We start from the raw sequence: 57,671 nt of genomic DNA, 5'->3' as shown, positions 1-57,671 counted from the left end.
GCGACACCATACGCAACCAGTTGTATCGCTCAAAATGCGTATTGACGCTCTTCATCCAATCCCACAGCATATGACGACCAGCAATCTCAAAACATGTCTCATGGAACAGGTTATCCAGGTCAAAGAAACGGCGCGTTTCGCCATGGTCGAGCGACTCGGACTCGGTAAGAATCTGCTCGAGCCGCTGCTTTTGCTCGGGCGAGGCGGCCGAACAGCATTTAATAAGCACGCTTCTCTCGAGCTTCTCGCGCAAGAAACAGGCGTTCTCGGCGCGTTCCATGCTGATCTTAGAGACGTAGGTGCCGCTTTTGGGACGCGTTTCCACCAGCTCCTGCTCGCGCAGACGCACAAAGGACTCGCGAATGGGTGTGCGCCCGATTCCCGTCTCTTTTTCCAGACCAATCGCCGAAAGGCGCGTGCCGGGCTTGAGCTCGGCATAGATGATCTTGGAGCGCAATGCGTTGTATGCCTGATCTTGCAGGCTCTGATAATGCTGGTGCTGTTCCATAAAGCCCTCGGATGAAGCCTCGGTTAATCGAATACCACCATGCAATACTATCGCATCCCCCGCCCCCCCTCATAAGTTGCGGTGGAATAGTTCCTGCTCAAAGCCTTCAGCAGCAAAAACAGGAACTATTCCACCGCAACTTCCAACAGTCTTTTTGGGACGTGGCTTTTTTGGCTACCCTGAGCCGCAGGTCGGCCCCTTGCCACAAAAGGGGCCCATCTACTACGTTAACACGGATAGCCTCGGCAATACCGAAAACCGTGAAAACAAAACCGCAGGTAGACAGCTTGTCGATTTTCGAAAAAGCCGACTATGGTTGACCCCTGCGGCTTAAACGTAGTAGATAGGCCCTTTTCGTGGCGCAGCACTACTGCACCCCAAATTGGCACCCCGAGCCCTCGTGAGTTGCCAACAAGCTGTTCGCCCAGCGCTTTATCCGCGCGGCATTTGGAAAATAGCACCACCGCAAAACCCGCGAGTAGCGCTTACTTTGCTATATCTCACTATACTTTGCTATATCTTGCTATACTTTGCTATATCTTGCTATATCTTGAGCAAAGGTGGCTCACATGCAAACAAACCCTTTTAAGCCCACAGCAGGTAAAACACCTCCCACGATTATCGGCCGCGAAGATGTACTTGAAGAATTCAGTGAAGGCCTCACCAACGGGCCTGGTGCCCCTGGGCGCCTAATGCGCATAGCCGGCGTCCGTGGAACGGGCAAGACGGTCCTCCTTGACGAGTGCTCACGTTTGGCGCAAAGCCGTGGCTGGACGGTCATAAAAGAGGTCGCAACCGAGGGACTTTGCCAGCGCATTCTCGAACAGCTGCAGCCCAAATTCCAGGCCAAACACGCCAGATTTGAGCCCACCGTAGCTGGCATATCCATCGGCAGCATAGATATTGAGCGAATCGGCCCATCGCTACGCGACGCCATGAGACAGACAATATCCAAGAATGGAAATGGCCTGCTCATCACTCTCGACGAGGTTCAAGACGCAGAGCTCGATGAGGTCCGAACGCTCTCCATTGCGATTCAGCAGGTTATCGGCGAAGACCTTGATATCGCCTTTGTTTTTGCTGGGCTGCCTTCGATGATTGAAAGCATCATCAACGGAAAGACACTTGCGTTTTTGCGCCGCGCCCTCCCCTTTGATCTGAAGGCTGTGGCAGTAACCGAAGTGTCGTACTCCCTCGAGGAAACCATTGAAGCGTCTGGCATGGAGTTGCAGCCAGGTATTGCCGGCCAACTTGCCGAGGCAACGCAGGGCTATCCTTTCATGATCCAACTCGTTGGATACTACGCATGGCAGTTGGCAAGACGCGCACATACAACGATTATTGGAGAAGAAGAAGCCGAGCGTGGCATTGCAACGGCACGCGAACGCTTCTGCGCCATGGTGATTGAGCCCGCGCTGCAGCGCATTCCGCCCACGTGCATCGCTTATCTGCTGAGCATGGCGTCTTTGGGGCAGACGAGCTCGACCAGCATGGTTGCCGATGCCCTAAACAAAACGCCTCAACAGGTGAGTTCCGTCCGCAGCCGCCTGTTAAGAGAATCGATTATCGAGGCTCCCTCGTACGGCAAGGTCTCATTTGCCATCCCCTACATGCGCGACTACCTCTACGAGCACAAAGCCGAACTGGAAGTTGAACTGTAGAAACGGCAACTGCCCTGCAAGACGAAAACCGTTTTCGTACGGATTAAAGCAGACGTAAACGATTTTCGTCTTGATTTGCGTACGGAATTAAGACGTAAATTGCGCTTTCGTACGCTTATTACCAGACGCAAATTGTTTTCGTCCGGCCATGCGTCCCCAATCTAGACGAAAAGAGCCCCGAGCTCGTATTGAACTGCATCCCAATTCTTGGACGGGCGCCGATGCCGATCTCTGCCATGTCGAGGTGCGAGATCAAATCCTTGGCGCGCTCGCCGGAGTGGTATGCCTTGTTCGGCGCCACCTTCCTGTAGAGCTTCTTGAGCTTCGTCTTCCCCTTGTTGCCCGGTGGCATCTCCGTCTCAGGTGGCAGCCCTAGGAAGGACAGGACGCCGGGCAGGTCGCACAGCATCACGTCCTCGATGTCGGCCTTGGCCGCCAGGTCGACGACTCTCTGCGCTGTCGGCGAGATGTTCGGGGTGCTGCTACCGCCCGCTGGTTCGGAAGCTGGCGGGCAGTAGCGGGCAGTAGCGGCAGTAGCGGTGTGGCTCGATAGGCCCGAATATCCGTAAGGAAGGTGCTCGCTCTCATATGTGCTGATATGCCTCGCCTCGCGAACCTTGGGATGCTTCCTGAGGTAATCCCTCAATTCGAGCCACTCTTTATGCTCATAACGCTTCGAAATCGTTTCCCCGTCGACAGTTTCCTTCACATAATGGTATGTTCGAACGCCTTCGAACTTGCCGAACCCGTTCTCGACGCTGAAGTTTCTGAACCAGCGCGAAAACCCATTCAGGTCCATGAAGTTGACTTGGGGATGCCTGTCTTTCGTTCGTTCGAATGAGTGGACGAGCGGAGTGCCTTTGACTTGTTCCAGGCCGAAGGCTTCCATTTCGCGGGCCTGCTCCTTTTTCCAGAATTCGAGATACGACGTCAGCGTCTCGCTTATCGAGATCCTCCGCACGCTTTTCTTGCTTTTGGGCGAGCGAACGCTTCGATCGGCCGCGAACTGCTGCTCAATGAGGATGCTTCTGTTCTCGACGGAGGCATCGGACCACGTCATCCCGAGGGCTTCTGCCCTTCTCATGTCGGTGTCGAGCATGAGCATCACGCATGTGATGTGCGCGTCCGGTTCTCGATTGAGTAGGATGTCGAGTAGGCGAGCGGCGTGATGGTTCCTTCGCGGTTGTCGTGGAACTTTTTTGCGTACGAGCCGACGGTGTCCCTCGATTTTTGGACGTAGGTGCCGCTGTTGAGTTCTGCCTTGTAGGCTTCGAGTGCGGCGTCGACCTCTCGGCTTTTGGTGGTATGTATGGTCTGCCACGGCGAATAGCGGTATTTGCCCGTGACCGGATCCTTGCCGAGGCTGTGACGGTAGCGCCACGTGTATTTGTCGCGGCGTTGCTTCGTTCCTTTGCCTATGACGAGAGGTCGGTCGTTCATCGTGTTCCTTGCCTGAAGTGCCTGAGAATCGCGCTCGGTTGCGCGGAATGGCGCAAAGGGCTGGGGCGAGTGGGCATTACCCTTGGTGGTGGGCCCTGCGTGGGGTCACACCCCAAGGGTAATGCTCCGCCTGACCGCTTTCAAGCTCGTTGTGGGTCGAATTTGGGTCGAATTATTCCGCGTACTTTTCTTTCGTAAATCTATGAAAACATCAAATGACCTGGAGTTATATTGACTTCAATTTGGGTCGAAATGTCTGAATGAAACAACGTCGTAGCGACCTCATAACCCGAAGGTCGGTGGTTCAAATCCGCCCCCGCGACCATGAAACTTCAGGTCGGAAGCATAAAAGCTCCCGACCTTTTTCTTTGTCTAGGGGTTTCGGCATCTCTCGTTCTTTGGGTACCTCGAGGCGGGCAATCAGATAGATGCTTACGAGTATCATAGGGTCTTTTTACGTCGCGGTCGTGTCTCGTACTGGTGCGCCGCTCTTTGTGGGACGTGTCACTTTGCCATAGGTTGTCCGGCGGCGGGGCGCAGGTCGTTCCCCGTGGCGTCGCTCCTTTCGACGCTACGCTGCCTGGCTACTCGTTCCACTGGTGCTTTTTCATGTCGACGCAGCCGTTGTCTCGGAAGGCGACTCCTTCCTCCGTCAGTAGTGCTCGCTGGTCGGGGAAGTTTGGCGCGAGGCGTCCCGCGTGGTTGACGACGCGGTGGCAGGGATAATCTCCGTAGCGATCCGCCTCGCTCAGCACCGCTCCGACCAGGCGAGAGTTTTTCTCCCTGCCGATGAGGCGCGCTATCTGACCGTACGAGGCGACGCATCCCGCCGGAATCTCTGCCACGACGGAGAGAATCTCATAAACCAAATCTTCGTCCAGGACTTTTCCCATCGTATCGCTCCCGTGTTCGCTTTTGCCTTCGGGGGCGCGGCACCGATCACCCGTACTGCGATTTTCGCAGCTCCCCTTACCGAAGCATCGAGGGAAAGCGCGTGCGTGTCAAGGTTGTCTAGTCCAGTTGCTGGCTCGATGCCTCGAGATGTTCGCCTCAAGTGCGACCTGCCCCTATTGGAAAAGGATGCCGAAGATGTATTTGGTGATGGCGGAGCGGCGGATGACCCCCACGAGTTTGCCCTCGTCATCAACCACAGGAAGCTTCTTGAACTTCTTCTTCGCCAGCAGCGCGGCGACGCGGGCGATGCTCTGCTCGGGACGGGCACACACTACCTGGCGCGTCGCGAAATCCATGACGCAGCGATCCTTCAGGTCTTCGATGCGCTGCTCAAGGCTCTGATCGTCGAAGTACAGCATGGACGCGTCGCCGCCCGTGAAGATGGTGTGAGCGCGATGCTGCGCGATGGCTCCCATGACATCGCCGTCGGAGATGAACCCGACCACCTGGTTGCGCTCATCGATTACGGGCATGCTGCTCACCTCGTTTTCGGCGAGCATGCGCACCACGTCGGAAATCGTGCAATCCTGCGTGCAGGTGAACGGCTCTTCAATCATGATGCTCGAAACGGGCGTCCCCTCGAGCTCGAGCGGGATGCGCTCGGACAGAATCTCGGACATCGCTTATGCCTCCTTCGTTTTCGGTGCGGTTTTCTTGGTGCGCACGCTGAATATGGCGCAGATAAGGGAAACGAGGCCGATTGCCGCGCACACCTTGTAAGCGACGCCCGCGCCCACGGCGGTGGCTACTTGGATGCTCGCATCGACGCCGGCCGACGCGGTGACGCTTGTCATGACCGTGATGATGAGCGCCGTGCACAAACCGCCGGCGACCTGGCGGCCGGTGTTCGCGATGGCGTTGCCGTGGGCGATCATGTCATTTTTCAAGGCATTGACACCCCATGTGTTCACCGGCATGTTCGCGAGCGACTGGCCGGCGGACTGCAGCATGCAGAACAGCGCAACCACCAAGATGGGCGTGTTTACCGTCGAAAGCGAGAGCAGGAACAGGGCGCCGGTCATGAGGGCCAGGCCGACGATCGAGATGGCACGCGGACCGAACTTGTCGAACACCACGCCGGAGATAGGGCTGATGATGATGCCCACCGCCGCGGCGGGAAGCATGGCCATGCCGGTTTCGAAGGCCGAAGCGCCAAGCGAGGTTTGCAGCAGCAACGGCAACAGCGTGTTGGTGACCAGGCATGCGGCGTTGATGAGCGTGACGATGATGGCGGCCACGCGGAACTCGCGCGTCTTGAGCGTGCCCAGTTGAAGCAGCGGGTCCTCGATTTTGCCCTGGCGTACGACGAACAGCACCAAGCACACGACACCCGCGACGATCGAGCCGAGCACCACGGGGTTGCCCCAACCCATCGACGAGGCGCTCGAGAACCCGTAGAGAAGTCCGCCGAAGGCGATGGTGGAGAGGACGACCGAGGGCAGGTCGAGCTTGGGGTTCTTCAGCTCGCCCACGTTTTTCAGCATGAACACGCCCAGCACCAGCACGAGAATTGCGAGGGGGACGATGGCGCCGATCATGGTGCGCCAGCCGTACGTGTCGATCACCGCGCCGCCTACGACGGGGCCGACCGCGGGACCCGCCGACATGACGATGCCCGCCATGCCCATAGCCGTTCCTCGTTTCTCGACGGGGAACACCAGCATGGGAACCACCGAGACAAGCGGCATGAGCACGCCTGAGCCCGCCGCTTGCAACACGCGACCAATGATGAGGAACAGGAAATCAGGGGCTGCGGCGCACAGCAGCGTGCCCAGCGCGAACACCAGCGTCGCCCCGAAGAATAGCGCGCGGGTGCTGAACTTGTCGATAAGGAACGCCGAAACGGGGACCATGATGCCGCTCACCAGCGGGTATATGGACATGATCCACTGGGCAGTCGAGGCATCGATGGCGAAATCGGACATGATGACCGGCAGCGCAGGCGACATCACCGTTTGGTTCAGTAGCGCCAAGAAGGCACCCAGGACGACGACCGCGACGATGCTGATCTGGGTACCGGTAATGCGCCCATTGGCGGGCGCGACCGTACAATTATCAGACATAAGCTTCCTTCGTATCTATTCGATTCTTCGCCGAAGGCGCGCCGGCCCACGGGCGAAATAACATGCACGTGCTATGCGTGCATCAGATACGACAGGAAGAAAGCGGCTGCTCAGAGCGCACTTGGGGAACAACAGGAGAGGCCCCGTATACCAGGGGCCGCCGAATTGCGATGTATGCTTTGGTCAAATCCTTCATAGCGGGGAGGCATTCTAGCAGCCGTCTTCGCCCCTTTCAAGGGATGTAACCCAGACGTTGATTTTCTTCACCGAGGCGCCATCGTTGACGGGTGGCGTGCTTCTCTATCGCCACACCGCGGGGCGAGGGAACGCCGCGGCGAGCTTGTACATCGGCTATGTGTGCAGCTGCGAGCGTGTCGCCGGCGCGCGCTGGGCGCCAGTCCGATCCGGCCGACTCTTGCCGACGGTCGGTCGCCGTCCTCCTCCATCTCCGCCTGCTCTGTTTTTGCTCGGCTCCCTTGTCGTATCATGGACGGACGAGAATTGAGCGAAGGCGGTACGTATGAACATCCAGATATTCGGCACGAAGAAAAGCTTCGATACTAAGAAGGCGCAGCGCTATTTCAAGGAACGTCGTGTGAAGTTCCAGTTCATCGACTTGAAGGAAAAGGGGATGAGCAAAGGCGAGCTCGAAAGCGTGGCGCGCGCCGTCGGCGGGATCGACGCTGTGATCGATCCAAAGGCGAAAGATGCCGACACGGTTGCGCTCGTACAGTATCTTGCTGCCGACCAGAAGTTCGAAAAGGTGCTCGATAACCAGCAGATTCTTCGTGAGCCCATCGTTCGCAACGGCCGCCAGGCAACCGTTGGCTACGAGCCTGACGTGTGGAAGGGCTGGGAATAAAGCGGCTGGGAATAAAGTGAAGCGCCCACGCCCGTGGTTTTATCCACGGACGCGGGCGCTTGCGTAAGACGTCTCTTGTCGTTTGAGTGGAGCGCCCCGGCGGCGCTGAACAACGCGCCCCGGTGACGTGGCTCGGGGCTCTTTGTGCCGCACATCTATGAGAGGAGAAATTCGATGCGTACGTGTGCTACTCCATGTAGCCACCCTGAATGGCGGAAACTGCATGCTCGGTAAAGAACTTGAGCGTGCCGGAGGTGTAACGATTAGCCTTGGGCTTCCAAGCGGCTCGGCGCTCGGCCAGGACGGCGTCGACCTCGGCCGGCTCCATCTCCTTGCCGGCGATGCCCACGATGGACAGCGAGCGCTCGGGGATGTTGATTCGGATAAGGTCGCCCTCCTCAATCAGGGCAATCGGACCGCCCACAGCGGCCTCGGGCGAAACGTGACCGATAGCCGGGCCCTTGGAGGCGCCGGAGAAGCGGCCGTCAGTGATCAGGGCAATGCTCGCGCCCAGCTCGGGGTCGCTGGCGATAGCTTCGGTGGTGTAGAACATCTCGGGCATACCGGAACCCTTGGGTCCCTCATAGCGAATGATAACGGCATCGCCGGGCTTGACCTCGTGCGTCAGGACGGCGTGAATGGCGTCCTCCTCGCAGTCGAACGGACGGGCCTTGAGCGTAGCCTGGAACATCTCGCGCGGAACGACCGTGTGCTTGACGACCGCGCCCTCGGGAGCAAGATTGCCGTGGAGGATGGCGATGGAACCGTCGGTGCCGAAGGCCTGGTCAAACGGACGGATGATGTCCTCGCGCTTGAGATTCCACTTCTCAAGGTAACGACCGCACTTCTCGTAGTAACCGTTGTTCTTAAGGTCCTCGAGGTTTTCGCCGAGGGTCTTGCCGGTGACGGTCATGACATCGAGGTGGAGCATCGACTTGATCTCCTCCATGATGCGCGGCACGCCACCCGCATAGTAAAAGAACTGCGCCGGCCACTCGCCTGCGGGACGGACGTTAAGCAGGTAGTGAGCGCCACGGTGCAGACGATCGAAGTCGTCGGCGGACATCTCGATGCCAAACTCGCGGGCAATCGCGGGGATATGCAGCAGCGAGTTGGTGGAGCCCGAAATGGCGCCGTGGACCATGATGAGGTTCTCGAAGGACTCCTTGGTCACGATGTCGCGGGGGCACAGGTTGTGCTCGGAGAGCCACACGGACTGACGGCCGGCCTCGCGGGCGAACTCGCGCAGGTCGGAGCTGGTGGCGGGCAGCAGAGCCGTGCCGGGGAGCATAAGGCCCAGGGCCTCGGCCGTGACCTGCATGGTCGAGGCGGTACCCATAAAGGAGCAGGCGCCGCAGCTGGGGCATGCGTTGTGCTTGGCAAACTCAAGCTCCTCGCGGGAGATCTCGCCGCGCTCGTAGCGGGCAGAAATCGCGCCGAGCTGCTCCAAGGTCAGCAGATCGGGACCGGCATCCATGACGCCGCCGGTAACGACGATGGAGGGGATGTTGATGCGGCCCATGGCCATGAGGTTCGCAGGCAGGCCCTTATCGCAGCTGGCGACAAAGACGCCGGCGTCGAACGGGGTGGCCTTGGCATGGATCTCGATCATGTTGGCGATCATGTCGCGGCTGGGCAGCGAGTAGTTAATGCCGTCGTGGCCCTGGGCCTCGCCGTCGCAGATATCGGTGCAGAAGTAACGGGCACCGTGACCGCCAGCCTCGGCAACGCCGGCACGGACCTCCTCGACCAGATCAAACAGGCCGGCAGAACCCGGGTGCGAATCGCCAAAGGTCGACTCGATAATGACCTGCGGCTTGTCCAGATCCTCGATAGACCAGCCAGAGCCCAGGCGCAGCGGGTCCATCTCGGGGCTGATGGTGCGAAACTTGCTGGAACGCGGCTGCAGCTTGGCAACCAGGTCGGCTGCCTCCTGCTGAATCTGTGCCTTGGTCTTCTCGTCCATGGTGCTCTCCTCTTTTGGTTTGAACGGTTGTACCAATCGTTGGTTAATGAATCAGGTGTAAATGGGTACCGAGCGATGCACTCGGCAAAAGATGCTTAGCTACGCGAACTAGGCGAAGAACGAAATCACCAGGGCGCAGGCAAGACCCGAAAGGCCGATGAGCGTCTCCATAACGGTCCAGGACTTGAGGGTGGTCTTCTCGTCAATCTCCAGGAACGAGGAGCACATCCAAAAACCGGCATCGTTGACGTGCGAGAGGGCCGTGGCACCGCCGCAGATAGCAAGACAGATAGCGGCACGCATGAGCACTGAGGCTCCGGCAACCGCAGGCATGGCGGCCATAATGCCCGATGCCATGGTCATAGCGACGATGGAGCTGCCGACAGAGGCACGCACCATGACGGCAATCAAAAAGGCAACGACCACCAAAGGCAGCGGTGAGGCCTCGAGCATAGGGCCGATAACCTGGCCCAGGCCGCAGTCCTGCAGCATCCAGCGGATCACACCGCCGCAGGCAATGACCAGCAAGATCATGCCGACGGGCTTAAGCGAACGGTCGAGCAGGGCCTTGAGCTCGGCGCCGGAGTAGCCGCGCCGCGCGCCCAGCAGATACATCGCGACGAGCGTGGCGAGCGTCAAAGCGACAAACGGCTTGCCCAGGAAGGCGAGAATCGAGGCGAGCTCGGCGGGCATGGGGATATAAGAGGACAACGTGCCCAGCAAAATCAGACAAAGCGGCGTGAGCACGATGGCAAGCACCATGCCAAAGGAGGGAAGCTCCTTTTCGTCGCTCGCACCCTCGGCAGAGGTAAAGTGCTCCGGAACATCGGTAAAAATGCGACTGCCCACGTTGCGACCCCAGATGACGCCGGCGATCGCCATAGCGATGAAGGCGGTAGGGATACCGACGAGAATCATGGTGCCCAGGTCGACACCGAGCGTGCCGGCGACCAGAACCGAACCGGCCGATGGCGGCACAAACGCATAGCCAGCGGCAAGTCCTGCGAGCAGCGCGATGCCGTAGTAGAGCGTCGACTTTTTGGTCTGCGATGCCACGCTAAACGCAAGTGGGATCAAAACGACCACGCCGGCCTCAAAGAACACCGTAGTGCCGATAACCAGACCGGTAACTCCCAGCGCCCAGCTGGAGTGACCCTGCCCAAAGGTATCGATGAAGGTCTGGGCGATCTTCTTGGCGCCGCCGCTCTCTTCAAGAATCTGACCAAACATCGAGCCCAGGCCAATGAGCAGGGCGATGTTTTGCAGCGTGGTGCCCACGCCCTTGGTGACAGTGTCCGCCACCAGGTCGAGCGGCATACCGGCGCCGATGCCGATCGCGAGCGCCGAGACCATCATCGAAAGCACGGGATGCAGCTTGAACTTAATGATGAGCGCAAGCAGCAGCGCAATGCCCACGATGGCGGCGATGACCAGCCTGGTGGGGTCGGCCATAAACGTTGGGTCTGACATCTTTCCTCCAATTCATCAGACCTTTTGAATTCGGCTTAGACTATAGCGTGTTTTCAATAGGTCTGATGTTTTAAATTGAAATTTGTTTCAAAATACATCTGATGTATTTCATGAACGGTCTGTTTTGACGGTAAACGGCTACTTACAGCTCCCCACTGTCTAGGCGAACCGCCGCGGCTTCTGTTGAATGAGTTAGAATAGCTCTGATGAATTCTTTTGATATGAGGTGAAGCGTGGCACGAGCCGATTCGGGACTCCCCGAGCAGATTTCCGAGAAAATCATTCAATTGATCTTGGATGAGCATCTTGAGCAAGGCGATCGCCTGCCCAAGGAGGCCGTGCTCGTCGAGCGCCTGGGCGCCGGCAGGAGCACGGTGCGCGAGGCCATGAAGCTGCTGCAGTCGCGCAACATCGTGCGCATTAAGCAGGGCTCGGGCACCTATGTGGCCTCGAACCCCGGCGTTGCCGACGACCCGCTGGGCTTTACCTTTATCGACGACAAGCAGCGTCTGGCGCGCGACCTACTCGAGGTGCGCTTTATGATCGAGCCGCAGATGGCCAGCATGGCCGCAGAGCACGCAACTAACGACCAGGTCGTCTGTATCAAAGAGCTCTGCGACGAATCCGAGCGCCTGGCCGAGGCCGGTGAGGATTACTCCGCCGCCGACACCGCGTTCCACAATGCCATTGCCGAAAGCTCCGGAAACCTCGTCGTTCCCCGCCTGATGGGCGTGCTCAAGGCATCCGTCCCCCTCTTTATCGACGTGACCGGCAAAAAGCTCGTCGAGGAAACTATCCGCACGCACCGCGATGTGGCCGACGCCATCGCCGCGCGCAACCCCACCGCCGCGCACGACGCGATGTATCTGCACCTGGTGTATAACCGCAACATGATCGCAGAGGGCACGCAGGCAAAAAGCGAGTAGAGGTCCGCACGGCAGGGGCTTTTCTGCCGTTCACCTTTTAAAAGTGAACGTTCACCTGATTTTAGGAAATAAGGGGTGCCTGTTGCGCCGCTTCTCCTATACTGAGCTTGTACTAAAAGTAAGATAAATATAGATGAACGTTTCTTTTGAAAGGATCGCTATGTCTGATCTTATGGACAGCTTCCGTCTGGACGGCAAGGTCGCACTGGTAACCGGCGCCACCTATGGCATTGGCATGGCTATCGCCGAGGCGCTCGGAGAGGCTGGCGCCAAGATCGCCTTTAACGCACGTCACGCCGACAAGGTAGCCGAGGCCGAGAAGCACTACCGCGAGCTGGGCTTTGAGGCTCATGGTTACGTGGCAGACGTCACCGACGAAGCCGTCGTTGCCGAGCTCATCGCCAAGATCGAGGCCGACTTTGGCACCACGCCCGACATCCTGGTCAACAACGCCGGCGTTATCCAGCGCACCCCGATGCTCGACATGAGCGCCGAGGACTTCCGCCGCGTCGTCGATATTGACCTCAACGCACCGTTTATCGTGTCCAAGGTCTGCCTGCCCGGCATGATCGCCAAGGGCCACGGCAAGATCATCAACATCTGCTCGATGATGAGCGAGCTGGGTCGCGAGACCATCGCCGGCTATGCCGCCGCCAAGGGCGGACTCAAGATGCTCACCAAGAACATCTGCTCGGAGTTTGGCGAGGCCAATATCCAGTGCAACGGCATTGGACCCGGCTACATCGCCACGCCGCAAACCGCACCCCTGCGCGAGACGCAGCCCGACGGCAGCCGCCACCCGTTTGACCAGTTCATCATTGCCAAGACGCCGGCCGCCCGCTGGGGCACGCCCGAGGATCTGAAGGGCCCCGCCGTGTTCTTGGCTTCCGATGCATCGAACTTCGTCAACGGCCACATCCTCTACGTCGACGGCGGAATCCTCGCATACATTGGAAAGCAGCCTCAATAAGCGTCGCCGCAACTGCCCATATCAGGTTTCATCCACTCGTTTTTCATTTGAGTTGCGGTGAGATAAGGATTGGTTTTGGCTTCTATCAGGCAAAACAGTCCGTATTTCACCGCAAGTTAGAAATAGAAAGGTAATTCGCAATGAAGATCGCTCTGATCAATGAGAACTCTCAGAACTCCAAGAACCCTATGATCGAGGCTGCCCTTAAGAAGGTTGTCGAGCCCATGGGTCACACCGTCTTTAACTATGGCATGTATGCCGACGCCGACTCCAAGCCCCTCACCTATGTGCAGAACGGCATCCTGGCCGCCGTGCTGCTCAACTCCGGCGCTGCCGACTACGTCGTGACCGGCTGTGGCACCGGCGAGGGCGCCATGCTCGCCTGCAACTCCTTCCCCGGCGTGCTGTGCGGCCATGTTGCCGACCCGCTCGATGCCTACACCTTTGCCCAGGTCAACGACGGTAACGCTGTCGCCATGCCCTTCGCCCTCAAGAACGGCTGGGGCCAGGAGCTCAACCTCGAGTACACCTTTGAGAAGCTCTTTGGCTTTGGTTCGGGCAACGGCTATCCTGCCGAGCGTGTTGAGCCCGAGCAGCGCAACAAGAAGATCCTCGACGGCGTCCGCGCTGTGACTATGCGTCCGCTCGTCGACGTTCTGGGCGAGATCGATCAGGACCTGGTGAAGGGCGCACTTGCCGGCGAACACTTCCAGGAGTACTTCTTTGCCAACGCAACCGACGAGGCCATCATCGCCAAGGTCAAGGAGATCCTGGGCCTCTAATCGCACGACTCATTGCAGCTAACGCAAGCGGCGGTCGTCCCATGTACGGGACGACCGCCGCTTTTTGCTATCTACCGACCGACGCCGCGGGGATAGGCCTCACATGCACCAAGGGGTTGACTAGAGCTCGCAAGCAACCTTGTAGCCATCGCCGATGGCGTCGCGGATGTTGCCGCACTTGTTGGCATCGCCCAACACGTGGGTGGTAACGCCGGCTGCAGCAAGGTCGTCGGCCAACTTGGTATTGGGACGATAGCCCATGGCAAGTACCAGCGTATCGGCATCGGCGATGGTGTGGATCTCGCCGTCCTTTTCGTAGCTGATGGCATCCTCGGTAATCTCGGTCACCTTGGCCTCGGTCAGCACGTGAACGCCCTTGGAGAGCATGCGCGTGATGAGCACCGCGCGACCGGCGCCGCCCTCGTTGGCGGCGAGCGTCTTGGTCATCTCGATGACGGTGACGTCGCGATTGGCCGGCGACAGATCGTTGACCAACGGGGCCAGGTAGTCGGCCGTCTCGCAACCGACGGTGCCGCCGCCCACGATGACAATCTTCTTGCCCGGGAAAGCCTTGCCGCCCAGCAGGTCGTCAGCCGTCATGACCTGCTTAAATCCCTGCATGAAGGCCGGGGCGATGGGCTCGGCGCCATAGGCCAGGACGACCTCGTAGCCGGCGTAGTCACGCTGAATGTCCTCGGCAGTAAGCTCGGTACCAAATACGCACTTCACGCCGACCTCGGCCAGGCGACGGTACTGATACTTGATCACGCGGGTGAGTTCCTGCTTTGCCGGCGGAACGGCCGCGATGCGCATCTCGCCACCCGGCTCGTCCTGCTTATCCACGAGCACTACGTTGTGGCCGCGCTTGGCAGCAATGTAGGCTGCCTCCATGCCCGCAGGACCAGCGCCCACAACCAGCACGTTCTTAGCCTCGGCGGCAGGCTCGTAGCCGGCCTCGTCGCGCTCAACATCGGGATTGACGGTGCAGGAGATGCGCTTGCCAAACATAATGCCGTTCAGGCAGCGCAGGCAGCCGATGCAGGGGCGGATGTCGTCGGCGTTGCCGGCAGCGGCCTTATTGCAGAACTCGGCATCGCACAGATTGGCGCGGCCCATCATGCAGATGTCGGCAGCGCCGTCCTCGATCAGCTCCTCGGCGATCCAGGCCTCGTTGATGCGGCCGACGGTGGCGACAGGAATGTTGACGTGCTTTTTGATCTCGCGCGAGCAGGCAGCATGCGAGGCCTGCTGGGTACCGGCGGCAGGAATCGCGGAACCGCGCTTGATGGTGGTGCCGCCCGACACATGAATCATGTCGACGCCGGCCTTCTCCAGGCGACGCGAGACGTAGATCATGTCGTTGAGGGTCAGACCGCCATCGGTGTACTCATCGCCCGAGATGCGGACGTCGATGATAAAGTCCTTGCCGCAGCGCTCGCGAATCTCGGCGATGACCTCGAGCAAAAAGCGCATGCGGGCGTCGAGCGAGCCGCCGTACTCATCGGTACGCTTGTTATAGAGCGGGGTCAAGAAACCGCCGAGCATGCCGTGGGCGTGCGCCGCATGGACCTCGACGCCATCGACACCGGCCTTCTGCATACGCACGGCAGCGTCGCCAAACTGATGCGTGAGCTCGTGAATCTCGTCGACCGTGATAGGACGCGGTGCCTCACGGGCATAGGACGGTCCCACGAAGGACGGAGCGATCAGGCGCGGCGTGCCCGGAATGTTAAAGGCCATGTAGGCGGGGTGAAAGAGCTGCGGCATGATCTTGCAGCCGTACTCGTGCACGGCGGCGGCGAGCTTTTCCCAGCCAGGGATAAACGTGTCGTCGTAGCAGCACATGTCACCCGGCAGATAGGTATAGGTGGGCTCGACCGTCACGACCTCGGTAATGATGAGGCCCACGCCGCCCTTGGCGCGGGCACGGTAATGATCGACCAAGTCGTCGGTCACATAGCCATGATCGGCCAGGTTGGTGGACACCGGCGGCATAAAGACGCGGTTCTTGACCTCGGTCGTACCGACCTTGATCGGACTAAAGAGCATCGGGTAGGCGGAGGACTCCATACAGGGTTCCTTTCATTTGAGCCGCTCGGCGGCAGTTGCTGACGTACCTATCGTATCAGTATCCGCCGCATTCGTACTCGCTCGCACTCCCCACTTTCAATCCCAACCCTCACAAAAAAGTTGCGGTGGAATACGGAGTAGGTGAGGCTTTTGACAGGCAAAACAGTCCGTATTTCACCGCAACTGATGGATGGAATGTGTTAGAGGCCCAGGTAGCTGGTCATGCCTTCGACGGCGAGCTTGGCGCCTGCCACGGCATGAACCACCGTGAGCGGGCCGTTAACCACGTCGCCGGCGGCAAAGACGCCAGGCACCGTTGTCATGCCGTTCTCGTCGACCGAAAGCAGGCCACGATGGTCGGTCTCCAGGCCGCCCGTCGTAAGCACAAGCTTGTCTTTGGGCACCTGCGAAGCCGCAATCACAACTGTGTCGGCAGACACATGGTCGAGCTCTTCCTCGTAGCCCACCACATTGTTGTCCTCGTCAAAGATAGCCGTCTCGAACACCGGACCGTTATCGTCGATGGCGCAGATCGCCTTGCCGCACACAATCTCGGCACCGTCAAGCTCGGTCAGCTCGACCTCGTCGTCGATGGCCGAGATATGGCGCGAGCGTGCATACACAGTGACCTTGCGAGCACCCGAACGCAGCGCCGTGCGGGCCACATCCATGGCCACATTACCGGCACCGATGACCGCCACGTTCTGCCCGATAGCCACGCTCGTGGGATCGACCAGGTAATCGATACCAAACAGCACGTTGCCGCGCGACTCGCCGGGAATACCCAGTTTGCGAGCTCGCCAGGTACCGGTGCCAACAAAAACCGCATCGTAGCCGTCGCGCAGCAGGTCGTCGATATGCAGCGCGCCACCGATGGTGGTCGAGGGGCGCACGCGCACGCCGAGCGAGCACATCACGTGGCGATACTTTTGCACGAGCGCACGGGGCAGGCGGAACTCGGGGATACCGTACTCCAGCACACCGCCGATCTCGGGGCGCTGCTCAAATACCGTGACGGCACAGCCCAGCTGGGCCATCTTAATGGCCACGGTAATACCAGCGGGACCGGAACCGACCACAGCAATCTGTTTACCGCACGACGGTGCGGGCTTCCACTCCTTACGATCCAAATATGCCGTGGAGATATAGTTCTCGATGCTCGAGAAATGCACCGGCGCGCCCTTGCGGCCCTGGATGCAAGCGCCCTCGCACTGGCCCGAATGATTGCACACCATGGAGCAGACCGCGCTCATGGGATTGTTCTGGAACAGCAGCTCGCCCGCCTCTTCTAGACGACGCTGCTTGAACAGGTCGATGACCTGCGGAATAGGCGTCTGAACTGGACAGCCCTCAATCTGACAGAACGCCCTTTTACAACCCAGGCAACGATTCGCCTCTTCGACAATGTGGATAGCCACGCAACTCCCCTTTTTAATGCAATCCAATGGGGCGACGATAAAGACCCTTCACCGCCGCCCCCATACAGGTAATCTCAATCTGCCGACACGGCAAAAGCCAATGCTATAACTCGCGATGCGAAGCCCCGCAGCGACCGGACATGTGCTCGAGTGTCGCCAGGCAGTCAGCCGCCGTCGCCGGCACGCTGTTCTCGACCACGCAAGGAATCCCAGGGCAGGCGGCAGCCGCCCAGGCCACCACGGGCTCAAAGTCATATCGTCCCGTCTCGCCCACGCCATGACACACCAGGCGTGAACCCGTACCGTCGCACCAACCGGCTTCGTCCTCGTTGTCGACGACCTCAAAATCCTTGGCGTGCAGCACGCGGATCTTGCTGCCGCATAAGTAGAGCATGCGCGCGGTAATTTCCTGCGCTTCGTCAACGACGCTGGGGTGCAGCAGCGACACTGGGTCATAGATCACGCCGAGCGACGGGCTCGAGACGCGCTCCAGCACCTCACGGCAGCGATCTGGCGTATTAACCGTCTCGTTCCAACCGGGCTCGATCAGTATTTGCCCACCCACGGCCTCGGCCCGATCGCAGACGCGTGCAAGCCCGTCTGCAAACGTATCGAGTGCCTCGTCGGTCATGCGGTCGTCCGCGACGCGGTTCTGCGCATTGGGGCGACCGGTCTCGGTGCCAACCGGGCATCCGCCGAGCATCTGGGCAAAGTTCAAGCATGCCTCGTACTCGGCAAAGTTATCCATGAGCTGTTGGCGATCGGGCGTCGCCAGATTCTTATAGCAGCCGAGCACGGCGACCGAAACGCCCGCCTCGTCGAGCACCGCACGCAAATGGTCGGCAAGCTCGCGGGTCAGGCCGCCTCGATCGATTCCCATCGATGCGTAGAGCACCTTGCTCGGCAGCTGAATGCACGAAAAGCCCAGCTCTCCCGCCATGCGAATGCGTTCCTCGACGGTTCCCTGCGGAAGGTCGTGCAAACGTACGCCCGGAGTAATAGCCCCCACGTTATTCACATCCCTTATGAGCGTTGATGCCCGGGGTGTATCCGCCAAACGGGTCCTCGATGGAGCACACACCCGAGGGGGCGAGCGGATCGCGCTTACCGGCCAGCTTGTCGTGATGCATGGTCTCGATATAGGCAAGCACCAGCGGCGCCACACCCTTTGCATCATTTTTGACCACGGGCTCGCTCATGTAGTAATCAAACGTGCCCTCGCGGTGCGCGGTGTTGCCCAGGCCCGCAACCAGGCAGATGTTGTCGAGCGCCAGCTGCCCGTCATACTCGGACAGGCAGGTCTCGCAGATGCCGTCGAAGGCGCGACGGCCGTACTGGTAGTAACGCTCGCCCAGCACGCCCAGACGCACGCCCTTCATGATGGCGTTGGCAAAGATGGCGCTGCCCGACTCCTCCAGGTAGTTGGGGGCGATATTGGGCAGGTTGATGACCTGGTGCCACATGCCGGTCTTCTCGTCCTGATACGGCAGCATGGCGTCGATCAGATCGTGGAACATCTTGCGGATCTCGTCCTTCTCGGCCGACATCGAAGGCGGCATAAGCTCCCAGGTGTCGATGAGCGCCATGGCAAACCAGCCCTCGGCGCGCAGCCAGAAGTTAGCCGAAAGGCCGGTGACCGGGTCGCACCAGAACTGTTTGCGGCTCGCGTCGTAAGCGTGATAGTACAGACCGTTGAGGGGGTTGCGCATCAGGTCATGCACAACCTGGAACATATGGAAGCTGTCCGAGCAGGCACGACGGTTGTGGAAGCTCAGCTCATACTGCATGTAGAACGGCTGCGCCATATACATGCCGTCGAGCCAGATCTGGTTGGGGTAGACGGCCTTGTGCCAAAACACGCCCTCTTTGGTACGCGGCTGGGTTTCGAGCTGACGATAGATGGTATCCATGGCGGCGCGATACTTGGGCTTGCCCACCAGGTCATAGAGCTTGTAGAGGGTCTTGCCCGCATTGACGTTATCGAGGTTGTACTCCTGCGGGTTGTAATGCTTGATGGTGCCGTCGTCCTGGACAAAGAAATCGATATAGTCGTCGGCAAAGGTCAGGTAGCGCTGCTCACCCGTGATCTCGTACAGTTCGATGAGCGCCTTGATCATGCAGCCGTCGATATAGTTCCAGGTGTTCTCCTTGCCGGCGCGAATCTTTTCGATATTCCAAGCCGGCGCCTGCGGCGTAGAGGTTTCGATCAACTGCTCGATATAACGGTCCAGGATTTGATTGCAACCCATTGCTGTCCCCTCTGACATAAACGATAGGTGAACGTTACCCCTAGTGTAACGCGAACGAGGAATATAGGGTGAACGTTAACCCTATATTCCTCGCGAACGGCAGACTTTTAGCGGCAAACGGCGGTGAGACCCGCGGCGATGCGATGCGCCAGGCGCTCATAGCCAGCCGGGCTGTAGTGCAGACCGTCCGGCATATAGAGCTCGCGGTGCTCCGGCAAAAACGGGCTGATACCGCTTTGCGCATACAGGTCAATCACCGGAACGGAGTAGCGGTCACAGACCTCGAGCATCGCTCGCACGTAGGCGACCTGCGTCAGGCCCAGGTGGTTGAGCTCGTCGCTTGCCGGGATATCCTTCTCGTGCTTACCGCTCGTCTTGCATGGCGTCATAAACACGAGCTTTGCCTGAGGTGAGCGCGCCGTGATGGTTCGGATCAGATAGTCGACCGCACCATAGAACTCATGCACATCGGTGCTGCCCAACTCGCCAAGCGGCACGTTGCGGCTAAAGTCGTTAACGCCGCCAAAGACAACATAGACATCGGCCGCATCGTCGATGCCGTCCAAGCGCTCGACAAATGAATCGCTGCGGTCGGCCTTGATGGCGATACGCGAACCCTTGATGCCAAAGTTCTCGACGACTGCACCTCCCAGCAACGCGCCCAGATGCGAAGTCCAAGAGATGTCGTTGCCGCCTGCGCCGCATCCGTTATCCCCCCATGTGGTCGAATCGCCAAAGCAGCAAATGGTCGATTCACTCAAGCTCTTCGTTTCCATAATCTTCTCCTCATCCGCCCATCGGCGGTCATACAGGAACGTACCGTTTATTCGCAGCATGCCGAGGGGCTATGCACGGGCGCATTCCGCAACGTGCGAATCGAGCCATTCGATATCCTCGACAAGATGTGCCACGCCCAGATGGTGTTCACCCGGACACACCTCGTGCCGCAGGTCATCTCTGCGGCCCAGCAACTTGTAGGCATCGCGCACGATCTCGAGCTGCTCGTCAACATTTTTCAGCCCGCGCAAACCGTTCAGATGATCCTCTTCGCAGCTTTGCACCAGCAGCGGATGTGGCGCGATGAGCGAGGCAATATCGCCCATGTCGAGTAAGCGCCAAAGTCCGGGTGTGTAGTTGCAGCTGCAATTGCCATTGAGATGCAGCAGCGAATCACCGACACCGTACAGATAGCCCGAGACAAACGCCTTGCGCACACGCGGGTCGAGTGCGGCCAGGTACAACGTCATGTAGCCGCCACCCGAAAAACCAAAGCAACCCAGGTCATCCATGGCAATGTCGCCGCGCGCCTCCAAGTAATCGATCAAGCGCATGTTGTCCCAGACGTTGAGGCCCGCAACCGTAAGACCCAGCGGCTCGGCCATACGTGCTTGATTCAGACACGTACCGCGCAGGTAGCTGTTCTCGTCATCGCCCTGGCCCTTCCAGTCACGACGGTATCCCCAACCGCGAGCGTCGGGGCAGATGGCCACGTAGCCCATGCGCGCTAAACGCAGACCGTAGTCGTAATTGAACTTACGCACGGCATCATCGACCGCCGGCACGCCCGTCACGCCCGCAACACTTGCGGCGCCTGCTCCCTGATGGCCATGCGGGCAGATATAGCAGCACTTGCGGCCGCGCGCATCGAGCTTAGGCGACTGCGGCTCGAGAAGGTAGAACGGCATCCAAACGTCGCGCTCCACCTGCAGCATCGCATGGGTGCGCACGATGCCGCCGGCAACCCGCACACGGCTGAGTTCACGAATCTCAATCGGGGCGCGGTCCATAAGCGAAAGGCCCAAAACATCGCACAGGCGAGTCCTGGTCGCAATCTTCCATGCCTCAAAATCTGCACGAGTCTGGCCCGCAAATGCGGCAGAACGCCCCTCACGCTTCAGCCGGGCACGCAGCGCAGGCTCGTCTTCGCAGTACGTCTCGATGTGCACGGTGCGACCATTGGCAGATAGCCCAGCCGTCTCCACCGCATCACCGGTGCCTCCCTCGGGATCCCAGCCATCCGCACCGGCAAGCACCTGTTCGCGGGCGTACCCGGCAGCAGCCATCACATCGAGTTCATTCGCCCACGGCACCCAGCCGGTAGCATCACCCGCCGGCCCATGCAGGATCGCGCCAGCATACTGCACGCAGTTGTGCGCCGCCGGCTTATTCCAATCCCACCAGCCTTCGCGCTTGATATGTCGCCCCAGCCAGCAATCGATCAGCACAGTTTGCGCCCATTCGCGCCAAGGACGACCCAGGTAGACCGAATCCGGCGCCACGCCATCCGGAGCTGTAAACGAACAGCCGTGGAACACAAATCCGTACGGCTCGCCTTTAGGCGTGGAGGCTGCCGTTACATACCCGTTGACATCCATATCGCGATTGAGCGAGCGAATCTCGCACCCCTCAAAGTAGGCACGCGCGCCGCCAAAGATAAAGTCGACATCGCCCTCGATCCGGCAACGTCGAAAATACTGGCGCCCCACCCGGCGCGGCGCATACTGTTTGGGTCCTATGAACCCGCCCGGTTTGGCCTCATGCGGCGGCAGCGGACCCAAAAACAGTGTGTCCTGGTGCCCCTTAATGCAGCAGGCATCGACAACCAGACGGTCGCCATCGGCATACAGGGCAATCGCCTGACCGACCTCGCGCCCATCGCCCGCATCGTTTTCGATCGTGAGGTTCTCGAGCCGTACGTCGTCGGCATCGACCAAAACGGTATAGGTCCTAAACGTGCCGAGCGTGCCGTCGACGCCCGAGCCGTCCTCCGAAGGCATCTTGGCACCCAGGCTGCCCACGATACGCACGCTGTCGGCCGTCTCTCCCTCAATCGTCACATGCGAGCGATGAATCTCGACCCGCTCGCAATACTCGCCCGGATCGACGCGAATCATCACCGGTTGCTCGGCATCCGGATAGAGCTGATCGGCTGCCGCCAAGGCATCGGAAATCGTTGGATACGCTCCTGCCGCAGCCCTCGAAACGCGCAGCGTATAGATACTTTCGCTCATCGTCCATCACGCTCCCATGCAACGAACTGTTCAGGCCAGCCCTGAACCTGTGGCTGAATATGCTCGGCGCAGCCCTTAAATGCCGTTTGGGCCGTGGCGAGCGATGCCCCATGCTTTCCATGCGGAAAGACATGTAGGCTAAAGCCAATCCCGTGGTCGGCAAGAGCCTGCGCAAGAAGGAGGCTATTTTGAACTGGTACCGATGCATCCTCGGCGGTATGCCACAAGAACGTACGGGGGAAGCCCTCGCCCACCATATTCTCGATCGACAACTTTTGAGCCAAAGCGCCATCGGCACCCGTTAGGTGTTCAAATGAACCACGATGAGCATAGGCCCCCGAGCTTACGACCGGATAGCCCAAGCAAAGCGTGTCAGGCCGAATCGACTCAGGCGATGCCGCAATCGACTCTGCAAGCCAGGGTTGGTCCCAAAGCGCCCCGAGCAAGCCAACTAGATGCCCACCGGCCGAAAAACCCATGACCGTAATCCGATCAGGATCGACACAGTACTCTGCCACATGGCTTCGGACGGTATCGACCGCCCGCGCGAGTTCTTGCAATGCCAGCGGATAGACAGCCGGAGCAACCGAATAGTTCAGTACAAACGCTTGGTAGCCCATCGCCAACAAACGGAGCGCTACCGGCTCGCCCTCGCGCGGCGAAACGTGATCGTAGCCGCCTCCTGGCACGACCACAACTGCAGGCAGCGGTTTTAAAGCATAAGCATCTTCGGTCGGGGCAAAAACATAAGACGTAATCGTGGCAGACGAGCCATCGACCCCGACAGGAATCGTTTTATTGAGCATGTATTCCCTTTCACCATGATGCGTAGCGCAGCGCACACGGCCGTATCGCACAAGGGCTGCATTGCCGATTTATCCGACAATGCAGCCCTGGTCATCAACCCGAGTTAGGAACGGACAACCTTGTCGACGTTCTGGAGCTGCAGCTCCTCGCCGTCCTGGCCCTCGATCACCACATTTTGCAGGTCGAGCACCTTGACGTTTTGCGCAATGATGCCCTGACGCACCATGGGCTCAACGCCGCAGGCCATGGCCGGAACAAAGGGCTCAGCATCGTCGGCAAAGGTCACGTGGACATCCTGGAACGTCAGGCGCGTTACTTTGCTCTCGGGCAGGCCCGTGATGTAGGCAGCGGCCGCGTGGCAGTTAGTGGCCTCGATATCGCAAAACGTCGTGGCACCAAAGCCGGGCGTGCGGTCGTCGACGGGCAGTGCCTCGCGAGACTGCACGTAGTCGGTCTTGCCGTCCTTGTCGCAGAAGTAGAAGGAGTTGACCACGAAGGGCGTGAGCACCTCGTCCATGCGAATGTGCTCAAAGGTAATGCCCTCGTTGACGGCATCCTTGCCGCGCCCGCGGCGGGTCTTGACGCGCAGGCCGCGGTCGGTGCGCTCAAAGAGGCACTTGCTCACGGTAAGGTCCTTGATGCCGCCGGCAGCCTCTGAACCCAGGACCACGGCGCCGTGACCATCGTGCATGTAGCAGTGAGAGATCAGCACGTCGTGCGTGGCGGGACGAAGCTCGGGCTCAATGCCCAGCTTGCCGCTCTTGATGGCGATGCAGTCGTCACCCACTGAGAACTGACAACCAAGGATTCGAACAAAACCGCAGCTCTCGGGATCGAAGCCGTCGGTGTTGTGGGAGTTCTTGGGGCCCTCGATGGACAGGCAGAGCGCATCGACGTGCTCGCACAGGATGGGGTGGATGTTCCACGCCGGGCTGTTGCGGACGGTGAAGCCGGCCAAGCTCACGTTCTCACACTCGGATAGGAAGATCATGCGCGGGCGGGCGACCTCGCGGCCCTCCTCCGGGCGAAAGATGTTCTTAAAGTCCTTGTTCCACCAGTTGTCCTCGGCAAAATCAGTCTGACCGTCGATCGCGCCGCGACCATAGATGCACACGTCGTGCACGCTCAGACCCGTAAAGGTAGAGCAGTAGGTCGAGAAGCTCTCGCCCTCCCAGCGGCCCAGGGGCAACGAGGGTGCCGGCATACCCGGCACCCTCGTTGCCCGTGACCGTGCCCGGAATGTAGGCAAGCGAGGCACGATCGTGGCGGGCCAGCAGCACCGCTCCCTCGGCGAGCTCGATGTTGATATTGCTCTTAAGAAAGAGGGACTTGATGCGATAACTACCGGCGGGGATCAGCACGCGGCCACCCTTGGGGCAGGCCATGATGGCAGCCTGGATGTTGGTGGTGTCATCATGCTCGGCATCGCCCTTGGCGCCACAGTCGCGAACGTTGATGGTAAAGGGCTCAGCCGGCGTGGTGACACCTACGCTCAGCTCACGCTCGCCACAAACAAAACGAACCAGGTTGCGCTTGCCGGGGGTCAGGCCGTCGACATAGGTCTCGACCGTATTCGTGGTACCGGCGGGCTCGTCGTTGACAAAGATCTCCCACGTATCGGCGCAGGTAAAGTAACCGCCGTCGTCAAGCTCGATAACCGCCGCGCGCGCGTTGCGCCAGATAACGTTCGTCTCCATGGGTTTCTCCCTCAAAAAGATGCTCTAAAGGCAAATTGTACGCTGTTGAAAAAGGGCCGTGCCTGCCGGCGGAATTCCGGTGGCACGGCCCTGTGATTTGGACGATATGTCGGCCTTACTCGGCGGGAGTTACGCTACCGTCCTGGAAGCCAACGTTGTTGTGGGCAAAGCAGTCCTCGTACTTAAAGCCGGAGAGCTCCTCGCAAAGCGCCTTGACCTCGGGCTTGACGTCGGCCATCTTGCCACCCTCCTTGACTCGGTGAATCTCGTCGCAAAGGACGTCGCACTGCTCCTTGTCGATCTTGATGCCTCGGGCAAGGACGGCCGCAAGCAGGAAGAAGCCGGCGCAGCCGATGATCATGTAGCCGCAGATATACAGAGGCACGGTAGCGGGCTGGGTCACGGCGTCGCTATTGCCGGCGGTCTGAATGAAGCCGGAGGCAGCAAGGACGATAGCCCACACGTTGACGGCAATAGCCTGGGCGATTTGCTGGCAGAGCTGCTGCGCGGAGCTGTAGATGCCCTCGCGACGACGCAGGGTGATGAGTTCATCGACATCGGGGATGTAGTTGAGCAGAACATCGGGCAGGTACTGGAAGCCGACGTAGAAGAACTTCCAGATGGCGAAGATGATGGGGTAGGCGATCATGGCGATGGCGACCGTGGAGGTGCCGTTGATCTGACCAAAGGCGAAGTAGTTGTAGGCGATGATGCACGCAGCGCAACCGACATTTGCGAGGTACCAAGACTTGTGGAAGCCCTTCTTGGCCATGAGGGCGACCCAGATGGCGGTGCAGACGATAGCGACGACCTTGCCAGGCATCTCCATCACGGACTCGTAGGACTTAGGAATCTGCAGGCAGTAGACGATGAAGAAGGACAGGCAGGCAGACCAGCAGGCAGCAGCGAGCTTCGTGGAGACCTGTGCGTACAGGACCTTGCGGAAGGACTTGTTGCGGAAGGTGGAGATTACGTCGATGAAGAACTTCTTGATACCCTCGCCGACGCTCTCGATCTTCTCCTGAGCGACCTCCTCGGGGGTGTGCTCCCACGTGGACAGGTACACACAAAGCAGCGAGATTGCCATGACCGAAGCGTTGATCGTAGCGATGATGAAGTAGCTGAACGGGTTGGTCTCGCCGAAGGTGCCAAAGCCGAAGCCCACAAGTGCAGCCATCAGGAAGCCGGCGGCGTTACCAAAGAGATGCTTGTAGCCGGTGAGGTACGTACGCTCCTTAAAGTCGTCGGTCATCTCGATGGTAAGCGGCGAAAGGTTGGCGGTGCAGAACGTGTACGCGACGTTGTAGATCAGGTACAGCACAAAGTAGTACGGGAAGCCAAACGGCGTAGCCACGAAGATGAGCGGCTCGGCGATCATCATCGGGATGGCCAGCAAGATCCAGAAACGACGACGACCAAAGATGCGGCCAATCTTGGTGGCATAGAAGTTATCGGCCACAAAACCCATCAGCGGGCAAAGAATGGCGTTGACATAGATGGCAAACGAGCTGATCAGTGCAGCCTCGCCTGCGGACAGGCCACACTCCGTGGACAGGAACAGCACCATGTAGCTGTGCGTAAAGGTCAGGGCACCGGAATTGAGCATACCGCCCATACCAAAGCCCAAGCGCGTCCAGAATGTGATCTTACGCTTTTTTCCGATCTTATTAGTCATCGAGCTCCCTCTCTTTTCTCGATTGTCTTGCAGCAAGACATTGGAGTCCACACTGACATCTGTCTGCCCAGCGTTCAGGGTGAACGTTTAGTTAGATTATGCGCGATTGCTTACGACAGGTGAACGTTCACTTGAATAATATCCTTGAACGGTCGTTTTTTACCGCTGAACGGACACAATTGAGATCCTCACACCTATTTTCTGCTGGTAAAGGTGCCATGCTGGACAGCCATGAGATAGGTGAACGTTTATCAGATTTTCCAACATATTCACTTAACCACGAAACGAAAAAGCCCCGCCGGGAACACTCCCGACGGGGCCGATGACATCGCGCTATGCTTGGGCGCACTTGCCGCTACAAGCAGACGCCATCCTTCCAGATACTGATCTCGTGACAGCCACGGCGCTCGGCACTCGTGAGCTTACCGCTCGCCGTCTGTAGCACCAGCTGGTACAGATCGTGGGCAGCCTCGTCGAGCGTGCGCTCACCCGTGGCAATCACGCCAGCGTTAAAGTCCATCCAGTTGGCCTTGTGGTCGCACAGACGCTGATTGGTGAACACCTTGAGGGTAGGCGCCGGCGCGCCAAACGGTGTGCCGCGGCCGGTCGAGAACAGAATCACGTGGCAGCCGGCAGCCGTCAACGCCGTGGTGGATACCATGTCGTTGCCCGGACCGCACAGCATGTTCAGGCCGTGTTTATTTGCCTGGCCGGCATACGGCAGCACGTCGACGATGGGGGCAGATCCGCCCTTTTGCACGCAGCCGCAGCTCTTGTCCTCGAGCGTGGTAATACCGCCGTCCTTGTTGCCGGGACTCGGGTTCTCATAAACGACCTCGCCGTGGCTAATAAAGTAGTCCTTAAATCCATTGAGCATGTCGGAAGCGGCGTTAAAGACCTGCTCGTTCTCGCAACGGTCGAGCAGGATGCTCTCCGCGCCAAACATCTCGGGCACCTCGGTAAGCACCGACGTGCCGCCACGGGCGACGACCATATCGCTCACGCGACCGATCGTGGGGTTGGCGGTAATGCCTGAAAGACCGTCGGAGCCGCCACACTTAAGACCAATGACCAGCTCGGAGGCCGGAATGGGCTCGCGCTTGGACTGCTTTGCCAGGTCTGCCATCTCGGCCAGAATCTTGTGGCCCTCGATTTGCTCGTCGGCTACATCCTGGCAGGTGAGAAAGCGAACGCGCTCGTGATCGAAGTCACCGAGCTCGTCGAGCACCTGCTGGTGTGTGCAGTTCTCGCAACCGAGCGACAGGAACAGCACGCCGGCCGCATTAGGGTGACGCGAGAGCGCCACCAGCAGACGACGCGTCTGGACATGGTCGGCGCCGGTCTGCGAGCAACCGAACGGATGCGGGAAGTAGTAGACGCCCTCCAGCGAGCCATCGACCAGATCCTGGGCCTGCTCGCACATGGCACGGGCGACTTCGTTGACACAGCCGACCGTGGGGATGATCCACAGCTCGTTGCGCGTCGCGGCACGACCGTCGGCGCGGCGGAACCCCATAAAGGTCTCGGGCTCAACCGACTCAACGACCGGATGCGTGGGGTTGTAGGTGTACTCGACCTCGCCCGAAAGGTTGGTCTTCACATTGTGCGTGTGGAGCCACTGACCGGGCTGGACATCGCCCGTCACGTGTCCGATAGGAAGGCCGTACTTAATGACGTCCTCGCCGGCGGCAATCGAGCGCACAGCCATCTTGTGGCCTTGCGGAATATCCTCCGCGGCCACGACCTCGCCCACCCCGGGAACCGCGACGGCGGTGCCCTTGGCAAGCGGCGACAGCGCGACGATCACGTTGTCGGCCGGATTGATTTGGATAGTGTTCATTGCAAATGGTCCTAACCCTACAGGTTGAGCAGAAGTCGAGGCGCGGGCACGCCGTCCCGCACCCGCGTCCGCGCCGGAAATTTACGCCTGAGCGTTGGCGAAGGCCTGCTTGGCGCCCTCGGCACGCACGACGGCGAGCGCGCTGACGACAAACTCCTCAAGACCTGCGATCTGCGTAAGGTCCTCGCCCCACATTTGCTCGTTGGTGAGCACATCGTGCACCAGCTGGGCATCGTCGGTGCCGGCATGGGCGGCGTAGAAGTCGAGCACGAAGGCGTCGTCCTGAGCGGTGTACTCGGTGCCGTCGGAGCGACGCAGGTGCAGGCCGTCGCCCTCGCGGGACACGAGCTCCTGCGTGTAGAAGGAGATGAGCGTAGCGAGGCTCGTCGCCAGACACTTGGGCAGGTTGCCGGTCTCGGCAACGTAGTCCTTGAGCGTGGGCAGGTCACGAGCGCGCCACTTAGCCGTGGAGTTGAGGCAGATGGAGAGCAGCGCATGATCAATAAACGGGTTGTCGAAGCGGTTTTCGACGGCGGCGGCAAAGGCCTTGCAGTCCTCGACATCCAAGTCGGCGGCAAGCGTCGGAATGACCTCGTCGTAGAGCATGGTGTTCATGAAGCCGCGAACGGTCTCGTCATGCATGCAGTCGCGCACGATATCAAAGCCGGCAACCCAAGAGCCCGGAACAAAGGCGGTATGGGCACCGTTGAGGATGCGGACCTTGCGCTTTTTGTACGGGGTGACGTCGGGAGTCACAAAGACACCCGGAAGACCAGCCTTCACAAAGGGAAGCTTCTCGGCAAGCGACTCGTCGCCCTGGATGCCCCACATCTGGAAGGGCTCGCGCACGGCCAGGAAGGGATCCTCGTAGCCCAGACGCTCAGCCACCGCGGCGGCCTCGGATGCGTCGCGGATACGGCCCGGTACGATGGTGTCGACGAGCGTGGTGCAGACGGTGCAGTCGTTGGCCATCCACTGCGCAAACTCGTCCTCCCAGCCCCAGTCGCTCACATACTGGTTCATGATGCGCAGCAACTCCTCGCCGTTGTGATCGATGAGCTCGCAGGCGAGGACGATGACGCCCGGCTTACCGGCAGCCCAGCGGGTGTGGAGCACCTGGGCAAGCTTGGCGGGGAAGCTCGCGGGTGGCATGTCGTCGGCCTTGCAGGACGGGTCATAGGCGATACCGGCCTCGGTGGTGTTGGAGACGATAATCTCCAGGTCGTCAGAGACGGCGACCTCCATCATGGCGCGGTAGTCGTCCTCGCGGTACGGGTTGATGCAGCGGCTGCAAGCGCTAATCACGCGGGACTCGTCGACCGTGTTGCCGTCCTCCTTGCCGCGCACCAGCACGGTATACAGGTCGTCCTGGGCATTGATGCCGTCGGCAAAGCCAAAGGCACCGCTGATGGGCTGCACCATGACGACCTTGCCGTTCCAGCCGGTGGCCTCGTTGCCCATGTCAAAGAAGCGGTCGACGAAGGCGCGCAGGAAATTGCCCTCGCCAAACTGCAGAACCTTCTCGGGAGCATCCTTGGGCAGCAAATAGCCCTTGTAGCCGATCTTCTCGAGCGCATCGTAGCTGATGTTCTCCATCTGTGTCTCTCCTTAGATAGCTGTTAGCGTGCAAGCAAAACGGGGGCGCCGCGTGTGGCAACGGCGCTCCCGAGTTCGATGTGATTCGATGCAGGCTTATGCCTCGACGGTGTCCAAATCAAAGCCAAAGTAGCGGACCGCGTTGTTGTAGCTGATGTCGCGCACGATACTGCCCAGCAGCTCCATGTCGGCCGGGTACTTGCCCTGCTCGACCCACTCGCCGATCACGCTGCACAGCACGCGACGGAAGTACTCGTGGCGCGGATAGGACAGGAAGGAGCGGGAGTCGGTAAGCATGCCCACAAAGTTGCCCAGCACGCCCTCGTTAGCCAGAGCCGTAAGCTGCTCGCGCATGCCGACCTCGTTGTCGTTGAACCACCAGGCGGAGCCGTTCTGGATCTTACCGGCGGTCGGAGCCTCCTGGAAGCAGCCCATGACGGTATCGATCATGGTGTTATCGATGGGGTTCAGGCTGTACAGGATGGTCTTGGGCAGGCCGCAGGTCTCCTGGATGGAGTTGAGGAAATCGGCGAGCTGGTCGGACGGCGTGTAGTTGGAGATGCAGTCGTAGCCGGTGTCGGGACCGAGCTTGGCGAACATGGCGCGATTGTTGTCGCGCTTGCAGCCAAAGTGCAGCTGCATGGCCCAGCCCAGACGGACATACTCACCGGCAACGAACTGCATAAAGGCAGTCTTGTACTTGAGGACCTCTTCCTCGGTAAGCGGCTCGGCAGCCAGACCCTTGGCAAAGATAGCCTCGATCTCGTCGGCGGTAGCCGGGACGTACATAACGTAGTCGAGTGCGTGGTCGGAGGCGCGGCAGCCCAGCTCGTGAGCAACGTCGTAGCGCTTGGAAATGGCAGCCTTCATGCCCTCAAAGTCGCTGACCTCAACGTCGGCAACCTCGGAAAGGTGCTTGCAGTAGTCGGCAAACTCCTGGCCGCGCTCGATGCGCAAAGCGGCATCGGGGCGCATGGCGGGAACGACCTGAACGTCAAAGCTGTCGTCGGCGGCAATCTTCTTGTGCCACTCAAAGCTGTCGGCGGGGTCGTCGGTAGTGCAGATCATGCGGACGTTGGACTGCTTGATCAGGTTACGGCAGGTAAAGCTAGCCTCAGCGAGCTTGGCGTTGGCAAGGTCCCAGACCTCCTGGGCAGTCTTGCCGTTGAGGACGCCCTCGTAGCCAAAGTAGCGCTTAAGCTCCAGGTGGCTCCACTCAAAGACGGGGTTGCCGACGCAGCGACCCAGGGTCTCGGCCCACTTTTGGAACTTCTCGCGAGCAGGGGCGTCGCCAGTGATAAAGCGCTCGTCGACGCCGTTGGCACGCATCAGGCGCCACTTGTAGTGGTCGCCGCCCAGCCAAACCTCGGTGATGTTCTCGAAACGCTTGTCCTCCCAAATCTCCTTGGGAGAAATGTGGCAGTGGTAGTCGACGATGGGCATGCCCTCGGCAAAGTTGTGGAACAGCTCCTCGCCGGTCTTGGTGCTCAGCAGGAAATCCTGATCGTCCATAAAGTTTTTCATCAAACAACCCCTTTGTTTGCGGAGCGGGCGCACAATACGCTCGTCATCCTCTAGGTGAACGTTCACCATACTAATCCATTACGACTCAAAAGGTGAACGTTCACCTAACAACCATGGGGTGAACGGTAGGTTTTGCCCGTTCAACGGTTGCCGGAGCTGTGACTTGCATGCATTGCGGACCGGTTGGCGTCCCCGAACACCGAACTTGAGCGCTTTTGCTCAGGTGGGTCATGTCCCGACGTACATTTTTGGGAGTATTCAGCATTGGAGCGCGCCGTGCGCCATCCTCAGCGTCCTATTTGGAACGCAGATAGCGCCCGATCGGCATAAAAAGTGCCCCCGATGGCAAATTACGCCATCGGGGGCACTTAAAACAGTCGTTCTGCACCTCATTCAGGGCATGCCAATGCTGAATACTCCCAAAAATGCACGTCGCAAGAGGGGGTACCTGCTCAATCGGCTAAATACCCGCAAGTTCGCAGTAGCGGTCGACATTGCTGGCAAATACCATCTCGACGGCGCCCTTCTGGACGGGCTCCGTCGGGGTCCTTCCCCACAGCAGATAATCGCCCAGCGTCTTAGCGCCGCGATACGCCAGGCTCGTCGGGTCCTTATAGACAATATTGGTAAAGATACCGCGGCGCAAGGCCAGAGCACTTTCGGGAAACAGGTCGTTGCCGATCACCATGACCTGACCGGCCTTGCCGGTCGAGACGAGCGCGTCGGCAACCACTTCGGAACCAACGGCAAAAACGCTACAGATAAGTTCAGGGGCGTCCGGCGCACTCAAGCGCTTTTCGAGCTCATGCTCGAGTTGTTTGACTTGCGCATGGGCACCTGCAAGATCCTCAACCTGCCATGGAATATCACGTTCGCGCAGGTAATTGTGGAAGGCGCGGGCGGTTAGATAGTGCGAATCGGTATATGGGTCGCCTGTCAAAAGGAGCACGCGGGCGTCGGCCCCAGAAGCATGGACCAGGTTTGCCGCCTGCTCGGCCATAAGGCTGCCTGCCGTCGAATAATCGGCCAAGCTCGCACCCAAACGATTCAAATGCGGACGGTCGCCGTCGACAAGCTCAATCGTCACGCCCGCCTCGGCGATCTGCCCCAAAAGCTCAGTCGCACGATCGTCGCCCGGCGCATAGGCGAGCAAGCCATCAATCTTCTCGCCCACCTGCAGACGCTCGTCGATTTGCTCGAGTGCATCAGCGTAGCCGCCCACGCCAAATTCAACGCGCTCAACCGTAATGCCCCGGTCGATGACCTCCTGTTCAAAGCGATTGCAGCCTTCCCACAGGTAACGGAAAAAGTACGCTCCCTCGCGCGATGCGCGGGGCAGGCAAAACACCAGATTGATATCCTTGCGGCGCAGGCTTGAGGCACTTGTGTTGCGGTGATAGCCCATGGCCTCGGCCTTAGCGTTCACCTTGGCGCGCACGGATTCGCTCACGCCGGCCTTTCCCGTCAGGGCCTTGTGCACGGTATTGATGGAAACGCCAAGCTCGGCGGCTATGTCCTTCATGGTTACGCGAGCGCTCATGCGGTTACTCCGTTATAGATAAGTTGCCAATTAATAGTCCAGTTAACGATACCCCAAAAATACTCTTCGACTCGCCGTGCTCTCCCTCAAATGCACAAAGCGCCCCGCGAACGGATGCCCGCGGAGCGCTTGGATGTCCGGACCTTATTTGATACCGCGACCCAAGTCTTCGGCGATTTTGTCTACGCCCTTAAGTGCAGCGCACGTCTTTTTGTTGGAACAATGCCCCGTGCAAACGCCACCCTGAGCGCAGTCGGCGCAGGTGCCCTTGCGGTAGATGCGCACGCATACCGCGACAAACGCAATACCGATAACAGCCAGTACAACAATATCGATAGGTGCCATAGCAAGCCTCCTCTAGTTAACCACCACTTACTTTACCCCATTCTCCACCTACCAAAAAGGGACAGGTTTATTTTGGTCGGTTTTATCTGCGGAAACGCCACATCTTAACTTCTGGGGCAAAGTAATCTGTCTCCCATGCACAAAAAGCCCGGGGTCGCTGGGACACCCGGGCTCGTGGAAAGGGGTTAATCCTTATTCGGACTTAAGCGGAAACTGCAGCGGAAGCAGCGTTGGTCTCGTCCTCGTCGGTCCATGCATGCTTGGGCATGGGACGGAAGATCTGGAAGAGCATCGCAACCAGCAGCACGATGGCCACAATCGTCCAGATACCAAACTGTCCAAGAACAAGCAAGTTGTAGAACTGGTTGATGAACAGGCCGATCACCCAAGCGAAGGCGCACTCGTAACCGATGGCGATCGCAGTCCACTTGCCGGAATCCATCTGGTTGCGGATGGTGCCAATGGCGGCAAAGCACGGAGCGCACAGCAGGTTGAAGGCGCCGAAGGCAACGCAAGCGCCCATGGTGGGGAACATGCCGGCAAACGCGGTCCACAGGCTCGGGTCGGTCTCGCCCGCGTCGGCGACGGACAGCAGCGAGCCGGCGGTGGCGACGACGTTCTCCTTGGCGACGAGACCCGAGACGGTCAGCGCGGTGGCCTGCCAGGTGCTAAAGCCGAGCGGGGCGAAGATCCAAGCGACCAGGTTGCCGAGCATGGCAAGCACGGAGTAGTCCATGAACTCCTCGGGGATGCCGTCCATCGCAGGCAGGAAACCAAAAGAACCGTTGTAGCTACCAAAGTTGGAGAGGAACCAAACCACGACGGTGGACGCGAAGATGACCGTGCCGGCCTTCTTGATAAAGGCCCAGCAGCGCTCCCACACGTGCAGCGCCCAAGAGCGGATCGCCGGGAAGTGGTAGGCAGGAAGCTCCATAACGAACGGCGTCGGGCGACCGGCGAAGAGCTTGGTCTTCTTGAGCATGAGGCCCGAGGCGATGACGGCAAAGACGCCCAGGAAGTAGAAGAGCGGGCTGATCCACGCGGCGGTGGTGGAAGAATCGCCGATGATGGAGCCCATGAGCAGGGCGATGATCGGCAGCTTGGCGCCGCAGGGGATGAACGTGGTGGTCATGACCGTCATGCGGCGGTCCTTCTCGTTCTCGATGGTCTTGGTAGCCATGACGCCGGGGACGCCGCAGCCCGAGGACACGAGCATGGGGATAAAGGACTTACCGGACAGGCCAAAGCGGCGGAACACGCGGTCCATGATGAAGGCGACGCGGGCCATGTAACCGCAGTCCTCCAGGAAGGACAGCATGACGAACAGCAGGAACATCTGCGGCACAAAGCCGAAGATGGCGCCCAGGCCGCCGACGATACCGTCACAGACGAGCGAATCGACCAGGCCGCCGTCCTCGGTGCCACCCGCCACAAGGGCGTCGTGCACCACGGTGGTAATACCCGGAACATAGGGGCCGTACTGTGCCGGGTCGACCGAGTCGGCATTGTCGCCCGCAGCCTCGACAGCTGCGTCGTAGGCGTCGCGACCCTGGCCGAGCACATACCAGCCGTCGGTGCCGAAGAGCTGGTCGTTGGTGAAGTCGGTCACCGTGCCGCCCAAGGTAGAAACGGCGATGTAGTACACGCAGAACATGATGACCACAAAGATCGGCAGGCCCAGGATACGATTGGTAACCACGCGGTCGATCTTCTCGGAGGTGCTCATCTTGGCCGGAGCCTTGGTCATGCACTCATCGATGATGTGCGCGATGACGCCATAGCGCTCACCGGTAATGATGGACTCGGCATCGTCGTCGCAGTCCTGCTCGCACTGGGCGACCAGCTGCTCCACGCGAGCAGCCTTCTCCTTAGTGAGGTTGATGAGCTTGCAGGCGTCCGCGTCGCGCTCGAACAGCTTGACGGCGTAATAGCGGCGCTTTTTGGCGGGAACGCTTGCCGGCAGATTGTTCTCGATGTGGTCCAGAACGTCCTCGATGGAGGAATCGAACTTGTGCTCCGGCACCTGGCCCTTAGAAGCAGCGGACTTCTTGACCTGCTCGAAGAGTTCCTTGATGCCCTTGTTCTTAAGAGCCGAGATCATCATGACCGGGCAACCGAGCTTCTTGGAAAGCTTGTCCGTGTCGATCTTATCGCCGTTCTTCTCGACCAGGTCGGCCATGTTGAGGGCAACGACCACGGGCAGGCCGGTCTCGATAACCTGAAGCGCCAGGTACAGGTTACGCTCGAGGTTGGTGGCATCGACGACCTGAACGACAACATCGGGCTCGCCGCTCATGAGGTAATCGCGCGAGCATTGCTCCTCGGGGCTGTAGGGGGAAAGCGAGTAGATGCCAGGGAGGTCCGTGATGGTAACGTTCTTGTCGCTTAGGAGCTTGGCTTCCTTTTTCTCAACCGTGACGCCGGGCCAGTTGCCAACGTAGCCGTTGGCGCCGGTGATCAGGTTGAAAAGCGTGGTCTTGCCGCAGTTGGGGTTACCCGCCAGCGCGACATGGATCTGAGAATCCGCCATTCAATCCTTCTTCCTTGTGTGCCTGCGCCGCTTTCTCCGCGCAGGCTGGATAATGTGCTTCAAAGTGCTGCATTAAGTTAGAAAAACCTAACTTTATCTGCAGAAATATACGTAGCAAGCCCCTACTGGACCTCGACGACGGCCGCCTCCTCCTTGCGGATGGAAAGCTCGTAGCCGCGCACGTTGATCTCGACCGGATCGCCGAGCGGTGCTACCTTTACGACCTTGAACGAAGTGCCCTTGATGAGCCCCAGGTCCATAAGGTGGCGGCGAAGCGCGCCCTCACCGTGAAGCTTGACGATGGTGGAGCTCTCGCCCACCTTAACGTCACCCAACGTCTTCATCCTCTTGTCCCCCTTTCGGTTTTTATCAAATGCTGTGGACTAACCGACGGTCATGATGTGCATGGCAACCTTGGAATCGATGCCAAAGCGTGCGCCGAGCACAGTGACGATGATATTGGCGCCACTCGAGCTCACCACGTGGATTTCGCTGCCCTCGACAAAGCCGAGGTCCTTGAGGTGGTGCTTCATATCCTCATTGCCCTTTACACGAGACACGCGCACGGTTTCGCCCGCTTTTACCATCGAAAGCGGCATTGCCGGCATCTGCGGTCCGCAAGACATGAGTGGCTCCTAACGTCAGTTCGTCCTCAACATCGACGCGGTAAAAGTTAACCACGCCTATGTTCGCTTTAGTAAACTAACACGTGGTTAACTTTTTGGAAAGGGTCCCCATTCAGATTTCGAAAAAGTTTCCTATACGAAACAAAAGGGCGCGGCAAAGACCATCTCTTTGCGGTGCCTTGTCATACCAATTTATGCAACAAGGGGACTGTCCCCTTGTCACATTGTTGAGGTTAGAGCGAGAGGTTTCTGATCGACGTGACGCAGGAGGCCTCATCCACGCCCGAAACGCGGAACACGACGTCTTCGCCACATTCGCCACAGAGTGCCATGAGCCCTATAACGTCGCGACCGTCGGTATGGCGGTCACCGATGCTGACCGACACGTCACTACGATGCTTGGCGATAATGTCATAGAGCAGCGCAACCGGGCGGGCATGCAATCCCAACGGATCTTTAATCGTCTTTGTAAACTCGACCATGTCCCCTCCCACGACATCGTACATTCGGCTGGCAAACCCAGCCATGTGGTAGTTATTGTAGCGTTAGATGCTTGTTGAAGCCCGCCAGAAGGCTCAACCGGAAAGTGCGACCCGTTATTTGGCTGGATTCTGGGACGCAGTTTCCCAAAGGGGCCTGTTTGGGAAACTGCGACCCGTTTTGGACGCAAATTCTGGGACGTAGTTTCCGCGACGCCCAGTCAACCTATACCCTCGCAACCTCGGCGTATAAAAAACGAGGGAAGGCACGCGTCCTTCCCTCGCAACGGGCAATATGTAGTCGCTCGCCTACATCAGGCGCAGGCTGACGTCCTTGAGCTGGGCGCCGGAAACGGCACTCGGGGCGCCCGACATGAGGTCGGAGCCGCTGGCCGTCTTGGGGAACGCCATGACGTCGCGGATGGAGTCAGAGCCGGTGAGCAGCATGCACACGCGGTCCAGGCCCAGAGCGAAACCGCCCATCGGGGGCGCACCAAACTTGAGGGCCTCCATGAGGAAGCCAAACTGCGACTCGGCACGCTCCTCGGTAAAGCCCAGGAGCTTGAGCATGGACATCTGCATCTCGGCGTTGTGGATACGCATACCGCCGCCGCCAGCCTCAAAGCCGTCCATGACAAAGTCGTAGGTGCAAGAACCAGCCGCCAGCGGATCGGCCTCGATCTTGGCGATGTCGGTCTCGGTCGGCAGGGTAAAGGGCTGGTGCTCGGCAGCATAGGCCTTGCGATCCTCGTCCCAATGGAACAGCGGGAAGTTGACGACCCACAGGAAGTCGTGGCCCTCGCGCTTGATCTCGAGCGCGTTGGCCATGTGGGAACGCATGCCGCCCAGGATCTCGTCGGAGAGCAGGCGCGGGCCGGCGGCGAACATCACAAGGTCGCCGGGCTCGACGTCCATGCGCTCGCGCAGAGCCGCCATCTCCTCGTCCGAGAAGAACTTGACGATGGGGCTGTTGATGGAGCCGTCCTCGCGGAAGGCGATCCATGCCAGGCCCTTGGCGCCAAACGTGGAGGCCACGCCGGCGAGCTTATCGATCTTGGCACGTGCCCAGGCACCGGCGCCCTTGGCGTTGATGGCCTTGACGACAGAGCCCTCCTCATTTGCGGCGGTCGCAAAGACCTTGAACTTGGAGTTGGCAAAGATGTCGGTCAGGTCGACCAGGTGCATGCCATAGCGGGTATCGGGCTTGTCGGAGCCATAGGTGTCCATGGCATCCCAGTAGTTCATGCGACGCAGCGGCGTGGGCATCTCGACACCCATGCGACCGAAGGCATCGGCAAGAACCTCTTCGAGCGCGCTCATGACATCGTTCTGGTCCACGAAGGACATCTCGATATCGACCTGGGTGAACTCGGGCTGACGGTCGGCACGCAGGTCCTCGTCGCGGAAGCACTTGGCAACCTGGTAGTAGCGCTCGACGCCACCGACCATGAGCAGCTGCTTCAGGAGCTGCGGGGACTGCGGCAGGGCGTAGAAGTTGCCCGGCTGAATACGGCTGGGAACGATGAAGTCGCGGGCGCCCTCGGGCGTGGACTTGAACAGGGAGGGCGTCTCAACCTCCATGAACTCACGGTTGTGCAGCGCCTCGCGAATGGCAAAGGTGAAGTCGGAGCGCAGCTTGAGGTTGGCCATCATTTCGGGACGACGGAGGTCCAGATAGCGATAGCGCAGGCGGGTGTCCTCGCTGGTCTCGATGCCGTCCTCGATCTGGAACGGCGGGGTGACGGACGTATTGAGTACCTCGGCGTGGTCGGTCAGGACCTCGATCTCGCCGGTCGCGAGCTTGGTGTTGGTGGTCTCCTCGCCACGAGCGCGCACGACGCCGTGGATCTTGATGGGCCACTCGGGACGCATGGTCTCGGCGATCTTAAAGGCATCGCCGTCGGAGTGCTCGGGGTCGAAGGTGAGCTGCGTGATGCCCTCGCGGTCGCGAAGGTCGCAGAAGATAAGGCCGCCGTGGTCGCGGCGACGGCTCACCCAACCGGTGAGGGTGACCTCTTCGCCCACGTTCTCGCGGCGAAGCTCGCCGCAGGTACGGGTGTGCATGGAATGCTCGTCGATGGGACGGGTCTGGCTCATACCAGTGATCCTCCTTTATGGATCTGTGCCGCCCCGTGTCGTTCCGGGCGGCGTCGTACAGATTTGCCCAGCCTGCGTAAACCGCGCAGCCAGACATGGCGTTCTATCTTATCGCACCTGTGTCGATGTGCCGCGGAAAAGTAGCTCCTGCCCAAAGACTTGACGGAGACGAAACAATTGACGCACCGCGGCCGTCGCCAAGGCGCGCCGCGTGCGACAATGTGCCCCAATACAACTGCACTCGGAAAGGCCCGCCATGACTGCACGCCTCATCGTTATGGATATCGACTCCACGCTCATCAACCAGGAGGTCATCGACCTGTTGGGTGAGGAGGCCGGCGTAGGCGAGCAAGTTGCGCAGATCACCGAGCGCGCCATGCGCGGCGAGCTCGACTTTAAGCAGGCGCTCGAGGAGCGCGTGGGGCTGCTTGCCGGTTTGGATGAGAGCGTGTTCGAGCGCACCTTTGAGCGCGTGACGTTTACCCCCGGCGCGCTGGAACTTGTGCGTTCGGCACACAGCAAGGGCTGGAAGGTCGGCGTGGTGAGTGGCGGCTTCCACGAGGTCGCCAACAAGATCGTGGCCGCCGCGGGCATCGATTTTTGCCTGGCCAACCGCCTGGAAGTCGTAGACGGCAAGCTCACCGGTAAGCTGGCGGCAGACATTGTGACCAAGGAGTCCAAGCTCATCCAGCTGCTGGATTGGGCGGTTGAGTGCGGCGTCGACATGGCCCACACGGTCGCTATTGGCGACGGGGCAAACGACATCCCCATGATCCAGGCCGCGGGCACTGGCATCGCGTTTTGCGCCAAGCCCAAGACGCGCGAAGAGGCCCCGTTTGCCATCGACGAGCGCAACCTCATGCTCGCCATGGACATCATCCTGCGCGACTAACCGATCCGTCTAACAACAGAATCAATTCCTCTATGTCTAGTTTCCGAACAATTTTGTCTTAGTGTTCGGAAACATACCCTTTGAGTGCTAGACTTTGCGCCGTCGAAGGGAACATAGATGGATAAGCAAGATCTTGAGCAATTGCTGAGCGATGTTGCCGGCGGAGCAGTCACTCCGGCAGTCGCCCTCACGCGCATCCAGACGGCGCCGACCGCCGATCTGGGTTTTGCGCAGCTCGATCTTTCGCGCGGAGTGCGCCAGGGAGCCGGCGAGGTTGTCTACGGTGCCGGTAAAACCGCCGAGCAGATTGCCGCCATTATCGAAGCGCTGCGCGATGCCGGCCAGGAACGTATCCTGGTCACGCGCCTGGATGCCGAAAAAGCCGCGCGCACTGCTGAGCTTCTCGGCAACGGCATTGACCTGGGATATGTCCCGGACGCGCAGCTCGCCCTCGTGGGCGGCAAGCCCTCCCCTACCGGCAACGGACGCATCGTCGTCGCCTGCGCCGGCACGAGCGACTTACCCGTCGCCGAAGAGGCCGCGTTGACGGCCGAGTTCTATGGCAACGAGGTCGACCGCCTCTACGACGTAGGTGTCGCCGGCCTGCACCGCCTGCTCGCGCATGCCGAGGAACTTGCCCAGGCGCAGGTGGTCATCGCCATCGCCGGCATGGAGGGCGCGCTGGCGAGCGTTATCGGCGGTCTGGTGAGCTGTCCGGTCATCGCCGTTCCCACCAGCGTTGGCTACGGCGCAAGTTTTGGTGGCGTAGCCGCGCTGCTCGCCATGCTCAACTCCTGTGCCAGCGGCGTTTCGGTTGTCAATATCGACAACGGCTTTGGCGCCGCCTACCAGGCAAGTCTTATCAATCATCTGAGCGCCGGCACACCCCGCGCCCGCTAAGGAGCATTCCATGTCCAATCATCAGCACACGCTTATCATCGACGGCACCTCGGGCATCAGCGGCGACATGACCGTCGCGGCCCTGCTCGATCTGGGCGCCAGCGAGGAGCACCTGCGCGAACAGCTCGCCACACTGCCGGTTGACGGGTTTGAGGTTGCCGTTACACGCGTAAACAAGCATGGCATCGACGCCTGCGATTTCGACGTCCAGCTTGCAGAGGAGCTCGAGAACCACGATCACGATATGGCCTGGCTCTACGGCAACGAAGCAGCTGCCGAGCACACGCACGAGCATGAGCACCACCATCATGACCATAGCGAGCACGAACACGAGCACTGCCACGAGCATGACCATGAGGCCCATGGCCATGGCCACGAGGACCACCATCACGCCCATCACCATCACCACCGTTCTTTGGCGGACGTCATCGCCATCATCGACGGCTCACAGCTAAGCGATGGCGCCAAGCGTCGCGCCCTTGCCATTTTTTCCGTACTCGCTGCTGCCGAGGCCAAGGCTCACGGCAAAACGCCCGACACCGTCCTGTTTCACGAGGTGGGCGCCGTCGACTCCATCGTCGACGTCTGCTCTGTCGCCATCTGCCTCGACAACCTGGGTATTGAGGACATCGTGGTCGAGTCGCTTTCCGAGGGCCACGGCACCATTCGCTGCGCCCACGGCCTCATGCCCATTCCCGTCCCCGCTGTCGTCAACCTGTGCCAGGCGGGCAATATCGCCCTCACGCCTGCACCGGTCGCCGGCGAGCTCGTGACGCCCACGGGCGCCGCCATCGTCACTGCTCTGCGCACGTCCGACCAACTGCCCTCACGCTACTGCATCGAAGCCGTCGGCTACGGCGCCGGCAAGCGCCCCTACGAGGGTTGCTCCGGTACGCTCCGTTGCCTGCTCGTTCACGCGGACGCATAGCCATGGATGCCCGCAAGGCAAAAAGCCGCGCCGCCATCGTCGCAGCGTTCTCCGAGCTGCTGCGCGAAGAGGACTACGGCAAGATCACCGTCGGCGACATCATCGCTCGCGCCCATGTGGGTCGGGCCACGTTCTACGGCCTCTTCAAGAGTAAAGACGACCTACTGTCCGAGCTCGTGAGCGACATCTGCACCCACGCCCTCGACGACGATGGCACACCGCTCGACGACCCACTCGTGCAGGTCGAGCACATCCTCAACAACCTCTGGGAGCGCCGCCAGGGCGTCCGAGCCCTCGTAGCCGGCGCCGGCTCGCGCGTCTTCGCCGACTGCTTACGCAAGACCATCATGTCACGAGCAGCCGAAACCGTCCCCGCCGACTCCACAGGCCCCGCTGGCACCATGGACCGCAGTTTCTTACTACACCACATAGCCTCAAGCTTCGTAGCCACCGTCCAATGGTGGGCCTGGCACAACTTCCAAGCAGACAAAGCCGACGTAGCCAAAGACTACTTATCAGCCATAAAACCCCTCTTCAACTAAGTAAGAACATCATCCCAAAGCATCGCCCCAACCCAGGGCGCCACGCATCCCAAAGTGTCACTCGCGCTTCACCGCCCTCAACAGCAACAAGCCCCTCCCATCCAAATCAAAATTCAGATTTATATGTTGAGCTGCTTGCTCGAGCGCAGCAAAGACCCCGCAGCTGGCCGCATGGGGTAACTTCCCAGCGCATTCCGCAGGACGCAAAAAGGCTCGCCGCACGAAGTGCGCAGCGAGCCTTTTTGCATGTCCGAGGACGCGCTGGGAAGTTACCCCATGCGGCCAGCGGACAACTATGTAGCCTTGAACTAGAACATGCCCAAGAAACCGTGCACAAACAGCGCGGCCAGAGCGGCACCGACAAACGGTGCGATGCCAGGAACGAGCAGGCCGTACTTCCAGTTGTTGTCGGCCTTGTTCTTAATCGGCAGCACCTGATAGGCCATGCGAGGACCAAGGTCACGAGCCTGGTTCATGGCGAAGCCGGTGATGCCGCCCATGCCCATACCAACGGCCCAAACGATCAGACCGACGCAGATAGCGAGCATCAAAACGTTCTCGCCAGCGCGGCTAGCGGCAGCAAGGATGGCGCTGATGAACACGAAGGTGCAGATAGCCTCGCAGAAGAAGTTACGGGCATAGTTGGTGCCCTCGGTGGTGGGGTTGGTCGAGAAGATGTTGCGCTGAGCAATGGGATCGATGACACCATCGGAAGCCTTGAACTCATCGGCATACATCAACCACGCGATCACGGCACCCGCAAAGCCGCCGAGCATATCGGCAACCATGAAGGGGATGCAGCTGCTCCACTGCACCAGGCCGACGATGCACTGGGCAAGCACCATGGCGGGGTTCATGCACACGGCGCCGCCAAAGATAAACAAAGCGACCGAGATGCCAAAAGACCAAGTGGTGATGGCAAACATATGACCAGAGCCCTGATACTTGGTGCCCTTGAGCACGGTATCGCAGTGTACGCCCACGCCAAAGATGATCATGAGGGCCGTTGCGCCGAATTCGCAGAGGAGTTTGGTAAGCATAAAACCTTATCTTTCTTGTCGGTTATAAACGATTCGTTTAGGCCGCGTACTAGTGCTGTGCGACGACAACGCCCAGGCCATCGGGAATGACGGCCACCTTGGCATCGGCACCCTTCATCTCAAAGGCGAGCTTGAGCGCCTCATCGAGGGTGTTAACCGGCGTCATGTGCATATCCTTGATCATCTGGTGATCGCACAGGTCGGTAACCATGATCACAGGGTGATGCGCCAGGATGCGGGCAAAGATCTGGCTCGTCCACTGGTCGGGCAGGGTCTCGTCCTTAGGACGGTCGATGCAGGCGCGCTCAAACTCTGCCGGATCATTGTCGGCGATGTTGTGATAGAAGCCCTCGCCACCGTGACCGTCGGCACAACCGGCGACATCGATGATCACGCCGCCCTCGGGAAGCGTAGCCTCGGCAGAGCACATGCCCTTCACGGCCTGATAGATGTTCTGGTCGAGCGGGTAGCCGCCGTTGGTGGTAATGGCAATCTCGCACTCGACGGGCTCAACGCCGGCAAGGCTCTTCACGAACTCGCAGCCAGCCTCGTGCGTCGACGGACGATGCATACCCGTAGCAACCAAAATGCGCACGCGAGCCTCGGGCGCAGCGGAATGGATGTGATGCAGCAGAATAGGCATCGTCACACGCGAGGGAACGGGACGCGTATGATCGGAGCTAATAATGACAATATCCTTCTTGCCAGCACAAAGCTCCTCGAGCGACGGCGAGCCATAAGGGTTGGCAAGCGACTCCTCTACCAGCTCTTCCTGCGATTTTGTAGTCTTAAACTCGTTTTGATGACCTTCCATCACACCCGCGAAGTTCTTATCCTCGAGCTCCAGATGCAACGTCTAGTGGTCAAACGGCAGTTCACATTCAAACAATGACGAGCGCCCTCTTCCTTTCAACTGACACACTAGATAAACCGTTGGAAGGATACGCCGCTCACCGAAAAACACCACCGTCCACCGACTCATTAACACAACGTTCATATTTGACCCACAACAAAACGGCCACGACCCCAAACGGGACCGCGGCCGCTACAGTCGTAAGGCGAGAAGCGCACAATTCTTCTCCTCAGCTTTAATCCCCGAAGACCGAGGACGAAGGGACCCGATGGGTTTCCCTCTGAATGCATTCCGCAGCACGAAGCCCCCTTATCCGCAGCTCCGAAGGAGCAGGATAAGGGGGCTTCAAGTGCGAGGACGCATTCAGAGGGAAACCCATCGGGTCCCGGTGAGAGCCACAGGGCTATCGATTACCCCGTGTTCTGCAATCCTGCCGAGACGCCGGTCACAGTCGAAAGAATCAGGCTCATGTACTCGGCCTTCTTCTCCTCGGCCATCTCGTCCTGATTCATGCGCACCTCGCGAAGGGCGCGGACCTGGGCGATGGACAGGGCGTCGACGTAGGGGTTACGCACGCGAACGGCGCAGCCGAGCACGCGACGACGCTGCAGCGGCCACTCATCACCGACGATGGCAAGGACCCACTTACGGGTGAGCTGCATCTCGGTAAAGACCTTCTTGGACAGATCATCGCGGTCGCCCAGATGCAGATACATCTTGGCGATGCGCTGATCGGTCTTAGCAATCGACATCTCGATGTTGTCGATAAAGGTGCGGAAGAACGGCCACTCCTGGTAGGCAGCCTTGAGCTGGTCAAGATCGCCAAGCTGCTCGCAGGCGGTGCCCAGACCGTACCAAGCGGCCAGGTTAATGCGCGCCTGGCTCCAGCTGAAGATCCACGGGATGGTACGCAGGTCATCGAGCGACTTGGCGCCCAGACCGCGCTTGGCGGGACGCGAGCCGATCGGCAGCAGACCGACCTCGGTCAGCGGCGTCACGGTCGAGAACCACGGTGTAAAGTCCTCGGTGTTCAGCAGGTCCAGATAGCGTTCGTGGCTTGCAGTGTTGAGCTTCTCGGCCATATCCCAGAACTTCTGCGTGGTCTCGGTGTTGGTCTTCTCGACACTCGGGGCCGACTGCAAAAGCGTTGCGGCGGCAACGGACTCAACATGGCGCTGAGCCAGCGTGCGGTTGCCGTAACGGGCAAAGATGACTTCGCCCTGCTCGGTAAGCTTAAAGAAGCAGTTGACCGAACCCTTGGGCTGCGCCAGCACGGCCTTGTTGGCCGGGCCGCCGCCACGGCCCACGGCACCGCCGCGACCGTGCATGAGCACCAGGTCGATATCGTTCTTCTCTGCCCACTTGGCGATGCGCTCCTGCGCGGAGTGCAGCGCGAGCATGGCCGTGGTAGGACCGGCATCCTTGGAAGAGTCGGAATAGCCCAGCATGACCTCCATGCGGCGGTTGGTCTGGGCAAGGCGCTTTTGCACCACGGGCAGCGTAAGCATCTGATCGAGCACGTCGACGCAGCCCTCGAGGTCCTCGAGCTGCTCGAACAACGGGATCACGTCGAGCTCGGGGACATCCTCCTCGTGTGCAAAGGACAGGTGCGCCAGCTCAAAGACGTCGGCCACATGCTGAGCGCTCTTGGTAAACGAGATGATGTAGCGGTGCGCCATCTTCTTGCCGTAGCGCTTTTGGATGGAGCCGATAGCGCGGAAGGTATCGATGACCTCGCGCGTCATGGGCTGCAGGTCGCCATGGATACCGTTCTCGTGGATATCCTTAAGGGCGCGGGCATGCACCACGGAGTGCTGACGGAACTCCATCTCGACCATATGGAAGCCGAAGGACTCGACCTGCCAGATGATGGTTTGGACCGGGCCGTAGGCAGCACGGACGGCACCGCAGGCGGCCAGCGAACGCTGGACGACGCGCAGGTCATCCAGGAACTCGTCGGCGCTGTGGTACATGGTGTCGGTGATACGACGGACGGTGGCGTTCAGGCGGTCGGCCATGACGAGCATGACGGCGCGATGCGGCTCGTGCTCGGAGATCAGCTCGGCGCGGGCCGTGTAACGAGGGCTCATCTCGACCTGATGGTTCCACAGGTTAATGAGCTCGGCCGACGGCTTGCTGTAGGTAGCCTCGAGCGTGAGGTTGCGGCCGATGTGGCGGCACTTGTCCTCGAGCTTGAGCACCATGTGCGTAAAGTACTTGGCGGCGACCTCACGGCTCACCTTGGCGGTGACGTTGGGGTTACCGTCGCGGTCGGAACCGATCCAGCTGCCGGGATGGAAGAACGCCGGGCACAGCGGCGGCACAGTACCGGCCTTGTCGCCCAGCACCCAATCGTCAAAACGACGATAGATAACGGGGATAACGTCGAACAGCGTGTTATCGAAGATGTCGATGATGGTATCGGCTTCCTCGACCGGCGTGGGCTTCTTGAGCGCGATGGGACTCGTACGCACCAGGGCGTCGATCTCCTGCAGCATATGGCGCTCGTTCTCCACCAGGTCGGAGCCGCCCAGACGCGGACGCTCCTCCAGCAGGTTGGAGATACGGCGGATCTTGCCCTCGACGGCCTTGCGACGGGCCTCGGTGGGATGTGCGGTAAAGACAGGGTGGAACTCGAGCTTGTCGAGCAGCTCGTTGGCACCCTCGACACCCAGCTCATTCACCAGCTGGTGATAGGCAACGGTAAGCTCGTTGGCAGGATCGACCTCGGTATCGGTCGACGCACCGGCCTCGCGCTCGCGCAGCTGCGCCACACGGTAGTTCTCCTCCGACAGGTTTGCCAGATGGAAAAAGCTCGTAAAGGCGCGAACGATGACCTGCTGCTTATCGAGCGGCAGGCTGTCGATCAAATCGACGACCTCACGAAATGCCACGGCAGTGGGCTCGTCGGCGGTGGGCACGCCCTGCTCGTCGACGGCTTCGTCGGCAGCGCAGGTACCGGGGTTGCCGGCATTGACCACAATCTCGGCTGTCAAAATCTTGTCGAACAGGTCCGCGATCTCGGGATCATACTCGCTAAGCACACGGCGCTCCAGGCGCAAGAACAGCGCCAGATTGTCGCGCAGCTCCTCGGGGATCTCGATCTCGGCGAGACGCTCCCTGGACTCGGCATTCGAGCCGATTCGGTTAACGAGGCGGTTGACCACGGCAGCGACGCGCGCCGCGGCTTCGGGTACAGACTGGTTGCTTAGGTTCTCAGCCACGTTTCCTCCCATTCCTCCTTCTATGCACGTAACATGCGGTATTCATTATAGGCGCTTGAGAAATACTTTCGACACTGATTGCGCTTTACCACACAAAAGTATTTTCTGCATTGCAAAGGTTTTTGCCCTAAATGGTCGTATTTCTCGGTGGGCGGCATACGTAAACGGGGGCATTCCGCATAAAAGCGAAACACCCCCGTAACAATCGCTCTCCATGAGCAGGGCACGTTAGCAGGCCCGAAGCTCAAAAAGATGCGCTACAGGCGCTCGCGAACCGCCTCGACGACGTTGTCCAGATCGGCGAGCACCTCGTCATGGCTCTGCATGTCGCGCACTTTGACCTTGCCGGCGGCAAGCTCGTCGCCACCCAGGACCAAGATGAGCTTGGCGCCTACCTTATCGGCTTGCTTAAACTGGGCCTTGAGCGAACGACCCTGATAGTCGGCCTCGGTCACGATACCTGCGGCGCGAAGCTCCTGCGTAATGGCAAAGACGTTCTGACGCAGCTCCTTGCCGGCGTTGGCGACATAGACGCACGGGGCCTCATCGGCACCCAAATCGCTGCCAAAGGCCTGCAGGGCCAGCAGGGCGCGCTCAAAACCGACAGCAAAGCCGACGCCCGCCGTGGGCTTGCCACCCTCGAGCTCGACCAGGCCATCGTAGCGGCCGCCGCCGCCGATGGAGCCGACGCCGGCGCCAGGGGCCTCGACCTCAAAGACAGTACGGGTGTAGTAGTCCAGGCCGCGCACCAAGGTGGGATCCTCGACATACTCGATACCGGCGGCATCCAGATAGCGCTTGACCTGCTCGTAGTGCTCGCGGCACTCATCGCACAGGTTGTCACCCATCAGCGGAGCCTCGGCCATGATCTCGCGGCAGTGGTCGTTCTTGCAGTCGAAGGCACGCAGCGGGTTGAGCTCGGCGCGCTCGCGGCACTCATCGCACATCTCGTCGGCGTGATCGAGGATGAACTGCTTAACCTGCTCGCGATAAGCCGGACGGCACTGGGCGTCACCCATCGAGTTGATGAGCAGACGAAGCTTGGAAAGATCGAAGCCCAGGCGCTTGTAGAACTCCATGAGCATGATGATGCACTCGGCATCTGCCGCCGGATCGGGAGCGCCGAGCCACTCGATGCCCACCTGGTGGAACTGGCGCAGGCGGCCCTTCTGGGGACGCTCGCCGCGGAACATGGCCTCGGCGTAGTACGCCTTAAACGGCGTGGAGCCCTGGGGCACCAGATTGTTCTCGACGACGGCGCGCACCACGCCGGCCGTGCCCTCGGGGCGAAGTGCTAGGCGCTGCTTAGGCTTGAGTTTGGTGTCGGTGCCCTCGGTAAAGACGCGCTCCAGGTTGGCACCGCTGAACACACGGAACATTTCCTTGCGCACGACGTCGGTCGACTGGCCGATACCGTGGACAAACACGTCCACCTGCTCGATCGCGGGCGTCTCGATGGGTTTAAAACCAAACGGCTCGAACACGCCGCCCGCAATCTGCTGCATCTTTTGCCAGGCGCGCATCTCGGCGCCGATAAGGTCGCGGGTTCCCTCCGCCTTCTGTGCCTGCATGGGCAAACACCTTTCTTTTGTATCGCGTCATAGGTAGTGGACATTATACGGCACAAAGCAGCAACGCGGCGGCGCGTCTGACCGAACGAGGGTATGGGGACTCGTTCGGCCTGACGCACCGCCGCTGTTTGCGATCCGCTTTCCTCCGTCCCCTTCGGATCACGTGATCTGTTGGGGACGGAGGAAAACGGATCATTTCGTAGGCCCGTGGCCGCCTTGGAAACCGAATGATGGTACGAGCATCCATTCGGCTTCCAGGGCAGCCACAGACAGAACGGGGCGAACAGCAAAGAGCGACGGACGTCTACTCCCCCGCCACGCTCGCGCGCAGCTTGGCGGCGATGGGCTCGGATGCCAGCAGGAACACGAGCATGACCACGGAGCACGCCAGGCACACAATCCAGGTGCTCGCAAAGGAGCCCGTGGCATCGAACAGCACGCCCGAGACGATGGCGCCCACGGTGCCCAAGATTGCCTTGAAAGACAAGGGCATAGGCCTTATGGCCATGCCCGCAGGCTTGAAAGGCAAGGTTGGGTACTACCGGTGGTCGGCGATATAGCCCAAAGCGACCGCCGTGTAAGCCGCGGCGCCAAGGGGAAGCTCGGCATCGCTAAAACGCGCCTTGGGATGATGCTGAGCAAAATGCTCGTCCGTATCAGTCACGGCAGCGCCCACGGTAAAGTACGCACTCGGAATCTCACTCGAAATCAACGCGAAGTCCTCGCTCGCCATGGCGTGGAACAGCGGCAGGAAGGCGGCCTTGGGCAGCACCGCGCCCACGTAGCCAAGCGACGCCTGCGTCATATCGTCATCGAGTACGAGCGGGGGAACATCCGAGAGCGTCTCGAGGGTCGCCGGCGTGCGATAGGTCGTGGCAACACCTTTGACGACCTCCGCGATGCGGGTCTTGAGGTGCTCCATGAGCTCGACGTCGAAGCCGCGCAGCGTACCTTCGAGCACGCAGGTATCTGGAATGACGTTGGCCGCTTGGCCACCGGCAAATTTACCCACGGTCAGTGCGATCTCCTTGGCCGCCGGCACCTCGCGGGAGATGAGCTCCTGAAGTGCCAGATGCACGTGCACACCCGCCGTAATGGGGTCGATGCAGATCTCGGGGCTCGAGCCATGACCGCCCTTGCCCTGCAGCGTGATGCGGAAACCGTACACGCCCGAGAGCGCCGGACTGCCGTAAAGCACCAGGCCGAGCGGCGATTGGCTGTTGACGTGCATGGCAAAGGCGACCTGGGGACGCGGGTTCTGCAGCAGACCGTCGGCGATGGCGGCGCGGGCACCCTCAAAGGTTTCCTCGCCCGGCTGGAACAGCAACTTAACCGTGGCATTGGCGTCGACAAGCTCTGCCTCGCGTGCTTTGAGCATACGAGCCGCACCAAGCAGCGCCGTCGCGTGCATATCGTGTCCGCATGCGTGCATGCAGCCGTTGGTGGATGCAAAGGGCTCGCCGGATTCCTCGGCAACGGGCAGGGCGTCCATGTCGCCACGGAGCATGATGACCGTACCGGCCTGCTCATTCGTGCAGACGCCATTATCCTGGGCCGCGGCGGCACCGGCGCCGACAAGGCCCACAACGCAGGAACCATCGACGAGCGTGGCAAACGGGATGTCCATCTCGGTCAGGCGCGCTTGGATATACGCAGAGGTCTGTGGGAGGCTATTACCCAGCTCGGGCATCTGGTGTAGATCGTGTCGCCACGCAGCGAGCTCGTCTGCAAAAGCCTGAGCTTCTGCAACAAGACCGTCACCGATAGCGGTCTGCGCCGCTGCGGTGGCCTTGGGCGCTGATTGCGGTTGAAGATCGGACAAAGCTGGTGCCATAGATGCCCTCCAGTATCGTTTTTGCAGCAAGCACTTTGATAGCATAAAGTGCAAAGTACTACTTTAAGGGCGACGCATAAAAAATGCCGCCCCGGGAGGGCGGCGCAACAAGTTGTTTACAATTGCGGGCGCGGCTTTTTGCGCAAAAAATCGAAGTGAGTCTCGCTCAAGATAATCGACAGGAAGATGAGCGCGAAGCCGGCGAGCAGGCGCGAGGTGAGCGCCTCCCCCATCAGCAGCACCGAGAACAGCACACCCGAAGGCGACTCCATCGAAAGGAGCAGCGAGCCCGTCGAGGCCGGGACATGCGCCAGGCCGACGTTTTGGATGAGCAGAGCCGCGCATGTGCAGCCCACCGAGAGAAACGCCATCGCACTGATAAAGCTCGGCGTCCACACGGACAGAGGCGCTTGGGTCTCGAATAGCAGCGACGTTGCCAGGCTCAGCACGCCGTTGCCCACAAACATCCAAAACGTGATGACGTTGATGTCCATTTTGCGACCGTACTTGGCAGTCACCGCCATCTGAATGGCGAAAAAGGCCGCACCCGCCAGCGTAATGACGTCACCAATGTTGAATTCAACGCTATCGAGTGCGACGAGGCCAATGCCCGCTAGGCACAGCAGCGCGGCACCCAAGTTGTAGCGCGTGAGCTTTTCGCCGCTCAGGAAATAGCTCGCGAACGGTACAAGGATGCAATACGTGCCCGTCAAAAAAGCATTCTTGCCCGCCGTAGTATGTGCCAGACCGACCGTCTGCAACGCATAGGCCGCCCACATGAGCACGCCCATACTCAGGCCAACGATCAGGTTGCGAGCGTTGAGGTGCGCGATGATGCGCTTGTGGAAGACGGCAAACATGACCAACGCTGCGGGCAGAAAACGTACATAGAGCAGCGCGAACACCGGAATGGTGCCGAGTGCGTCCTTCATAGTGGTAAAGGAGTAGCCCCAGATGACCGCCACCGAAAGGAGCAGAACCTTCCAGAACAGCGGAGAGCGTGCGCCGGCGCCCCGGGGAATACCGCCCGCGCCCAAATCCTCACGGGCTACTGGGCTATCGGGCAAGTTTTCGATTTCGTTGGTAGCGTATTGGGCCATGGAACATCCTCGCACTCAATCTGGGCGTGGTGTCCGCACGCGTATGGCTGCGTGCCGCCTCATGGTCAAATAAAAACGGGACGCACCGGACCCCCGGCACGCCCCGCTACTGTAGCAACAACCAGCGTTGCACCGCAATCCAGCCCACTAAAGTACCGACTTGAATAACCTCGATGTTCCGTCAACGTCAGCGAAAACGGCCCCAAGCGAGCAAGGTGACGTGAAATGAAAGGGCGCTGACCTTCTGGTCGCGCCCTTGAAATTGAACGTCAGATTGCCGCTTGGGGGCGTTTGCAGCGTCGAGCCGTTACGCGGTTTGGTAAAACCGCGTAACTAGATTAATTTGGTTGACTCCAGCTTTTCGATGATCCAGTCGTTGGCTTTGATAACCGGGCGGCGGAAGACGACGCCCAGGGCCAGCGACGGAATCAGGTAGCTCGCCAAGATACCCAGCTCAATCCAGTACTCCATATGGTAGGCACCGGCCATGGCGGCGTGCATGGCGTTGATGCCGTGGGTAAACGGCAGGAACGGATAGATCGCCTGGAACACGGGACCGGTCATCTCGATGGGGAACGTACCGCCCGAACCGCCGACCTGCATGACCAGCAGCACGACGGCGAGGGCCTTGCCGATATCTCCAAACGAAACCGTGAGCGTGTAGACGATATTGGAGAACACGAGGCTCGCGACCCAGCCGGCAAGCACAAACTGCAGGGGGTTGTCGCACTGGATGCCAAAGAACAGAATGTCGCCCGCGCACACGAGCGTTGCCTGCAGCAAGGCCAGACCGCCAAAGAACAGGTAGCGGCCCAGGTAGATCTCGTGCAGGCGCACGGGGATGAGCTCGTTGATAAGCTCATCGTCAACCGAGACCTTCATCATGGCCGCCAGAACAATCGATCCCACCCACAGCGACAAAATCGTGTAGAACGGCGCCATGGCCGAGCCGTAGTTGCGGATCGGATAGACCGGCTTGCGATCGAGCGCAACGGGGCCGGAAAGCGACACGGCCAGACCCTCGGGATCATTGCCGATCATCGTCTTGATCGTGGCCAGATCGTCCGACATAAGGGCACCGTCGAGCTCGTCCTTGAACGCGCTAATCTTGTCCGATGCCTCACCCAGCTGATCGGAAGCCTTGTTGACGAGCCTTGCAGCCTTGGAGAGACCCTTCGCGAGCGAACCAGAGGCGTCGGTCAGACCGCTCACGGCGCTATCTAGGTCACCCGAGATACCGTTCAGGGAATCCAGAACGCCCGAAATGGTCTTCTTGAGCTCCTTGGCCTTAACCGAGAACGTAGAATCGTAGTCGGACTTGGCACCCGAGATACCCGCCTTGGCATCGGCGATGGCCTGGTCGACCTCGGCACGCGAGCTGTTGACCTCGGCCATGCTGTTCGTGAGCGACGTCTCGATGTTCGTCAGCTCATTGGCATTGTTGCGGTACTCCGCCGCGGTTTTGTCAAGCTCAGCAGCCGCGTCCTCAAGCCCTGCCTTGAGCTTATCGTTACTCACCTGGCCAGCAAGACTACGGAGCTCATTCGCCGTGGCATCAATCTCGTCGGCACGGTTCTTGAGTGACGCTGCGCCATCGTTGAGCTGACGCACCGTAAGATTGACATGCAGGTTTGCAGCGTCGAATGCCTTTGCGAGCTCGGTAGAAACGTTATCGAACGAACCTGCGCTCCCATCAATAGCGGCATCGATCGCATCGCTGGCGGACTTGAGCGCTTGCTCGGAATCGGCAATACCGCTCTCGGCATGCTGCATGAGCTGCTTCACCGACTCCTCGGTCGATCCGGACTGCTTGAGCATACCGCCCGCCGACGTCAGCGAATCGGACGTGGAGCTCAAAATGCCCGCAAGCGACGTTGCACTGGCCTGAACGTCCTGCAGGTCCTGGACCGAATCGCCCAGCGTCGAGGACAGATTGGCGATAAAGTTGCTCACCTGGTCGGTGCTCATATAGTCGAGCAGGCTGGACACCGTCTTAAGACCGATGCTCGTAATGGTCTCGGTAAAAGATTCGTTAACCTGGTTCTGAACGGCGCTCGAACCCTTCTCGGTCACGATCTGCGCGATGGCGTTGGCCTTCTGGTTCTCGTAAAACTCGATATCGGCGTGTTTCACGTCGGTCGAGAAAAGCGTCATCATGTCAGCGCTAAACGTTTTGGGAATAACGACGGCAGCATAGTACGCGCCCGACTTAACGCCCTCGATAGCCTTTTCGCGATCGTTAAGCACAACCCAATCGAAGCTCTCGTTGCCACGTAGGGTGGCGGTCACGTTTTCGCCCACGTTAACCTCGACGGGGATCAGATCGCTCTCGTAACCCTCATCGGTGTTGACCACGGCAATCTTAAGATTGCCGGTGTTGCCGTACGGATCCCAGCTGCCGGCGATGTTAAACCACGCGTACAGGCACGGCACGATAATGAGGCCCATCACGACAATCAAGCCGATCACGGAGCGAGACACGTTTTGGACATCGCGCCTAAACAGATGCAGGATGTTCTTCATTTATGCCTCACCTCCTTTGGAGTGCTTGCCGAACGGGGCGGTATCTCCATCATTTATGGCTGTGTTGTCGCTGCCCTGAGATTTATGGTGCGAGCCGATATGCGGCAAGCGGCCCGTGGACTGATCGCCGCCCTTGGCACCACGCTCGCTGGCGTTGAGGCCAAACATGTGGCGGGCGGCAGGAATGGCGGCCGTGTGTTCGCGCATCTCGCGACGCAGGTCCTCATCCGAAAGCGCCGAGATGCGCATCTGGGTATTGAGGCTCGCTCGGATATATTCGATATTGATAAGCCAGCCGCAGATGGCAATAACCGAGATGATCCAAATGACAAGCAGGATGATCTTGCCGTTATTGTCGATATCGAGAACCGTCGACAGGACAAAGAGCAGGACCTGAACGCCCACCACGGCGGCAAAACCGCCCTTGATGTAGTACGGGTAGCGATGTTCAAAGGCGACCGCATGATCGAGCAGTTCGCGACGGTACGAATCGGAATCGAGCATGACGCGCATGGCCGTGCGCAGCGAGTAGCGCTGGCGCGGCAGGTCGTTGGACTCGCAAATCATCATACCGGTCGTGGAGAGCTGTTTATCAAAGAGCAGGTTAAGGTTGAGCAGCAGCGGACGCAGCTGCAGGCCGATAAAGAGCGCCACGATCAAGAACACGCCCAGAATGCACAGGTTAAACAGGTAGTTGAACGAATACATGCCGCCGACCGTCTCGCGCAGCAGATTGATGCCGTAGGTAAAGGGCAGCAGCGGGTGCAGCCACTGGAAGAAGCCGGGCATCATCTCGATGGGGTACATGCCCGACGAACCCGGGATCTGCACGATGACGAGAATGACGCCGATAGCCTTGCCGATATGCTTAAACGTGGTGGACAGCGCATAGATGATATTGACGTAGGTGAACGAAATGGCGATGCCGCCCAGCACGAACAGCAGCGGGCTGACGCACTGCACGCCAATCACCAGATCGCCTACCGTAACGATGATGGCCTGCAACGCGCCCAGGATCACCATGAGCAACCAGCGGCCAAAGTAGCCTTGGCGCGCCGTAAAGCTGCCAACACCTTCACGGTCGACCTCGAGCTTGTAAATGGCGATGAGCACATAGCCGCCCACCCAAAGCGCCAGATTGGTGTAGAAGGGAGCGATGCCCGAGCCAAAGCTCTTGACCGGATAGATTGGCTTGGACGTCAACTCAACCGGAGACGCCATGAAATCTGCCACGTCATTGACATCGACGCCCATCAGATCGGCCAGCTCGCCCATGGACTCGGAGGTCTGCAGCGCCGCGATGTCATTGGCGGCGGTTGCAAGCTTGTCCTGGACCTTGGCAAGCGAGGAATCGGTCTGGGACAGCGTGGTCTTGGCCTGGCCGAGCGTAGCGCTAAGCTGCGCCAACGTGCCGCGCGCATTTGCAAGTGTAGGTGTCATACCCGAGACGATACCGGTCAGGTCGCCCGAAACGGCAGCAAAAGAGTCGAGCGCGCTCGAGGCCTTCGGCAGCGCGTTTTGGCCCAAGTCCGTCTGGGCTTGGCCAAGGTTGGTCGCACCGGTATGAATTGCGTTATTGATAGCGTCACTGGCACCCGAAACAGCCGCTGCGTCATTCGCCATGGCGCTCGACTGCGCGGACAGACCGTCCTTGATGCTCTGAAGCTTTTCATTCTGCTCTCGAAGCAAATCGATGGTCGATACAATGCGCGCGTCAATTTCCTCGGAACCTGTCGACGTGTCATTGGCGAGAATCTCCAAGTGCCCGATAACGGCCTTATTGTGGTCGATCGTCGCTTGAAGAGACTCGAGCGAGTTGTCGATACGGGTGGTCGTAGATGTGACCGCGCCCGTCAGCTTGCCGATGGCAGCGTTCGCAGAGGCCGACGTCTTGGTGAGCGCAAGGCTGCCTTCCGAGAGCGCCTTGGAGAGCGAGGTGATGGAGTTGCCCGCCGTGGTGCGAGCTTCGCTCAGCAGATCGTTGCCCTGGGAGATCGCCTGCGTCAGCGACGGTGCCTGGCCTTGCAAGCCGGCAAGTGCCGCATCAGCCGAGGCGATAGCGCCACTCGTCTTATCGATGGCGGCATTCATATCGCCAATCGAATCGCGCACCTCGCCCAAGGTGTCGGACGCCTCGGACACCGAACTTGCCAGCGAGTCCTGAGTCTGGGTTGCCTTGTCCTTTAAATCGACACCGGCATCCTTGGCGATACCGGCAACAGTCTTGCCTACCGTAGAGACAAATTCCGAGTTGATCTGCTCCTCGATGGTGTTTGCACCGGTATCGGTAACCTTGGGCGCAATGGCGCTCTTCTTCTCATTGACGTAGTACGTGAGCTTGGGCTGATGGTAGTTGCCGTCGAGCATCGAAACCAGGTTATCCGAGAAGTTCTTGGGAATCACGATAGCGGCATAGTACTCGCCGCTCTCGACGCCCTCCTTGGCATCGGCCGTCGAGTCGACGAACGTCCAGCCCAGCTGATCGTTCTCCTTGAGCTGATCGACGACCTGATCGCCCGCGTTGAGCTCGCCCACCAGGTCGTTTTGGGTGCCCCGATCGTTGTTGGCGATGGCAATCTTGATGCCCTGGGTGTTTCCGTACGGATCCCAGTTGGCCACGATGTTGTACCAGGCATACAGCGAGGGAATAACGCACACGCCAAGGGTAACCACCAAGGCGACGGGGTTCACAAGCAGTCGCTTAATGTCGCGCTTAAATATCGCAAAGGAGACCTTTGCATTGGATAGTTTGCTGCCGAGACTCACGCTTGGACCATCCATCCTGTCGTTGAATCGAATCGTACTATCGATAACCATTGTACGTAAGCGCTTTAGCGTCTCAGAGCACAATGGTATTGAGTTTTGCGGGTAGCAATATACTACGAAGACGAATTAACGTACAGTTGTACAGTATCTTTAATTTCAGCAGGTCACAAAACCACAACCCGCACAAATTAGCAATTCAAATAGTCATCGGGGACGTTCTTAAACGACTGGTCAAACAAGAACGCCCCCAACGACTAGTTTGGACCACGGTAACATCGATGTTTTAGCAATGCCAGCGAGCGGGCGCCAGAGCGAACAAATTGGCATGAAAAGAGGACGGCATAGACCTTCTGGTCATGCCGTCCTCTTTGAATGACAAGTTGTCGCTCTGG

46 protein-coding genes (1 of these 46 running past the window's edge) are annotated in these 57,671 nt (G+C 59.6%); 9 read left to right on the top strand and 37 right to left on the bottom strand.

The window, feature by feature from the left end; translation table 11 throughout:
- Positions 1-508, bottom strand: the 5' portion of a protein-coding gene (locus AAA069_RS00230; RefSeq protein ID WP_349127235.1) for a GntR family transcriptional regulator. Its footprint begins 185 nt before the window's first position; only the first 508 of its 693 coding nucleotides appear in the window; its start codon is at positions 506-508; its stop codon lies off the left edge, out of view.
- A gap of 569 nt (positions 509-1,077) precedes the next feature.
- Here AAA069_RS00230 and AAA069_RS00225 point away from each other — a divergent pair.
- A complete protein-coding gene (locus AAA069_RS00225) occupies positions 1,078-2,169 on the top strand; it encodes an ATP-binding protein (RefSeq protein WP_196022691.1) in 1,092 nt (363 codons plus the stop codon).
- A gap of 118 nt (positions 2,170-2,287) precedes the next feature.
- On the opposite strand, the gene AAA069_RS00220 is transcribed toward AAA069_RS00225, so the two are convergent.
- The 5 genes from AAA069_RS00220 to AAA069_RS00200 all read right to left on the bottom strand — a co-directional run bounded on the left by AAA069_RS00220 (position 2,288) and on the right by AAA069_RS00200 (position 6,626).
- Complete coding sequence (locus AAA069_RS00220) at positions 2,288-3,268, bottom strand: hypothetical protein (RefSeq protein ID WP_349127234.1); 981 nt, start codon at positions 3,266-3,268, stop codon at positions 2,288-2,290.
- Positions 3,269-3,273: 5 nt separating this feature from the next.
- Positions 3,274-3,609 (bottom strand): hypothetical protein, encoded by a 336-nt coding sequence (locus tag AAA069_RS00215; RefSeq protein WP_006234743.1) that lies wholly within the window; start codon positions 3,607-3,609, stop codon positions 3,274-3,276.
- A 584-nt stretch (positions 3,610-4,193) separates the two neighbouring features.
- Positions 4,194-4,502, bottom strand: a complete 309-nt coding sequence (locus AAA069_RS00210) for an MGMT family protein (protein ID WP_006234744.1) — start codon at positions 4,500-4,502, stop codon at positions 4,194-4,196.
- Positions 4,503-4,676: 174 nt separating this feature from the next.
- The gene (locus tag AAA069_RS00205; protein ID WP_006234745.1) at positions 4,677-5,183 is read right to left on the bottom strand and encodes a CBS domain-containing protein; all 507 of its coding nucleotides are present in this window, start codon (positions 5,181-5,183) and stop codon (positions 4,677-4,679) included.
- A gap of 3 nt (positions 5,184-5,186) precedes the next feature.
- Entirely contained in the window at positions 5,187-6,626 is a 1,440-nt protein-coding gene (locus AAA069_RS00200; protein ID WP_349127233.1) for an MDR family MFS transporter, read from the bottom strand.
- A 520-nt stretch (positions 6,627-7,146) separates the two neighbouring features.
- Here AAA069_RS00200 and AAA069_RS00195 point away from each other — a divergent pair.
- Positions 7,147-7,488, top strand: coding sequence for an ArsC/Spx/MgsR family protein (locus AAA069_RS00195; RefSeq protein WP_006234747.1), 342 nt, complete (start codon positions 7,147-7,149; stop codon positions 7,486-7,488).
- A gap of 187 nt (positions 7,489-7,675) precedes the next feature.
- Here AAA069_RS00195 and ilvD read toward each other — a convergent pair whose 3' ends face one another.
- The gene (gene ilvD, locus AAA069_RS00190; RefSeq protein ID WP_349127232.1) at positions 7,676-9,454 is read right to left on the bottom strand and encodes a dihydroxy-acid dehydratase; all 1,779 of its coding nucleotides are present in this window, start codon (positions 9,452-9,454) and stop codon (positions 7,676-7,678) included.
- Between the two features lie 108 nt (positions 9,455-9,562).
- Positions 9,563-10,924: a gluconate:H+ symporter gene (locus AAA069_RS00185; protein WP_349127231.1), complete on the bottom strand. Its 1,362-nt coding sequence runs from the start codon at positions 10,922-10,924 to the stop codon at positions 9,563-9,565.
- Between the two features lie 233 nt (positions 10,925-11,157).
- Here AAA069_RS00185 and AAA069_RS00180 point away from each other — a divergent pair, with 233 nt between their 5' ends.
- The 3 genes from AAA069_RS00180 (at position 11,158) to AAA069_RS00170 (ending at position 13,602) form a co-directional block, all read left to right on the top strand.
- Positions 11,158-11,850 (top strand): FadR/GntR family transcriptional regulator, encoded by a 693-nt coding sequence (locus tag AAA069_RS00180; RefSeq protein ID WP_349127230.1) that lies wholly within the window; start codon positions 11,158-11,160, stop codon positions 11,848-11,850.
- A 160-nt stretch (positions 11,851-12,010) separates the two neighbouring features.
- A complete protein-coding gene (locus tag AAA069_RS00175) occupies positions 12,011-12,820 on the top strand; it encodes a gluconate 5-dehydrogenase (RefSeq protein ID WP_349127229.1) in 810 nt (269 codons plus the stop codon).
- Between the two features lie 140 nt (positions 12,821-12,960).
- Positions 12,961-13,602 (top strand): RpiB/LacA/LacB family sugar-phosphate isomerase, encoded by a 642-nt coding sequence (locus AAA069_RS00170; RefSeq protein WP_055309683.1) that lies wholly within the window; start codon positions 12,961-12,963, stop codon positions 13,600-13,602.
- A 120-nt stretch (positions 13,603-13,722) separates the two neighbouring features.
- Here the strand turns inward: AAA069_RS00170 and AAA069_RS00165 are convergent, their stop codons facing one another.
- From AAA069_RS00165 to aspS, 20 genes are all read right to left on the bottom strand, one after another.
- On the bottom strand, positions 13,723-15,672 hold the full coding sequence (locus AAA069_RS00165; protein ID WP_349127228.1) for an NAD(P)/FAD-dependent oxidoreductase: 1,950 nt from the start codon (positions 15,670-15,672) through the stop codon (positions 13,723-13,725).
- 200 nt (positions 15,673-15,872) lie between these two features.
- The gene (locus tag AAA069_RS00160; RefSeq protein WP_349127227.1) at positions 15,873-17,090 is read right to left on the bottom strand and encodes an FAD-dependent oxidoreductase; all 1,218 of its coding nucleotides are present in this window, start codon (positions 17,088-17,090) and stop codon (positions 15,873-15,875) included.
- Positions 17,091-17,193: 103 nt separating this feature from the next.
- The gene (locus tag AAA069_RS00155) at positions 17,194-18,099 is read right to left on the bottom strand and encodes a sugar phosphate isomerase/epimerase family protein (RefSeq protein ID WP_349127226.1); all 906 of its coding nucleotides are present in this window, start codon (positions 18,097-18,099) and stop codon (positions 17,194-17,196) included.
- A 1-nt stretch (position 18,100) separates the two neighbouring features.
- Positions 18,101-19,339 (bottom strand): glycoside hydrolase family 88 protein, encoded by a 1,239-nt coding sequence (locus tag AAA069_RS00150; RefSeq protein WP_195543847.1) that lies wholly within the window; start codon positions 19,337-19,339, stop codon positions 18,101-18,103.
- A gap of 107 nt (positions 19,340-19,446) precedes the next feature.
- Complete coding sequence (locus tag AAA069_RS00145) at positions 19,447-20,115, bottom strand: SGNH/GDSL hydrolase family protein (RefSeq protein ID WP_349127225.1); 669 nt, start codon at positions 20,113-20,115, stop codon at positions 19,447-19,449.
- Positions 20,116-20,184: 69 nt separating this feature from the next.
- Complete coding sequence (locus AAA069_RS00140; protein WP_349127224.1) at positions 20,185-22,350, bottom strand: pectinesterase family protein; 2,166 nt, start codon at positions 22,348-22,350, stop codon at positions 20,185-20,187.
- Entirely contained in the window at positions 22,347-23,156 is an 810-nt protein-coding gene (locus AAA069_RS00135) for an alpha/beta hydrolase (protein WP_349127223.1), read from the bottom strand. The genes AAA069_RS00140 and AAA069_RS00135 overlap by 4 nt, the downstream gene beginning before the upstream one ends.
- A 104-nt stretch (positions 23,157-23,260) precedes the next feature.
- Complete coding sequence (locus AAA069_RS00130; RefSeq protein WP_349127391.1) at positions 23,261-24,271, bottom strand: glycoside hydrolase family 28 protein; 1,011 nt, start codon at positions 24,269-24,271, stop codon at positions 23,261-23,263.
- Positions 24,231-24,854 (bottom strand): glycosyl hydrolase family 28-related protein, encoded by a 624-nt coding sequence (locus AAA069_RS00125; protein ID WP_349127222.1) that lies wholly within the window; start codon positions 24,852-24,854, stop codon positions 24,231-24,233. The genes AAA069_RS00130 and AAA069_RS00125 overlap by 41 nt, the downstream gene beginning before the upstream one ends.
- A 115-nt stretch (positions 24,855-24,969) precedes the next feature.
- The gene (locus AAA069_RS00120; RefSeq protein WP_055285984.1) at positions 24,970-26,529 is read right to left on the bottom strand and encodes an MFS transporter; all 1,560 of its coding nucleotides are present in this window, start codon (positions 26,527-26,529) and stop codon (positions 24,970-24,972) included.
- A gap of 355 nt (positions 26,530-26,884) precedes the next feature.
- Entirely contained in the window at positions 26,885-28,369 is a 1,485-nt protein-coding gene (locus tag AAA069_RS00115; protein ID WP_349127221.1) for an altronate dehydratase family protein, read from the bottom strand.
- Between the two features lie 81 nt (positions 28,370-28,450).
- Positions 28,451-29,965 carry a tagaturonate reductase gene (locus AAA069_RS00110; protein WP_349127220.1) on the bottom strand — a complete coding sequence of 505 codons (1,515 nt, stop codon included), beginning with the start codon at positions 29,963-29,965 and terminating at the stop codon, positions 28,451-28,453.
- Between the two features lie 96 nt (positions 29,966-30,061).
- Positions 30,062-31,489, bottom strand: a complete 1,428-nt coding sequence (gene uxaC, locus AAA069_RS00105) for a glucuronate isomerase (RefSeq protein ID WP_349127219.1) — start codon at positions 31,487-31,489, stop codon at positions 30,062-30,064.
- 460 nt (positions 31,490-31,949) lie between these two features.
- The gene (locus tag AAA069_RS00100; RefSeq protein ID WP_349127218.1) at positions 31,950-33,029 is read right to left on the bottom strand and encodes a substrate-binding domain-containing protein; all 1,080 of its coding nucleotides are present in this window, start codon (positions 33,027-33,029) and stop codon (positions 31,950-31,952) included.
- Positions 33,030-33,173: 144 nt separating this feature from the next.
- Complete coding sequence (locus tag AAA069_RS00095; protein ID WP_035136858.1) at positions 33,174-33,374, bottom strand: hypothetical protein; 201 nt, start codon at positions 33,372-33,374, stop codon at positions 33,174-33,176.
- Between the two features lie 202 nt (positions 33,375-33,576).
- Positions 33,577-35,904 carry a ferrous iron transporter B gene (locus AAA069_RS00090; protein WP_349127217.1) on the bottom strand — a complete coding sequence of 776 codons (2,328 nt, stop codon included), beginning with the start codon at positions 35,902-35,904 and terminating at the stop codon, positions 33,577-33,579.
- A 122-nt stretch (positions 35,905-36,026) separates the two neighbouring features.
- Positions 36,027-36,248, bottom strand: coding sequence for a FeoA family protein (locus tag AAA069_RS00085; RefSeq protein ID WP_006234774.1), 222 nt, complete (start codon positions 36,246-36,248; stop codon positions 36,027-36,029).
- 39 nt (positions 36,249-36,287) lie between these two features.
- Positions 36,288-36,530 (bottom strand): FeoA family protein, encoded by a 243-nt coding sequence (locus tag AAA069_RS00080; RefSeq protein ID WP_040358815.1) that lies wholly within the window; start codon positions 36,528-36,530, stop codon positions 36,288-36,290.
- A gap of 233 nt (positions 36,531-36,763) precedes the next feature.
- On the bottom strand, positions 36,764-37,012 hold the full coding sequence (locus tag AAA069_RS00075) for an HPr family phosphocarrier protein (protein WP_158556992.1): 249 nt from the start codon (positions 37,010-37,012) through the stop codon (positions 36,764-36,766).
- A 306-nt stretch (positions 37,013-37,318) separates the two neighbouring features.
- A complete protein-coding gene (gene aspS, locus AAA069_RS00070; protein WP_349127216.1) occupies positions 37,319-39,106 on the bottom strand; it encodes an aspartate--tRNA ligase in 1,788 nt (595 codons plus the stop codon).
- Positions 39,107-39,362: 256 nt separating this feature from the next.
- Here aspS and serB point away from each other — a divergent pair, with 256 nt between their 5' ends.
- The 4 genes from serB to AAA069_RS00050 all read left to right on the top strand — a co-directional run bounded on the left by serB (position 39,363) and on the right by AAA069_RS00050 (position 42,368).
- A complete protein-coding gene (serB, locus tag AAA069_RS00065) occupies positions 39,363-39,998 on the top strand; it encodes a phosphoserine phosphatase SerB (RefSeq protein WP_349127215.1) in 636 nt (211 codons plus the stop codon).
- Between the two features lie 117 nt (positions 39,999-40,115).
- On the top strand, positions 40,116-40,898 hold the full coding sequence (larB, locus tag AAA069_RS00060) for a nickel pincer cofactor biosynthesis protein LarB (RefSeq protein WP_349127214.1): 783 nt from the start codon (positions 40,116-40,118) through the stop codon (positions 40,896-40,898).
- 10 nt (positions 40,899-40,908) lie between these two features.
- Positions 40,909-41,826 (top strand): LarC family nickel insertion protein, encoded by a 918-nt coding sequence (locus tag AAA069_RS00055; protein ID WP_349127213.1) that lies wholly within the window; start codon positions 40,909-40,911, stop codon positions 41,824-41,826.
- 2 nt (positions 41,827-41,828) lie between these two features.
- Entirely contained in the window at positions 41,829-42,368 is a 540-nt protein-coding gene (locus tag AAA069_RS00050; protein ID WP_349127212.1) for a TetR/AcrR family transcriptional regulator, read from the top strand.
- A gap of 308 nt (positions 42,369-42,676) precedes the next feature.
- On the opposite strand, the gene larD is transcribed toward AAA069_RS00050, so the two are convergent.
- The 9 genes from larD to AAA069_RS00005 all read right to left on the bottom strand — a co-directional run bounded on the left by larD (position 42,677) and on the right by AAA069_RS00005 (position 57,279).
- A complete protein-coding gene (larD, locus tag AAA069_RS00045) occupies positions 42,677-43,408 on the bottom strand; it encodes a D/L-lactic acid transporter LarD (protein WP_349127211.1) in 732 nt (243 codons plus the stop codon).
- A 49-nt stretch (positions 43,409-43,457) separates the two neighbouring features.
- Entirely contained in the window at positions 43,458-44,261 is an 804-nt protein-coding gene (locus AAA069_RS00040; protein ID WP_349127210.1) for a lactate racemase domain-containing protein, read from the bottom strand.
- Positions 44,262-44,671: 410 nt separating this feature from the next.
- Positions 44,672-47,404, bottom strand: a complete 2,733-nt coding sequence (locus AAA069_RS00035) for a phosphoenolpyruvate carboxylase (protein WP_233504661.1) — start codon at positions 47,402-47,404, stop codon at positions 44,672-44,674.
- A 338-nt stretch (positions 47,405-47,742) separates the two neighbouring features.
- Complete coding sequence (gene hisS / locus AAA069_RS00030; RefSeq protein ID WP_349127209.1) at positions 47,743-49,056, bottom strand: histidine--tRNA ligase; 1,314 nt, start codon at positions 49,054-49,056, stop codon at positions 47,743-47,745.
- Between the two features lie 304 nt (positions 49,057-49,360).
- Positions 49,361-49,543 (bottom strand): hypothetical protein, encoded by a 183-nt coding sequence (locus AAA069_RS00025; RefSeq protein ID WP_349127208.1) that lies wholly within the window; start codon positions 49,541-49,543, stop codon positions 49,361-49,363.
- A 51-nt stretch (positions 49,544-49,594) separates the two neighbouring features.
- Positions 49,595-50,890 carry a M20 family metallopeptidase gene (locus tag AAA069_RS00020; RefSeq protein WP_349127207.1) on the bottom strand — a complete coding sequence of 432 codons (1,296 nt, stop codon included), beginning with the start codon at positions 50,888-50,890 and terminating at the stop codon, positions 49,595-49,597.
- A gap of 116 nt (positions 50,891-51,006) precedes the next feature.
- The gene (locus tag AAA069_RS00015; protein WP_349127206.1) at positions 51,007-51,990 is read right to left on the bottom strand and encodes a DMT family transporter; all 984 of its coding nucleotides are present in this window, start codon (positions 51,988-51,990) and stop codon (positions 51,007-51,009) included.
- Between the two features lie 333 nt (positions 51,991-52,323).
- Positions 52,324-54,513, bottom strand: a complete 2,190-nt coding sequence (locus tag AAA069_RS00010) for a YhgE/Pip domain-containing protein (protein WP_349127205.1) — start codon at positions 54,511-54,513, stop codon at positions 52,324-52,326.
- Entirely contained in the window at positions 54,514-57,279 is a 2,766-nt protein-coding gene (locus AAA069_RS00005) for a YhgE/Pip domain-containing protein (RefSeq protein ID WP_349127204.1), read from the bottom strand. It lies immediately after the preceding gene.
- Positions 57,280-57,671: the final 392 nt, after the last annotated feature.

It is taken from the genome of Collinsella sp. CLA-SR-H006 (assembly GCF_040097075.1).
Lineage (GTDB): Bacteria > Actinomycetota > Coriobacteriia > Coriobacteriales > Coriobacteriaceae > Collinsella.
Note: the sequence above shows the minus strand (reverse complement) of the source record. Positions and strands in the feature narration are given on the sequence as shown.

Excerpts from the sequence above, each read along its gene's own strand:
- AAA069_RS00185 (WP_349127231.1), bottom strand. The coding sequence starts at position 10,924 with ATGTCAGACCCAACGTTTATGGCCGACCCCACCAGGCTGGTCATCGCC.
- serB (WP_349127215.1), top strand. The coding sequence starts at position 39,363 with ATGACTGCACGCCTCATCGTTATGGATATCGACTCCACGCTCATCAAC.
- AAA069_RS00050 (WP_349127212.1), top strand. The coding sequence starts at position 41,829 with ATGGATGCCCGCAAGGCAAAAAGCCGCGCCGCCATCGTCGCAGCGTTC.
- larB (WP_349127214.1), top strand. The coding sequence starts at position 40,116 with ATGGATAAGCAAGATCTTGAGCAATTGCTGAGCGATGTTGCCGGCGGA.
- larD (WP_349127211.1), bottom strand. The coding sequence starts at position 43,408 with ATGCTTACCAAACTCCTCTGCGAATTCGGCGCAACGGCCCTCATGATC.
- AAA069_RS00175 (WP_349127229.1), top strand. The coding sequence starts at position 12,011 with ATGTCTGATCTTATGGACAGCTTCCGTCTGGACGGCAAGGTCGCACTG.
- AAA069_RS00215 (WP_006234743.1), bottom strand. The coding sequence starts at position 3,609 with ATGAACGACCGACCTCTCGTCATAGGCAAAGGAACGAAGCAACGCCGC.
- AAA069_RS00100 (WP_349127218.1), bottom strand. The coding sequence starts at position 33,029 with ATGAGCGCTCGCGTAACCATGAAGGACATAGCCGCCGAGCTTGGCGTT.
- AAA069_RS00140 (WP_349127224.1), bottom strand. The coding sequence starts at position 22,350 with ATGAGCGAAAGTATCTATACGCTGCGCGTTTCGAGGGCTGCGGCAGGA.
- AAA069_RS00090 (WP_349127217.1), bottom strand. The coding sequence starts at position 35,904 with ATGGCGGATTCTCAGATCCATGTCGCGCTGGCGGGTAACCCCAACTGC.
- aspS (WP_349127216.1), bottom strand. The coding sequence starts at position 39,106 with ATGAGCCAGACCCGTCCCATCGACGAGCATTCCATGCACACCCGTACC.
- AAA069_RS00115 (WP_349127221.1), bottom strand. The coding sequence starts at position 28,369 with ATGAACACTATCCAAATCAATCCGGCCGACAACGTGATCGTCGCGCTG.
- AAA069_RS00110 (WP_349127220.1), bottom strand. The coding sequence starts at position 29,965 with ATGGAGAACATCAGCTACGATGCGCTCGAGAAGATCGGCTACAAGGGC.
- AAA069_RS00135 (WP_349127223.1), bottom strand. The coding sequence starts at position 23,156 with ATGCTCAATAAAACGATTCCTGTCGGGGTCGATGGCTCGTCTGCCACG.
- AAA069_RS00085 (WP_006234774.1), bottom strand. The coding sequence starts at position 36,248 with ATGAAGACGTTGGGTGACGTTAAGGTGGGCGAGAGCTCCACCATCGTC.
- ilvD (WP_349127232.1), bottom strand. The coding sequence starts at position 9,454 with ATGGACGAGAAGACCAAGGCACAGATTCAGCAGGAGGCAGCCGACCTG.
- AAA069_RS00120 (WP_055285984.1), bottom strand. The coding sequence starts at position 26,529 with ATGACTAATAAGATCGGAAAAAAGCGTAAGATCACATTCTGGACGCGC.
- AAA069_RS00015 (WP_349127206.1), bottom strand. The coding sequence starts at position 51,990 with ATGGCCCAATACGCTACCAACGAAATCGAAAACTTGCCCGATAGCCCA.
- AAA069_RS00170 (WP_055309683.1), top strand. The coding sequence starts at position 12,961 with ATGAAGATCGCTCTGATCAATGAGAACTCTCAGAACTCCAAGAACCCT.
- AAA069_RS00220 (WP_349127234.1), bottom strand. The coding sequence starts at position 3,268 with ATGCTCGACACCGACATGAGAAGGGCAGAAGCCCTCGGGATGACGTGG.
- AAA069_RS00125 (WP_349127222.1), bottom strand. The coding sequence starts at position 24,854 with ATGGAGACGAACGTTATCTGGCGCAACGCGCGCGCGGCGGTTATCGAG.
- hisS (WP_349127209.1), bottom strand. The coding sequence starts at position 49,056 with ATGCAGGCACAGAAGGCGGAGGGAACCCGCGACCTTATCGGCGCCGAG.
- AAA069_RS00200 (WP_349127233.1), bottom strand. The coding sequence starts at position 6,626 with ATGTCTGATAATTGTACGGTCGCGCCCGCCAATGGGCGCATTACCGGT.
- AAA069_RS00095 (WP_035136858.1), bottom strand. The coding sequence starts at position 33,374 with ATGGCACCTATCGATATTGTTGTACTGGCTGTTATCGGTATTGCGTTT.
- AAA069_RS00150 (WP_195543847.1), bottom strand. The coding sequence starts at position 19,339 with ATGGGTTGCAATCAAATCCTGGACCGTTATATCGAGCAGTTGATCGAA.
- AAA069_RS00210 (WP_006234744.1), bottom strand. The coding sequence starts at position 4,502 with ATGGGAAAAGTCCTGGACGAAGATTTGGTTTATGAGATTCTCTCCGTC.
- AAA069_RS00145 (WP_349127225.1), bottom strand. The coding sequence starts at position 20,115 with ATGGAAACGAAGAGCTTGAGTGAATCGACCATTTGCTGCTTTGGCGAT.
- AAA069_RS00165 (WP_349127228.1), bottom strand. The coding sequence starts at position 15,672 with ATGGAGTCCTCCGCCTACCCGATGCTCTTTAGTCCGATCAAGGTCGGT.
- AAA069_RS00075 (WP_158556992.1), bottom strand. The coding sequence starts at position 37,012 with ATGGTCGAGTTTACAAAGACGATTAAAGATCCGTTGGGATTGCATGCC.
- AAA069_RS00195 (WP_006234747.1), top strand. The coding sequence starts at position 7,147 with ATGAACATCCAGATATTCGGCACGAAGAAAAGCTTCGATACTAAGAAG.
- AAA069_RS00055 (WP_349127213.1), top strand. The coding sequence starts at position 40,909 with ATGTCCAATCATCAGCACACGCTTATCATCGACGGCACCTCGGGCATC.
- AAA069_RS00080 (WP_040358815.1), bottom strand. The coding sequence starts at position 36,530 with ATGTCTTGCGGACCGCAGATGCCGGCAATGCCGCTTTCGATGGTAAAA.
- AAA069_RS00010 (WP_349127205.1), bottom strand. The coding sequence starts at position 54,513 with ATGAAGAACATCCTGCATCTGTTTAGGCGCGATGTCCAAAACGTGTCT.
- AAA069_RS00020 (WP_349127207.1), bottom strand. The coding sequence starts at position 50,890 with ATGGCACCAGCTTTGTCCGATCTTCAACCGCAATCAGCGCCCAAGGCC.
- AAA069_RS00225 (WP_196022691.1), top strand. The coding sequence starts at position 1,078 with ATGCAAACAAACCCTTTTAAGCCCACAGCAGGTAAAACACCTCCCACG.
- uxaC (WP_349127219.1), bottom strand. The coding sequence starts at position 31,489 with ATGAAAAACTTTATGGACGATCAGGATTTCCTGCTGAGCACCAAGACC.
- AAA069_RS00205 (WP_006234745.1), bottom strand. The coding sequence starts at position 5,183 with ATGTCCGAGATTCTGTCCGAGCGCATCCCGCTCGAGCTCGAGGGGACG.